Source organism: Paenibacillus sp. GQ49 (assembly GCF_059759055.1).
On sequence record NZ_JCAXEL010000003.1, the window covers coordinates 115,344 to 173,014 of the forward strand.

General features: G+C 47.1%; 53 protein-coding genes (1 of these 53 only partly in view). 30 read left to right on the forward strand and 23 right to left on the reverse strand.

The genetic code is table 11. The features are described from left to right. Together AC6CIF_RS07685 and AC6CIF_RS07690 are read right to left on the reverse strand one after the other, a co-directional pair. Positions 1-776 carry the 5' portion of a hypothetical protein gene (locus AC6CIF_RS07685; protein WP_498198862.1) on the reverse strand. Its footprint begins 37 nt before the window's first position, so 776 of the gene's 813 nt are visible here — the first part of the coding sequence; it begins with the start codon at positions 774-776; its stop codon lies beyond the left edge, outside the window. Positions 777-839: 63 nt separating this feature from the next. After that, a complete protein-coding gene (locus AC6CIF_RS07690) occupies positions 840-1,157 on the reverse strand; it encodes an ArsR/SmtB family transcription factor (protein WP_498199198.1) in 318 nt (105 codons plus the stop codon). Between the two features lie 162 nt (positions 1,158-1,319). On the opposite strand from AC6CIF_RS07690, the gene AC6CIF_RS07695 reads away from it, so the two are divergent. Together AC6CIF_RS07695 and AC6CIF_RS07700 are read left to right on the forward strand one after the other, a co-directional pair. Continuing rightward, positions 1,320-1,700, forward strand: coding sequence for a nuclear transport factor 2 family protein (locus tag AC6CIF_RS07695; RefSeq protein ID WP_498198864.1), 381 nt, complete (start codon positions 1,320-1,322; stop codon positions 1,698-1,700). A gap of 198 nt (positions 1,701-1,898) precedes the next feature. Beyond that, the gene (locus tag AC6CIF_RS07700) at positions 1,899-2,420 is read left to right on the forward strand and encodes a hypothetical protein (protein ID WP_498198866.1); all 522 of its coding nucleotides are present in this window, start codon (positions 1,899-1,901) and stop codon (positions 2,418-2,420) included. Between the two features lie 392 nt (positions 2,421-2,812). Here the strand turns inward: AC6CIF_RS07700 and gntK are convergent, their stop codons facing one another. The 4 genes from gntK to AC6CIF_RS07720 form a co-directional block, all read right to left on the reverse strand. Further along, positions 2,813-4,363 (reverse strand): gluconokinase, encoded by a 1,551-nt coding sequence (gene gntK / locus AC6CIF_RS07705; protein WP_498198867.1) that lies wholly within the window; start codon positions 4,361-4,363, stop codon positions 2,813-2,815. A gap of 266 nt (positions 4,364-4,629) precedes the next feature. Continuing rightward, a complete protein-coding gene (locus tag AC6CIF_RS07710; RefSeq protein ID WP_036612996.1) occupies positions 4,630-5,457 on the reverse strand; it encodes a carbohydrate ABC transporter permease in 828 nt (275 codons plus the stop codon). Between the two features lie 20 nt (positions 5,458-5,477). Beyond that, the gene (locus tag AC6CIF_RS07715; RefSeq protein ID WP_076320340.1) at positions 5,478-6,344 is read right to left on the reverse strand and encodes a carbohydrate ABC transporter permease; all 867 of its coding nucleotides are present in this window, start codon (positions 6,342-6,344) and stop codon (positions 5,478-5,480) included. Between the two features lie 128 nt (positions 6,345-6,472). Continuing rightward, positions 6,473-7,747, reverse strand: a complete 1,275-nt coding sequence (locus AC6CIF_RS07720; RefSeq protein ID WP_076209655.1) for an ABC transporter substrate-binding protein — start codon at positions 7,745-7,747, stop codon at positions 6,473-6,475. Positions 7,748-8,070: 323 nt separating this feature from the next. Here AC6CIF_RS07720 and AC6CIF_RS07725 point away from each other — a divergent pair, with 323 nt between their 5' ends. From AC6CIF_RS07725 to AC6CIF_RS07745, 5 genes are all read left to right on the forward strand, one after another. After that, complete coding sequence (locus AC6CIF_RS07725) at positions 8,071-8,838, forward strand: GTP cyclohydrolase II (RefSeq protein WP_498198869.1); 768 nt, start codon at positions 8,071-8,073, stop codon at positions 8,836-8,838. A 192-nt stretch (positions 8,839-9,030) separates the two neighbouring features. Continuing rightward, complete coding sequence (locus AC6CIF_RS07730) at positions 9,031-9,600, forward strand: glycerol-3-phosphate responsive antiterminator (protein ID WP_145324730.1); 570 nt, start codon at positions 9,031-9,033, stop codon at positions 9,598-9,600. A gap of 28 nt (positions 9,601-9,628) precedes the next feature. After that, positions 9,629-11,116, forward strand: coding sequence for a glycerol kinase GlpK (glpK, locus tag AC6CIF_RS07735; RefSeq protein ID WP_498198871.1), 1,488 nt, complete (start codon positions 9,629-9,631; stop codon positions 11,114-11,116). Positions 11,117-11,516: 400 nt separating this feature from the next. Further along, positions 11,517-13,175, forward strand: a complete 1,659-nt coding sequence (locus AC6CIF_RS07740) for a glycerol-3-phosphate dehydrogenase/oxidase (RefSeq protein WP_498198873.1) — start codon at positions 11,517-11,519, stop codon at positions 13,173-13,175. Between the two features lie 68 nt (positions 13,176-13,243). Then, entirely contained in the window at positions 13,244-14,248 is a 1,005-nt protein-coding gene (locus AC6CIF_RS07745; RefSeq protein WP_498198875.1) for a Gfo/Idh/MocA family protein, read from the forward strand. Positions 14,249-14,352: 104 nt separating this feature from the next. Here AC6CIF_RS07745 and AC6CIF_RS07750 read toward each other — a convergent pair whose 3' ends face one another. Further along, complete coding sequence (locus AC6CIF_RS07750) at positions 14,353-14,652, reverse strand: winged helix-turn-helix transcriptional regulator (RefSeq protein ID WP_026081419.1); 300 nt, start codon at positions 14,650-14,652, stop codon at positions 14,353-14,355. Between the two features lie 422 nt (positions 14,653-15,074). Here AC6CIF_RS07750 and AC6CIF_RS07755 point away from each other — a divergent pair, with 422 nt between their 5' ends. Further along, the gene (locus AC6CIF_RS07755; RefSeq protein ID WP_498198877.1) at positions 15,075-15,455 is read left to right on the forward strand and encodes a DoxX family protein; all 381 of its coding nucleotides are present in this window, start codon (positions 15,075-15,077) and stop codon (positions 15,453-15,455) included. Positions 15,456-15,502: 47 nt separating this feature from the next. Here AC6CIF_RS07755 and AC6CIF_RS07760 read toward each other — a convergent pair whose 3' ends face one another. The 5 genes from AC6CIF_RS07760 to AC6CIF_RS07780 all read right to left on the reverse strand — a co-directional run bounded on the left by AC6CIF_RS07760 (position 15,503) and on the right by AC6CIF_RS07780 (position 18,912). Continuing rightward, the gene (locus tag AC6CIF_RS07760; protein WP_498199201.1) at positions 15,503-16,306 is read right to left on the reverse strand and encodes a DNA alkylation repair protein; all 804 of its coding nucleotides are present in this window, start codon (positions 16,304-16,306) and stop codon (positions 15,503-15,505) included. A 111-nt stretch (positions 16,307-16,417) separates the two neighbouring features. After that, a complete protein-coding gene (locus tag AC6CIF_RS07765; RefSeq protein WP_498198879.1) occupies positions 16,418-17,113 on the reverse strand; it encodes a Crp/Fnr family transcriptional regulator in 696 nt (231 codons plus the stop codon). 126 nt (positions 17,114-17,239) lie between these two features. Beyond that, a complete protein-coding gene (locus tag AC6CIF_RS07770; RefSeq protein ID WP_047840820.1) occupies positions 17,240-17,758 on the reverse strand; it encodes an AbrB/MazE/SpoVT family DNA-binding domain-containing protein in 519 nt (172 codons plus the stop codon). A gap of 105 nt (positions 17,759-17,863) precedes the next feature. Further along, entirely contained in the window at positions 17,864-18,544 is a 681-nt protein-coding gene (locus tag AC6CIF_RS07775) for an LrgB family protein (protein WP_076209664.1), read from the reverse strand. Next, positions 18,541-18,912 (reverse strand): CidA/LrgA family protein, encoded by a 372-nt coding sequence (locus tag AC6CIF_RS07780; RefSeq protein WP_017691758.1) that lies wholly within the window; start codon positions 18,910-18,912, stop codon positions 18,541-18,543. Before AC6CIF_RS07780 ends, AC6CIF_RS07775 begins: the two co-directional genes overlap by 4 nt. Positions 18,913-19,073: 161 nt before the next feature. Between AC6CIF_RS07780 and cidR the strand changes: the two genes are divergently transcribed. The 5 genes from cidR (at position 19,074) to AC6CIF_RS07805 (ending at position 23,106) form a co-directional block, all read left to right on the forward strand. Continuing rightward, complete coding sequence (gene cidR / locus AC6CIF_RS07785) at positions 19,074-19,958, forward strand: cidABC operon transcriptional activator CidR (protein ID WP_124116663.1); 885 nt, start codon at positions 19,074-19,076, stop codon at positions 19,956-19,958. 112 nt (positions 19,959-20,070) lie between these two features. Further along, on the forward strand, positions 20,071-20,928 hold the full coding sequence (locus AC6CIF_RS07790) for a carbon-nitrogen hydrolase family protein (RefSeq protein WP_498198882.1): 858 nt from the start codon (positions 20,071-20,073) through the stop codon (positions 20,926-20,928). 72 nt (positions 20,929-21,000) lie between these two features. Next, on the forward strand, positions 21,001-21,675 hold the full coding sequence (locus AC6CIF_RS07795; protein WP_498198884.1) for a GNAT family N-acetyltransferase: 675 nt from the start codon (positions 21,001-21,003) through the stop codon (positions 21,673-21,675). 45 nt (positions 21,676-21,720) lie between these two features. Then, the gene (locus tag AC6CIF_RS07800; protein WP_498198885.1) at positions 21,721-22,392 is read left to right on the forward strand and encodes a GNAT family N-acetyltransferase; all 672 of its coding nucleotides are present in this window, start codon (positions 21,721-21,723) and stop codon (positions 22,390-22,392) included. Between the two features lie 153 nt (positions 22,393-22,545). After that, on the forward strand, positions 22,546-23,106 hold the full coding sequence (locus tag AC6CIF_RS07805) for a hypothetical protein (RefSeq protein WP_498198887.1): 561 nt from the start codon (positions 22,546-22,548) through the stop codon (positions 23,104-23,106). Between the two features lie 94 nt (positions 23,107-23,200). Here AC6CIF_RS07805 and AC6CIF_RS07810 read toward each other — a convergent pair whose 3' ends face one another. The 4 genes from AC6CIF_RS07810 to AC6CIF_RS07825 all read right to left on the reverse strand — a co-directional run bounded on the left by AC6CIF_RS07810 (position 23,201) and on the right by AC6CIF_RS07825 (position 26,461). Continuing rightward, positions 23,201-25,183 carry an LTA synthase family protein gene (locus AC6CIF_RS07810; protein WP_498198889.1) on the reverse strand — a complete coding sequence of 661 codons (1,983 nt, stop codon included), beginning with the start codon at positions 25,181-25,183 and terminating at the stop codon, positions 23,201-23,203. 170 nt (positions 25,184-25,353) lie between these two features. After that, a complete protein-coding gene (locus AC6CIF_RS07815; protein WP_498198891.1) occupies positions 25,354-25,851 on the reverse strand; it encodes an antibiotic biosynthesis monooxygenase family protein in 498 nt (165 codons plus the stop codon). A 285-nt stretch (positions 25,852-26,136) separates the two neighbouring features. After that, entirely contained in the window at positions 26,137-26,259 is a 123-nt protein-coding gene (locus AC6CIF_RS07820; protein WP_498198893.1) for a hypothetical protein, read from the reverse strand. Further along, positions 26,249-26,461 (reverse strand): helix-turn-helix transcriptional regulator, encoded by a 213-nt coding sequence (locus AC6CIF_RS07825; RefSeq protein WP_036612923.1) that lies wholly within the window; start codon positions 26,459-26,461, stop codon positions 26,249-26,251. Before AC6CIF_RS07825 ends, AC6CIF_RS07820 begins: the two co-directional genes overlap by 11 nt. Before the next feature lie 169 nt (positions 26,462-26,630). Here AC6CIF_RS07825 and AC6CIF_RS07830 point away from each other — a divergent pair, with 169 nt between their 5' ends. Continuing rightward, positions 26,631-28,943, forward strand: a complete 2,313-nt coding sequence (locus AC6CIF_RS07830) for an ATP-dependent DNA helicase (RefSeq protein ID WP_498198895.1) — start codon at positions 26,631-26,633, stop codon at positions 28,941-28,943. A gap of 204 nt (positions 28,944-29,147) precedes the next feature. Then, positions 29,148-30,629: an alpha-amylase gene (locus tag AC6CIF_RS07835; RefSeq protein WP_498198897.1), complete on the forward strand. Its 1,482-nt coding sequence runs from the start codon at positions 29,148-29,150 to the stop codon at positions 30,627-30,629. Between the two features lie 117 nt (positions 30,630-30,746). Here the strand turns inward: AC6CIF_RS07835 and AC6CIF_RS07840 are convergent, their stop codons facing one another. Beyond that, entirely contained in the window at positions 30,747-31,490 is a 744-nt protein-coding gene (locus tag AC6CIF_RS07840) for an MBL fold metallo-hydrolase (protein WP_498198899.1), read from the reverse strand. 203 nt (positions 31,491-31,693) lie between these two features. Between AC6CIF_RS07840 and uxaC the strand changes: the two genes are divergently transcribed. The 5 genes from uxaC (at position 31,694) to AC6CIF_RS07865 (ending at position 38,558) form a co-directional block, all read left to right on the forward strand. After that, positions 31,694-33,136: a glucuronate isomerase gene (uxaC, locus tag AC6CIF_RS07845; RefSeq protein WP_498198901.1), complete on the forward strand. Its 1,443-nt coding sequence runs from the start codon at positions 31,694-31,696 to the stop codon at positions 33,134-33,136. Positions 33,137-33,537: 401 nt separating this feature from the next. Next, positions 33,538-34,080, forward strand: coding sequence for a MarR family winged helix-turn-helix transcriptional regulator (locus tag AC6CIF_RS07850; RefSeq protein ID WP_419890314.1), 543 nt, complete (start codon positions 33,538-33,540; stop codon positions 34,078-34,080). Beyond that, positions 34,077-35,804: an ABC transporter ATP-binding protein gene (locus tag AC6CIF_RS07855; RefSeq protein ID WP_498198903.1), complete on the forward strand. Its 1,728-nt coding sequence runs from the start codon at positions 34,077-34,079 to the stop codon at positions 35,802-35,804. The genes AC6CIF_RS07850 and AC6CIF_RS07855 overlap by 4 nt, the downstream gene beginning before the upstream one ends. Continuing rightward, the gene (locus AC6CIF_RS07860) at positions 35,801-37,678 is read left to right on the forward strand and encodes an ABC transporter ATP-binding protein (RefSeq protein WP_498198905.1); all 1,878 of its coding nucleotides are present in this window, start codon (positions 35,801-35,803) and stop codon (positions 37,676-37,678) included. The genes AC6CIF_RS07855 and AC6CIF_RS07860 overlap by 4 nt, the downstream gene beginning before the upstream one ends. A gap of 361 nt (positions 37,679-38,039) precedes the next feature. Then, on the forward strand, positions 38,040-38,558 hold the full coding sequence (locus AC6CIF_RS07865; protein ID WP_076209678.1) for a hypothetical protein: 519 nt from the start codon (positions 38,040-38,042) through the stop codon (positions 38,556-38,558). 57 nt (positions 38,559-38,615) lie between these two features. Here the strand turns inward: AC6CIF_RS07865 and AC6CIF_RS07870 are convergent, their stop codons facing one another. Beyond that, positions 38,616-39,209 (reverse strand): hypothetical protein, encoded by a 594-nt coding sequence (locus tag AC6CIF_RS07870; RefSeq protein ID WP_498198907.1) that lies wholly within the window; start codon positions 39,207-39,209, stop codon positions 38,616-38,618. A gap of 546 nt (positions 39,210-39,755) precedes the next feature. Here AC6CIF_RS07870 and AC6CIF_RS07875 point away from each other — a divergent pair. Next, positions 39,756-40,652: a diacylglycerol/lipid kinase family protein gene (locus tag AC6CIF_RS07875; RefSeq protein ID WP_498198909.1), complete on the forward strand. Its 897-nt coding sequence runs from the start codon at positions 39,756-39,758 to the stop codon at positions 40,650-40,652. Positions 40,653-40,691: 39 nt separating this feature from the next. On the opposite strand, the gene AC6CIF_RS07880 is transcribed toward AC6CIF_RS07875, so the two are convergent. Then, entirely contained in the window at positions 40,692-41,282 is a 591-nt protein-coding gene (locus AC6CIF_RS07880; protein WP_498198911.1) for a GNAT family N-acetyltransferase, read from the reverse strand. A gap of 329 nt (positions 41,283-41,611) precedes the next feature. Here AC6CIF_RS07880 and AC6CIF_RS07885 point away from each other — a divergent pair, with 329 nt between their 5' ends. Next, positions 41,612-42,409: an MORN repeat-containing protein gene (locus AC6CIF_RS07885; RefSeq protein WP_340031366.1), complete on the forward strand. Its 798-nt coding sequence runs from the start codon at positions 41,612-41,614 to the stop codon at positions 42,407-42,409. 154 nt (positions 42,410-42,563) lie between these two features. Here AC6CIF_RS07885 and AC6CIF_RS07890 read toward each other — a convergent pair whose 3' ends face one another. Further along, positions 42,564-43,190 carry a TetR/AcrR family transcriptional regulator gene (locus AC6CIF_RS07890; protein ID WP_498198913.1) on the reverse strand — a complete coding sequence of 209 codons (627 nt, stop codon included), beginning with the start codon at positions 43,188-43,190 and terminating at the stop codon, positions 42,564-42,566. Between the two features lie 178 nt (positions 43,191-43,368). Here AC6CIF_RS07890 and AC6CIF_RS07895 point away from each other — a divergent pair, with 178 nt between their 5' ends. Further along, the gene (locus tag AC6CIF_RS07895) at positions 43,369-45,600 is read left to right on the forward strand and encodes an MMPL family transporter (RefSeq protein ID WP_498198915.1); all 2,232 of its coding nucleotides are present in this window, start codon (positions 43,369-43,371) and stop codon (positions 45,598-45,600) included. Between the two features lie 269 nt (positions 45,601-45,869). Continuing rightward, on the forward strand, positions 45,870-46,823 hold the full coding sequence (locus AC6CIF_RS07900; RefSeq protein ID WP_017691781.1) for a nucleoside hydrolase: 954 nt from the start codon (positions 45,870-45,872) through the stop codon (positions 46,821-46,823). 240 nt (positions 46,824-47,063) lie between these two features. Here the strand turns inward: AC6CIF_RS07900 and AC6CIF_RS07905 are convergent, their stop codons facing one another. From AC6CIF_RS07905 to AC6CIF_RS07915, 3 genes are all read right to left on the reverse strand, one after another. Beyond that, the gene (locus AC6CIF_RS07905; RefSeq protein ID WP_498198917.1) at positions 47,064-48,782 is read right to left on the reverse strand and encodes a methyl-accepting chemotaxis protein; all 1,719 of its coding nucleotides are present in this window, start codon (positions 48,780-48,782) and stop codon (positions 47,064-47,066) included. 274 nt (positions 48,783-49,056) lie between these two features. Beyond that, positions 49,057-49,803 carry a DUF3105 domain-containing protein gene (locus AC6CIF_RS07910; protein ID WP_498198919.1) on the reverse strand — a complete coding sequence of 249 codons (747 nt, stop codon included), beginning with the start codon at positions 49,801-49,803 and terminating at the stop codon, positions 49,057-49,059. Between the two features lie 456 nt (positions 49,804-50,259). Then, on the reverse strand, positions 50,260-51,177 hold the full coding sequence (locus tag AC6CIF_RS07915) for a hypothetical protein (protein WP_498198920.1): 918 nt from the start codon (positions 51,175-51,177) through the stop codon (positions 50,260-50,262). Between the two features lie 374 nt (positions 51,178-51,551). Here AC6CIF_RS07915 and AC6CIF_RS07920 point away from each other — a divergent pair, with 374 nt between their 5' ends. The 6 genes from AC6CIF_RS07920 (at position 51,552) to AC6CIF_RS07945 (ending at position 57,552) form a co-directional block, all read left to right on the forward strand. Next, entirely contained in the window at positions 51,552-51,896 is a 345-nt protein-coding gene (locus AC6CIF_RS07920; RefSeq protein ID WP_017691786.1) for a Na-translocating system protein MpsC family protein, read from the forward strand. Positions 51,897-52,360: 464 nt separating this feature from the next. Beyond that, positions 52,361-53,431, forward strand: a complete 1,071-nt coding sequence (locus AC6CIF_RS07925) for an ABC transporter substrate-binding protein (protein WP_498199202.1) — start codon at positions 52,361-52,363, stop codon at positions 53,429-53,431. Between the two features lie 268 nt (positions 53,432-53,699). After that, the gene (locus tag AC6CIF_RS07930) at positions 53,700-54,638 is read left to right on the forward strand and encodes a nucleoside hydrolase (protein WP_498198922.1); all 939 of its coding nucleotides are present in this window, start codon (positions 53,700-53,702) and stop codon (positions 54,636-54,638) included. Positions 54,639-54,857: 219 nt separating this feature from the next. Next, complete coding sequence (locus AC6CIF_RS07935; RefSeq protein WP_036612869.1) at positions 54,858-55,679, forward strand: ABC transporter permease; 822 nt, start codon at positions 54,858-54,860, stop codon at positions 55,677-55,679. A gap of 4 nt (positions 55,680-55,683) precedes the next feature. Then, complete coding sequence (locus AC6CIF_RS07940) at positions 55,684-56,475, forward strand: ABC transporter permease (protein ID WP_498198923.1); 792 nt, start codon at positions 55,684-55,686, stop codon at positions 56,473-56,475. An 18-nt stretch (positions 56,476-56,493) separates the two neighbouring features. Next, positions 56,494-57,552, forward strand: a complete 1,059-nt coding sequence (locus AC6CIF_RS07945; protein WP_498198924.1) for an ABC transporter ATP-binding protein — start codon at positions 56,494-56,496, stop codon at positions 57,550-57,552. Positions 57,553-57,671 lie beyond the last annotated feature (119 nt).

Below are 57,671 nucleotides of genomic sequence, written 5' to 3' on the forward strand. Positions count from 1 at the left end.
ACGGCTTCTGCATGATAGCCATCATCACCTTGCCAGGTTGCTGCAAAGACAAAATCACTGGAACCACCTTTGCGTTTTCTCGGTTTATCTCCAGGAGCCAGTATGTCGGCTGCCGCCCAGATTTCCAGCAGGGCATCTCGCTCCTGTTTGCTGGAAGGGAAGAGATCCTTCCACTTTTTCTCAAGTGAGCGAGCACTGTCTTTGGGGTCTTCCGTCTGAGCTGCTTCAAGCAGGTTGATCAGGATGGCTTGGTCTTCAGGAGTTACTTCATAGTTTGTATCGTTGTCCTGAAGCAGTAATTCCAAATCCATCAGGCAATAGATAAGCCAGCCGTGACGCACGCCGCCCCATTTGATCCGTTCAAAGTTCAGGACGTTTAAGTCGACGTTGATATATTCCTTGTCTGACTGCAAACGCAGGAAGTTACAATCCCCACAGGCACTGGTGTTAGGGTGAAGGGCAGGGCGTTCCGCATAGGTGTGTAAAGGCATGTTCGATGTTAAAGCCCAGCTGGATAATGCGCTGCGCAGATAGACTTTTTTGGTGGACAGACTATGTAAAAAGGCCGAAATCACCCGTTCTTTAAACGAGTCATCCTGATGCATGTCGTATAGACGCTGGACGATCTCGTCATGCGTGATCGTGAGTGGATCGAACATAACACCTTTGCTTTTGGCATATTCAAATTCCTCCCCAGAGAAGGGTAGAGAGGTTGTTTTCCAACCGCCGCCTCCCCAGAACGTGCTCAGCAGTATCTTTGCCGCTTTTTTGTCCATGGTTGAGCCTCCTGTATCCGAATTGCGATTATGATCATTGTGATTCTTCTATCTCAGACCTGCTTAATGTGCGTATTCCGCGGATGTATTCAGAATCATCTCGACTAGTCCTGGAAAACGTGTGTTTAGTTCTTCCTTTCGTAGGGAATAAAAGTGCTGTTTACCTTCAATGCGTGGCTGGATCACGCCAGCTTCACGTAAAATTTTGATGTGATGGGACAACGTGGATTTGGAAATATGGTCTACTTCGAAGGCGGAGCAGTTTTTCTCGCCAGAACTGGCCAGACAGTGTGCAATTTTCATGCGGATCGGATCACCCAATGCATTGCAGACCGTGGTCAACTTCAATTCCGAAGCCATAGGTATCGTTGGAGTTCTCATATCTATGACGTTAGCATAATCGGCTTTGTCTTTCAATGTTTGAAAAATATCGAACTATACCTTGCGGGGAGTATAAGAAGTATGATACATTTCTTTTCAATAGTTCGAAAATATTCGAACTGAAAGATTGGAAAACGGCTTTTTATTTCAGGAGGAATATAAATGAGTACCACTACACTGTTGAACAACTATTTCCGTTTATTTGATGCTTCACGTACAGATGAGCGAGCCATGCAGGATTTATTGTCCCTGTTTACACCGGACGCAGAGATTGTGCTTAACGGCACCAGCCGAACAGGATTCGATGGTTTTATGAAAGCTTTCTACGAATACAATAAGGATGTAAAACATATGTGGGATGCGTGGGTGCAACAGCCCGACGGCAGTTACCAAACGAACTGGGCGGTATGCGGACAAGCGGCAGACGGAACGGTCTATGCCAAAGCAGGCATCGATATCGCACGTGTAAATGATGAGGGACAGATTGTGTATCTGGAGAATGTACAGGCCGACCAGAATGCGTTCAGCAAGTATAATCAGTAATTAAAATCTAGGATTTCAGTTCTATAGTTGTTAGAAATCTGAATCAATAAAAGATAGGAAACCTTAACTCCACCGCTTTTTCATGCTGTGGGGTTTTGTTATACCCAACGTGCTCAATCATTCTTTATAGGGTAGGATTAGAGTATAGAGATGAACGTTATAATTCTTATTTTATTGGAATAAAGAGGAGTGAACTACATGAACGAAGTTGGGAAACGAAACGTCATAGAACCTTTAGAGGTCATACCCATGGTCGGTATTGGACCATTTAAGTTGGGAATGAGTAAACCAGAGGTAGAAGAGATCATTGAGTGCATCACCCCGGAGATTAGTCAGCTCTACAACCAAATGGAGTATGATTCGGGACATAAACTCTATTTCATTGAAGTAACTAATCCACACGATTATCCACCTGATGAATCTGATGTTGTCCTTACATATGATAATATTGATGTTTTTCGAACAAAGGCTGATGATCTCGTTAAGCTAATAGATAGTAAGACACCATATACTCGAGACATCGATGCGGAGTTGGGATTTTCTTTTATTTTCAAAGACATCCAATTGGCTTTGTGGAGACCTAGCGTGATGACCGAAGAAATGATGAATTCAGTTGAGTTTCTGACCGAGTTTACGCCAGAGAATCAGGAACTGGAAAAGAGATTTTTCTATTTTAGGACGGTTGCTGTGGCGGCCCCTGGATACTTTAATAGAACATAAAGGGAAGCTCCAAGAAGCTGAGAGATAAATTTGGTCCATTCTAAATAGAGTTTATATAGTCTGTGCATGAAAAAAAGCCCATTCCCATATGGACATAACCATGGCGGGGTGGGCCTCTTTAACTTACGGCATCTCGTATTAATTCTAACGAACCTGTGACGCGCTATTGAGGATATTTGGCAGAAGTAATTTTCTAACGAACCACAGACACGTTAAAAGGCTACATGTTCAGAAATTTTGCAGTTTTGTGCCCATGAAAGCCGATATAAGGTGGCTCAGGTTCGTTAGATTTTGAAAATATGCTAAAAGCTTCAAATAAGACGTCTACGATTCGTTAGCGTATTCCATGTTCAACGTTTTGACCCTCCGACGTGTAACATCCCACGCCTTCCCTACCCCTGCATCGTCTTATTCTGAAAAGCAGCAATATCCGCATACTCTTCTTCAAACTTACGGGAGATGCGGATGAAGATCGGCAGCAGTTCCCGGTAGACGCGGACACTGTCCTGGTCAGGCTGGTGCCGGTGCGTTGATCCAATCATGCCGGAGACGGCGCTCAGGGAATCGATGCGGCCAAGAGCGTACAAGCCCAGTACAGCAGCGCCGAGGCAGGAGCTTTCGATACTTTCGGGAATGATGACATCCTGATCGAAAATATCCGCCATCATCTGACGCCACAACTCAGAGCGGGCGAAGCCGCCTGTTGCCTGGATTTTTTTCGGCCGACCGATCTTTTCTTCAATCGCCAACATGACCGTGTACAAGTTAAACAACACACCTTCGAGCGCAGCGCGAATCATATGTTCCTTCTTATGGTGCAGCGTCAGGCCGAAGAACGAGCCGCGTGCGTTCGGATTCCAGAGCGGAGCCCGCTCACCTGTCATGTACGGATGGAACAAGAGACCTTCCGAACCCGGAGGTACGTTCTCAGCAACACGAGTGAGCACTTCATACGGATCAATGCCAAGTCGTTTCGCGGTCTCCACCTCGGAAGCCGCAAACTCGTCCCGAATCCAGCGGAAAATAACACCGCCGTTATTCACTGGTCCGCCAATGACCCAGGCATCCTCCGTGAGCGCATAACAGAAGAAGCGTCCTTTTGGATCGGTCACCGGTTTGTCTACGACTGTACGAATCGCTCCACTGGTACCAATGGTCACGGCCACAACGCCTGGATCAATGGCGTTCACGCCCAGATTGGAGAGTACACCATCACTTGCACCGATAACAAACGGTGTGGTGTCCGCAATGCCCATCTCCTTGGCGTACTCCGGGTTCAACCCCTGTTTCAGTACATGGGTGGTCGGTACTAATCGGGACAGGTGTTCTGGCGTAATACCCGCTACATGGAGCGCTTCTGCATCCCAGTTGAGTTTCTCCAGATTCATGAGTCCGGTGGCAGAGGCCATCGAGTGGTCGATGACGTATTCAGAAAATAATTTATAGAAAACATATTCTTTCATGGATATGAATTTGTGCGTCTGTTGGAACAGTTCCGGTTGATCCCGGGTGAGCCACATGATCTTGGTGAGTGGGGACATCGGATGAATCGGTGTACCTGTTCTCAGATAGATTTCGTGACCATTCATCTCCGATTTGAGTACTTCGGTCCATTCAGCACTGCGATTATCTGCCCATGTCATGGCCCGCATCAGCGGTGTACCGTGTTGATCGACAGGCAGAATGCTGTGCATGGCCGAACTGAAGGATACAAACAGGATATCCTCTGGCTTCACTCCCGCTTTGGACGTGGCCTGTTTAACGGATTCGATGACTGCTTTGAAAATATCTTCCGCATCCTGCTCCGCAATCGCAGGTGTGGGGGTGTGCAGCGGATAATCGGCACTGCCTTGAGCCACAATGGTTCCGTTCTGTTCGAACAAGACGGCCTTGGTGGAGGTCGTGCCGATATCTACGCCGATCATATAGGGTGAAGAAGCCATTTTGTCATCCCTCTTTCTTGAATATATAAGTGAAATGAATGCTGTTACACGTTAACACTTCGGGTACAGAAAGCCTTCCGATCGCGTAAATGCGAAGCATATGCTTTCGAAGTAGCTTTCCTCTGGAAAGCTTTTAACTCCATTTCTTCAGGCCCTTTCTGTCCCCTCCGCGCACGTGGCGCCATTCATCCAACTTATATGGCATCTGTTATTTCAACTATAGATAAGAATATCAGACTTGAGGGATGGATCAAAATGCCACAATCTTAGTCCTTCACCGCCCCTGCCGCGATATCCGAGATAAACTGGCGGCTGATGAACAGGAACATGACGATAAGCGGAATGACCGCGAGCAGTGTACCTGCGATGACCATGGCATAGTCTGTGTTATACAGTCCGTTTAATTGAGACAATGCAATCTGCAACGTGTATTTGCGTTCATCCGTCAGGACGATCAAAGGCCACAGATAATCATTCCATACGCCGATGAAGGTGAACGCGCCGAGGAAAGCAAAGGCAGGTCGCAGAATTGGCAGCGCCACGTTCCAATAGAGTCGGAAGAAATTACAGCCGTCGATGCGGCCTGCATCCAGCAGATCGTTCGGAATCGACTCTGTGGCATATTGGCGAATCCAGAAGATGCCGAAGGCGTTCACCATGCCCGGAATAATAAGGGCTTTGAAGGAACCGACCCAGCCGAACGTTGCCATCAGCACGAAGGAAGGCACCAGCGACAGCTGAGAAGGTACCATCATGGTCGCGAGGAGCAGGATGAAGAGCCACTTTTTGCCGGGAAATTCAAACTTCGCAAACGCAAATCCCGCCAGTGAGTCAAAAAACAGTACAAGTATGGTCACGAGGCCCGACACAAACAACGTATTCAGAAAAGCTCCCCAGAAGTCAATCTGCTGCAACACCCGCGTAATATTATTCCACAATTCGCCACCGAACCAGAGCTGGGGTGGAAACTTGTAGATATCGGACGTTGTCCGGGTAGACATTACAATCAGCCAATAGAACGGGAACATGGATATGAGCATGCCCCCGATAAGACCGGTATACAACACCAGCGATTTGAGGTGTTTGGTCGCCATGTGCGCTCCCCCTTATCACATCAGGATGATTTGCCTTGAACAAGCTTCCAGTTCACAATCGAGAACAGGGCGATAATGAGGAACATGCCCCAACCAACGGCAGCGCCATATCCGAAGTAATTGTTAATGAAGGATTCACGGTAGAGGTAGAGTACAATCGTCATGCCTGCTGCACCAGCGCCGCCATCATTACCTACCAATACTTGAGGCTCGGTGAACAGCTGCATACCCCCGATCGTTGATGTAATGACCGTAAACAGGATCACTGGACGCAGCATCGGAATCGTAATTCGGAAAAAGGATTGTATCGCTGATGCGCCGTCAATCTTGGCCGCTTCGTATAATGTCTGCGGAATACTCTGAAGTCCGGCCAGATAGATGACGGCGTTATATCCGGTCCAGCGCCAGACTACCATGGAGGAGATCGCAACTTTGATGCCCCATGGTGCATTAAGCCACTCCACAACCGGTAGCCCGACCGACTGCAACAGATAATTGAGAAAGCCATAATTGTTGGCAAATAAAGCACCGAAGATAATGGCTACCGCCACGATGGATGTGACGTTTGGCAGAAAATAACCGACCCGAAACAGGGTACGGAACTTCACAAATGGTGCATGCAGCAAAAAGGCAATAATCAGGGCAAAGAAGAGCATCGGAATCGTCGAATAGATCCAGATCATGAACGTGTTGCCCACGGCTTGCCAGAACTCGGCATCGGTCAGCATGTATTTGAAATTGTTGAGTCCGTTAAACGTCATGATACCGATGCCATCCCATTTATGAAAAGCCAGATAGAGTGAGAACCCAATCGGGAACAGCCCAAATACCGCAAACAGAATATAAAACGGCGATATCGCAACATAAAGTGCACGATGCTCCCACATTCTGGCCCACAGTGACTTCTGCCGATCCAGATCAGGTCTTGCATTTCCGGGATCGGGAGTAAGACGAGGTTCAGTTACAGCCATATGAATTCCTCCTTTACGGATAACGAAACCACACGTTGTTCAGGTTAACGCTGCAATTCCCGCTCGACGCGGTGTACTGTATCTGTCCAGACCTGCTGTGGATCGGCATTTTGCTTCGCGACATCATTCAGCCGCCGGGTGATAATGTTGTGTACGGATGGGTATCTTTCGCCAAAGAAAGCATTCGGCACATCCTGTGCCGATTCGGCAAATACAGGCCCTGTCGCCTGTCCACCGAAGAAAGGTTCTTTTTCTTTCATGGCAGGATCATCAAACACACCTGGTGCAGAAGGGAACAGGTTCAGTGTCTGATATTGCTCCAGTTGATTTTCGGGACTTTGCAGCCAGCGAACCAGTTCGAAGGCTTCCTGAGGATGTTCACTCGACTTCAGGATGGACAGGAATGATCCCCCGTTGTTGCCATCTCCCCCTGGTGCCCGAGCGACCCGCCATTTCCCGGAGGTGTCCGGAGCGGCTTCCTGAAGAACTTGTTTCATCCAGACAGCGCCCACGAAAGAGGCGATTTCGCCATTATTCATCGCGGCGTTCCAGCTTGGAGTCCAGCCATCTGCATTGGCTAGCAGTCCCTTCTCTTTGAAAGCAACGGCCGTATCCCAGCTCTTGCCCACAATAGGGGAATCCATGCCGATAAAGGACCCGTCCGGCCGGAAATAACGCTCCGCAGACTGCGATATGACTTGATTGTAAACGGTTGCAATATTGTCGGTTAGAAAAACCTTGCCTCCGAATTTTTCCTTGAGCTGTTCTCCGGCAGCAGCATATGCATCCCAGCTGTTGATCTGGCGTGTAACGTCTTCGGGATCAGATGGCAATCCGGCCTCCTTGAACAGATCTTCTCGGTAGAAGAGGGCAGTTGGTCCGGTATCCATCGGGAACCCGATCATCTGTCCACTTGGCGTAACGCCTTGCTTCCATTTCCACGGCAGATATTGGTCTTCAATATCTCCTGCGCCGAGATCATACAGATTATAGAAACGGTCCTCACTGGGGAATAGCTCCATGATCCAGTCGTTCAATGCTACAATGTCTGGTTCACCTGAGCGTGCAGCGAGTGTTGTTTTGAGTTTTGCTTTGAAATCACCGCCGATTTTCTGAGCTGTCAGTTCGATATTGGGGAACTTTTCCTTAGCCCTGGCAATCAACTTATCATCGATGGAACGATTCCAGTACCATAATGTAAGCGCTACCTTTTTGTTGTTCGCTGAATCGTCCTGTCCGGGCCAGATGGAGCATCCGCTTATGAGCAGGACGCAGACCATCAGTATGGCTGTCCAGCATGTTCTTTTCCGGCGGATCATGTGTATTACCCCCTCATCGTTAAGTTCGAGGCATGAAGTGCTTTGGACTACAACATTAGTGTATGAGCAGTTTATAAACTCATACCCAATATTCCCGAAATGAAACACATATTTGTGTCCGTTGCGTAACATAAATTGGGTAGTTACTTTAAAAATAAAAGTTACTTGACACATTATAATTTTTATTCTAAACTAACTTACATAAAGTAACTAATGATGATGAGAATAATATAGATACGTACTATATAACATCCAAGTGATCCAATTTCACGCTGGATGCGAATCAATCAACATACAAGTTGGCCTAAACAGGAGGAACGACAATGATCAATTCACATATTATTCAACTGCTTGCCCCCAAAATTCAGACTTTTCCGAGTGGAAAAGAGTTCATATACCTGGTGGGACCAATCAAACTCCCGGTTAACCTCGATGGGGAGACCAAGACATTCCAGTGGTACAGCTGGATGAAATCGGACAAAGCGATGGAGAGCGGCGAGTTAATCGAATCTCTTGCTGAGGCTGAACTGGCAGAGCGTCAACAATCCAGTGTTCTGGTGTACGGTGACTTTGCCGACGCACAAGAAGCGCTGATTCGGATGCATAGCATCTGTCATACAGGCGACATCTTTGGCAGCAAACGCTGTGATTGTGGCTTCCAATTGGAGCAATCCATGAAAATGATCGCCGCTCACGGAGCGGGCGCACTGTTCTACCTTGCCAACCATGAAGGACGTGGCATTGGTCTGTTCAGCAAAGCCATGGCGTACATTTTGCAAGAAAAAGGTCTGGATACGGTAGATGCGAACTTACAGCTCGGATTCACGGACGATGCTCGTAATTATGACGATGCGATTGCTGTGCTGCGTGCACTTCGCTCCGCACCGGTTACATTGATCACCAACAATCCACGGAAGCTGGCTGCTTTGCAGGAAGCGGGATTAAATGTGGGTGGACGTGTGCCACTATGGGGAGATCGCTCTGCTTTTAACGAGAAGTATCTGCAAACGAAAGTGAACCGTTCCGGTCATTTGGAAGAAAGTGATGGTTGGGCTGGGGCAGAGACGCTGCTTCCGCATGCGCAGGGTTAATCATTATTAATAGACGTAATCGATTAGTGGATTAGTCGTTGTAGTACTCTCCGTTAAGGAGAAGTACAGCAGCGGCTTTTTGCTATGGATGATAGGGTAGCGATCAGGTTTTCCTGATTCACGGAATGGCTTGCCGTTCCTGCAGTGCGGATTATACAATATAGGCATCTGATGAATGCGGGAGGAACCAAGGTGCCATTTGAGGGACAACGTATATTGCCGGCTGCAAAGAGCATGAAGCAGTTTGAAGCGATGATTGAAGGCCCTTATACCTATGGGGTGATGCTGGAAACGCATATTGCACAGCTTCAGAGTGTAATGGACGAGGCGCGGCGGTATGACAAAAAGATACTTTTGCATGCAGATCTGGTACAGGGATTGAAAAACGATGAGTATGCGGCAGAGTATCTGTGTCAGCACATTCGCCCGGCAGGACTGATCTCTACAAGGGCAAGTGTAATTCAAAAGGCGAAGCAGAAGGGAATTACAGCCATACAACGTATTTTTCTGCTGGACACCCATGCACTGGAGAAAAGTTATCTGCTGCTGGCTAAAACCCAACCGGATTATATTGAAGTACTACCTGGCGTCATTCCGCATATTATTGCGGAAGTATCTGTACGTACAGGTATCCCCATTATTGCGGGGGGACTGATCCGTTCACCGGAAGAGGTTGAACTTGCGCTTGGCGTCGGAGCAACGGCAGTGACCACTTCCAACGCAGAGCTGATCCGACACTTTGAGAAATCGCTTACACCTTAAAAAGAACCCACAACAGGAGGTTGTCTGTATGGAAAAATATATTTTGGCTCTGGATCAAGGAACGACGAGCTCCCGGGCCATTCTATTTAACCACGGCGGGGAGATTGTGCACATTGCACAGCAGGAATTCCCTCAATATTTCCCCAAACCGGGCTGGGTAGAGCAGAATGCCAACGAAATCTGGAGTTCCATTCTTGCTGTGATGGCTTCATGTCTGGCAGAGAGCGGAATTAAGCCTGTCCAGATTGCCGGAATTGGAATTACGAATCAGCGGGAGACGGTTGTGGTATGGGACAAAGAAACAGGCAGACCCATCTATAATGCAGTGGTATGGCAATCCAGACAGACCGCAGAGATCTGTGAAGAATTGAAGACGCAAGGTCTCGGGGACCTTTTCCGCCGTAAAACAGGATTATTGATCGATCCCTACTTCTCGGGAACAAAGGTGAAGTGGATTCTGGATCATGTCCCTGGTGCCCGGGAGCGGGCAGAGAAGGGTGAACTGCTGTTTGGCACGATTGATAGCTGGCTGATCTGGAAACTGAGCGGGGGTACACATGTCACGGATATATCCAATGCCTCACGTACTCTGATCTATAACATCTATGATCTGCAATGGGATGACGAATTGTTGGATATCCTCGACATTCCTAAGGCCATGCTGCCAGAGGTACGGGGTTCATCCGAGGTGTATGCACACACAACAGACTATCATTTCTTCGGTCATCGGATTCCGATTGCGGGAGCGGCAGGAGATCAACAGGCAGCGATGTTTGGTCAGGGCTGTTACACCAAGGGCAGTATGAAAAATACATATGGTACCGGTTGTTTCATGCTTATGAACACGGGAGAGAACCCGGTACAATCCAATCACGGACTGATTACAACGATTGCCTGGGGGATGAATGGCAAGGTTGAATATGCGCTTGAAGGCAGCATTTTTGTTGCAGGTTCAGCGGTTCAGTGGCTGCGTGACGGATTAAGGATGCTTCGCTCTTCAAAAGATAGCGAGGATTACGCCTCACGTGTGCCTTCGACAGACGGTGTTTATATGGTACCTGCATTTGTGGGACTGGGCAGTCCGTATTGGGATAGTGAGGTTAAGGGTGCGGTGTTTGGCCTGACCCGAGGCACGACGAAGGAACACTTTATCCGTGCTACGCTTGAGGCGTTGGCGTATCAGACCAAAGATGTACTGGAGGCGATGGAATCCGACTCGGGTATTCCCGTGCATGCTCTGCGTGTCGATGGCGGGGCGGCGGCTAATGATTTTCTCATGCAGTTCCAGAGTGATATTCTGGGCATTCCTGTCGAACGACCTACAGTGAACGAAACCACTGCATTGGGTGCGGCATATCTGGCAGGTCTGGCGGTGGGGTATTGGACGAACGCGGATGAATTGGCCGATCATGAGAATACGGAGCGTGTCTTCCATCCAGTTATGGCTGAGCAACAACGGACAGAACTGTATACAGGCTGGAAGTGTGCAGTGAATGCAGCAATGGCTTTTAAATAAAAGAAATGAAATGAATATTTCTTGGTGTGGGTATTTGTACTTTTTAACTAAACATATGTTATAAATGATATTTACTGGTGGAAAATGATGCATGATTTACAGGGTTATTCTTCCTAGGGAAGGCGGAATATACACCCACTATAAGGAAAAAAACAAGGTTAGTGGATTCATTTGAAATTCCATCCTTTGGCAGAACAACTTTTTGAATTTTTTTTGAATAATGTGTCATTTCAGGACTTCACGCCGTCAAAAATCTGTGATAGGATAAAGGCACAAGTTAAAAAATGATGTCTGGAGATCGGGAGGGACCACGTGCCGCTCAGCAATTGCTGAGCGAATGACGTGGTCCTTTTTTTGTTTTTTTACGGAAAAATTGAGAAAATCAATAGGAGGTTCAAGAATGACAGAAACGTTCTCGTCAGCACACCGGACCGAATATTTGCAAAGCATGGCGAATGCACATTTTGACGTATTAATTATTGGTGGAGGGATTACAGGCGCAGGGATTGCATTGGATGCAGCTTCGCGTGGATTGAAGACAGCGCTTGTAGAAATGCAGGATTTTGCAGCAGGTACATCCAGTCGTTCGACCAAACTTGTCCATGGCGGATTGCGTTATTTGAAGCAATATGAAGTGAAGATGGTTGCTGAGGTAGGACGGGAGCGGGCTGTAGTTTATGAAAATGGGCCACATGTGACCACACCGGAACCGATGTTGTTACCGATCTATACGGCTGGTACGTTCGGCCGCTTCAGCACATCCATTGGACTGATGGTGTATGATCGGCTCGCCGGGGTGAAGCGCAGTGAACGGCGCCAAATGTTGAATGCTGGAGCGGTGTCAGATAGTGAACCTTTATTACGCAAACAGGGGTTGTTGGGTGGTGGACTCTATGTGGAGTACCGGACTGATGATGCCAGGCTCACCATAGAAGTTATGAAAGAAGCCGTCAAACGCGGGGCACAGGCAGTGAACTACGTCAAGGCGAAAGGTTTCCTGAAGGAGAATGGCAAGATTACAGGTATTGAAGCTACGGATCAGATCGATGGGCAGATATATACGCTAAAAGCAAGCAAGGTGATCAACGCTTCCGGTCCATGGGTAGACGGTCTGCGGGAATTGGACGGTTCGCGCCAGGGGAAAACGCTGCAGATGACCAAAGGCATTCATTTGGTCTTTGATGGTGAACGATTCCCATTGAGGCAGGCCGTCTATTTTGATACACCAGATGGTCGAATGGTGTTTGCTGTCCCACGTGATGGCAAAACCTATGTAGGTACAACCGACACCGTATATCAGGATGATCCTGCACACCCGCAAATTTCCGACTCGGATCGCGATTATGTGATTGATGCAGTTAATGGCATGTTTCCAGATGTACACATTGGTACCGAGGATGTGGAATCCGGATGGGCGGGTGTACGTCCACTAATTCATGAGGAAGGCAAGAATCCTTCCGAAATTTCACGTAAAGATGAAGTCTGGGTATCCGATTCCAACCTGATTACGATTGCCGGGGGCAAGTTAACCGGATACCGTAAAATGGCCGAGATGGTTGTTGATCTGGTCGCGCGCCAGATGGAGCACGAGAGTGGGCATTCCATAGGCCCTTGTGTAACGAAGAAGATGCCCATCTCCGGCGGTGATGTAGGGGGATCTTCTGGATTTGTATCGTATGCGGAGCGCAAGATCAAGGATGGTGTTGCCTTGGGGCTTGCCCGACCGGCTGCGGAGCGGCTGGTTCGCACGTATGGTTCCAATGTGGAGGCACTGTATGAGCGAATGCCCGATCCACGCACCAAGTCCGAGCTTCATGGCATGCCACAGGAGTTATTGCTTATGCTACATTACGCGATTGATGAAGAGATGGCTGCAACCCCATCTGACTTTTTGGTACGAAGAACAGGTGATTTATTCTTCCGTATTGATGAAGTTCGTCGCTATAAAGCAGCAGTTATCTCGTATATGGCAGGTCGTTTGGACTGGTCTGAAGAGCAAGAGGTTAAACATACACAGGAACTGGATCAGCTGTTGCTGGAAGCATCCGGCAAAATCTGAGGCAGGATTTCAAGATCGAGAGTCGAATGGAACATGTAAGCGTGTAACATAGAGAGGGGATTACATCCATGACATTACAGATCGGAATCATTGGAACAGGCTGGTTCAGTAAGGTACACGCGGATATTCTCGCACGGATGGAAGGTGTTCGTGTTGCGAGTGTCTGTGGAACATCGCTCGAAAAGGCAGAGGCTATGGCCTCCGTTTATGATGCTGTTGGTTACGGGGAACTTGAACATATGCTGGATGGTGAGAAGCTGGATGCGGTGTATATCTGTGTGCCTCCGATGTCTCACGGATCGATTGAATCCGAATTAATCCGCCGCGGTATTCCATTCCTGGTGGAGAAACCGTTGAGCACCGGAATGGATGTTCCGCGTCAGGTGTTGGATCAGGTGCAAAAGAGTGGGTTGTTAACCTCTGTAGGATACCATTTCCGTTATCAGGAGGCTGCGCAGGTTCTGCAGCAAGCGATGAAAGAACAGACGGTCGGCATGGCTCTTGGCCGCTGGATGGGCGGAATGCCAGGGGTCGCCTGGTGGCGGCGTCAGGACGGTTCAGGAGGACAATTCGTAGAGCAGACTACACATATTGTAGACTTGCTTCGGTATTGTGCAGGAGAAGTTACGGAGGTATATGCTGTAGCAGCTCAGCGAAGCATGCATGAGAAGCATGAGCATGTGACCGTAGCCGATGTGGCAAATGTGACGCTCAAGCTGGAAAGTGGAGCGATTGCCAGTATCGCCAATACATGTCTGTTGCCAGACGGAGAGGGCGGCGCAGGACTCCAGTTCTACACGGATGCAGGTGTGTGGGATTGGACGCCAGAACGTTTGCTTCTGCCAAGTGCCGCAAAACATGCGATGGCAGGTCTGGAGATTCCGGCAGGACATAACCCATACGAGCGTGAGAATGAAGCGTTCATTCACGCCCTGCGTACGGGAGACCGTTCACGAATTCTGTCCGATTATGCGGATGCCTGCCGTACACAGGAGATTACGACGGCGGCGCTGGCATCGGCAGGTTCCGGTCTGCCGGTACAGCTTCAGCCTTCAAAACATCTCTCTCATTAAAAGGTTGAAGGTAATATAAATACGCCTGAATCAGGGAATGATCCGCAGATCAGCCTGATTCAGGCGTATTTGTGTTGAGTAGAGATTATTAAGTAGCAATTCAACTACTCGGATTTCTGCTGTTTCAACCAGTCCGATGACCAACTGTAGATCTGATCAATGACAGGTTCAATGGCTCTGCCTTTCGGTGTCAATTCATACTCTACACGGGGAGGTATCTCGGGAAACATGTGCCGGGTTACGATACCTTCCGTCTCCATTTCCTTCAGTCGCTCCGATAAAAGTCGTCCACTGATCGCCATCTCTGCTTCAAGCTCCGTAAACCGCTTGGGTCCGGACAACAGTTGGTACATGATTAACAGTACCCACTTCTTGCCTATGATGTCTATGGCTTGAGTGATCATACAGGGACTTGGTGCTTTTACTTTTTTCAGCTTCAACGTGTTCACCTCGATTCATAAGTATTTTCTTCAAGTTGTATATGAAAGGACATGATTTCTGCCGCTTTAAGAATATAGGACATCCAAGTAAATGAGGGTTACTACAAAATATACTGTAACATACCTTTTGTATGTATTATACATCATACTGCGAAAAATTACTTGAAGAAATTATATTATTATTATATACTAACTTCATAAAAGTAAGTTACTGATAAATAATACGTATAATATGAACGCGTACTATTCTGAAAATTGAACTGGGCTGAACGGTTGAAAACAGAGTGACCTTTGGGAGCTTTTACATAGATTCTTTTTTTACAATGTGCAGCAAAAATAATCATTACATAGTAGGAACATATAATTTGTTACAGGAGGATCTACATATGAACAAAATTTTGGGATATATTTTTCTGGTTATTCTTGCAGGTGTGTTTGTCATGACGGGGTTTAACAAGATTAGTGGGGCGGACATGATGATTCAGACCTTCGAGAGTTTCTCTTATCCGACATGGACGATGTATCTGCTCGGCGCTGCGGAGTTGCTTAGTGCAGTAGGATTGCTGATTCCACGTACTCGCATCCTGGCTTCTGGCATACTGACATTCATTCTGATTGGGGCCGTGGGAAGTCATCTGATCTATGCACAATACGCTGCTGTTCCGTTCCCGGCTGTGTTGTTGGTAGCTAATATCATTGTCCTGATTGTGGGCATGCGCAGATTGGAAGCGGAAGAAGAAGGCCAGATGGACGCGATTCAGGCGTAAGTGTTATACAGAAGATGACCACTGCCAGTGAGCGGTGGTCATCTTTTTTATGTAATACTTCGCGTGGCACGTGTAACGATTCGCCGTGTATGTTGTGTATCCGACTGCTGAGTCCAAGTGGCACAGACCTGCCGCACCCACTCTGGATTGGTCTTGCTGGCGTCGTTCAGCCAGTTACTTACCGAATCCTGTACATACTTATGGGCATCGGATTTTACTGCGTCAAGCAAGGGAAGGGCCATGGCCGGATTTTCTTTTAACTCCTGAATATGCTTGGCCCAGACGCCACGAGGTCTGATTGATTCTATGGCAAATCGACGGATCAGTGGATCAGGGTCAACGCTCCATGGGATTAATTGTTGCAAGGCTGAGGCTAATTCGGCAGAGATGGACTCCCGTACAGCCATCCAGGCAATTTCTCTCACACCAAAGTGATGATCTGCTGCAAAGGGCCGAATATGCTCCAACTTTTCAGTCAGGTTCAGACCGGAATCCAGCCCAATGATATAAGCCGCCCAGCAGCGAACACTGTCTGAACGATGCTCTGCAATGGAACGAAAGAGATTCGTTTGTTCATTGACTGATGGACGTTTCAACAGATCAAGCCATTGCATGGCTATGGTCGGGATGATTTTCATGATCCGCTGCTCATCCATCTGTGTTAACTGCTCTGTAATTGCTCTGGTTTCGGCATCCATTCCCCATTCATGGGTAACCTTCTGAAAAAGAGAAACATGATCTACAGCCAGCCATTCGGTCAAATTAACCGATTCAATATGTCCTGCTTGCAGCCCATTGCGGATATGCTCTGGGATTTCCGTTGCTTTACGGGCACCTTTGCGAAGAAGAATGTCTTCAGGGATAAATAGATCTGGCTTAGCATCCAACAGTATTCCTCCTTGGTTGTATAACATCATGAGTTATATAGTACAACTTGCTGGAGAACAGGGATGTAAGGCATCTTACAAGTGGGCAGTGATTTTCCGGAGGGTAGTGATTTCGTCACGATGAAGGGAGACTGATTTGAATCCGGTACGAATACGGCCTGCTCTTGCTAACTCTTGTATGACAATCGTAACCGATTCCCGTGTGGCTCCTGCCATCCAGGCAATCTCCTGATGGGTAAGCCCAAGTTGAATCCGGCAGTACTCATCTTCTTCGATCCATCCCATCTGTTCAGCCAGCCGGAAGAGATTATGTATCACCTTTTCATGCAGGTTTCCGAGTGCGAGCGTCTGTGTCAAGTCGCTCATTCGTTTGATCCGCTCGCTTAGTACGTTCATCAGTCTCATCATAAACTGTGGATGTTCAATCAGAAACTGTTCAAAACGTTGTTTGTTCATCAGGCAAATGTCACACTCCTCCATCGTTTCGATATAAACAGCACGTGTTCCGAGTGAGATTCCGTTCATTTCTCCAAACACGTTACCTTCCGTCAAAATATCGAGAGTGAACTGCTTGCCCTCCGGATTTAAAGTATATAAACGAACCTTTCCTCTTTTTACAAAATAGAAACCTTCTGTAAACGTATCCGGTGTCTGGATCTGTCTGTTTTTGGGTATGGTCGTAATAGAAGTCATCCCATCCATTTCAATCAGGTCTGCCTCGGACAAGGAGGACATGAGGTCGAATTGTGATAAATACAGAATTTTATCCATAGAACTCCTTTCCATAACAATATGAATATAAAAAAAGAAGAACCCACGAAAAACAACGGGTTCTCTTGCAGCGGGACTTCCTGATCGGAAGGTCTTCTGACTATAAATGATCAAATGCCATTTTAATTATAGTAACTTTTTTAATTGAGAGACGCGTCCTTGGCTGATGCCAAGCTTTTCCGCAATTTGCTGTTGAGCCAAACCGGGATTCTGTTCAACAATTTCTTTCATCTGTTGCAGCATACGTGCCGTCTTCGGCCGCAGGTCCGGGTATTCTTGGTTGTCAGCTGTGGTCCCTTCTTCCCTAGCGGGAGATGAGACTGGGGCGGATTTGGAAGCAGGACGCTCCACGGGTGCAGGAGCCTGTTTGTTCTGAGGTACGAACCAGTCGGGAGAGTCATCCGGGTGTTTTAATTGAATTGCACAAGTCCGGCAGATGAATTGTTCTTTGAAATACATTTCCGTATCTACATCACCGCAAAAAATACATAATGTTGATTTGTACTTTCTTAAAATCAACTCTTTCCCTTCAATGAAAAACTCAAGCGGATCGCCGATATGGATTTCCATCGTATCCCGCATTTCTTTGGGAAGGACAATTCGTCCAAGACGGTCCAGAGATCTCTTCATTCCGGTTCTTTTCATCGCATCTCCCCCGCAATATTCACAATTAAAAACCTGTCCTTATTGTAAGGAAGAAAGGGCTTTAATACAACAATAATATTTCAAAAAAGTGGATAATTCCATCCATTATGGGAAAATAAGTTTAGAAAGCACGGGTGCAACCGCTAAAGTGAACAATGCAGCGAGCACCATGGAGATGCTGGAGATGGTACCCGTCAGGGAGCTCAGTTCAAACGCCTTGGATGTCCCTGTGCCATGGGCACCGGTTCCAAACAGTGTGCCTCGTGCAATCTCCCCATCGATGCGCAGCATCTTAACGATCGAAGGGCCCATAATCACTCCGAGCAGACCAGTCATAATAACAAAAACAGCTGTCACTGCGGGAATGCCACCGATGGTAGCCGAAACGTTCATGGCAATCGGGGTGGTAATCGATCTTGGGATCAGACTATGAATGAGACCGGAATCCAGGCGCAACCATTTGGCGAGCAGGGCAGAAGAAAGTACAGCAACCACCGAGCCGGTCATGACACTGAAGACAATCTCGGAAATATGTTTTTTGAGTACATGGAAAAAGGTATAAAGCGGTACGGCAAACGCCACGGTGGCCGGTTGGAGAAGCAGACTCAGCCATTTGCCGCCACTGCTATACGTGGTATAATCCGTTCCCGTTGCGAGCAATATGCCAACGACAAGCAGCGGCGTAATGAGCAGTGGAGACAGATATACTTTTGGCAGACTACGATACATTCGTTTGGCGACCGCATAGATACCGACGGTTAACAGCAGGCAGAGAAATCCAATCATCCGGTGTGACGCTCCTTTCGTTTCGCGATTCGTGTAGCCACCAGGCCTGTGCAGGACATGACCAGAAATGTACTAAGCAGTACGATGAATAAAATTTGCAATCCGTCATGTTCCAACATGGGCATATAGTTCATAATGCCAACGGCTGACGGGATAAAAAATAACAATAGTTCACCGAGCAGCCAGGCAGCTCCAACTTCAATCCAGCGCAGCTTCACGACACGAGTCTGAAGCAGAATGAATAACACAACCATACCGAGTATCGAACCCGGTACAGGAAGATGGAGAGTACGGGCCAGCAGGTCCATGAGTAGTGAAAAAACCATTAAGAGCGCAACTTGTGCAATACCAAGGCCCCATTTTTTCACTTCAATCCCTCCTTGTATAATCAACGTAATCCTTTGAGTTAATATGAAAATGAAAATGATTCATTTGATATCATAAATTTTACATGGCATTCTTTCATGAGTAAAATGCATATTAAGAATGTTTACTATTCCATTTATCTATGAGAGGTGGGAATCAACCGATGGATATCCGCCATTTGCAATATTTTCTGGAAGTTGCCCGGCAGCAGAGCTTCACAAAAGCCGCCGAAGTTCTGTATATCACCCAACCTACGATCAGCAAGACGGTCAAGAGTCTTGAAGAGGAATTGGGTATCACTTTACTGGACCGTTATGGAAAAAAGGTGGAACTAACCGACGCGGGCCATGTGTTTTTTCGGCAGGCACTTGAGATTGAAAAATCATTCCGCAGTCTGTCGTCCGAATTGGATGATCTGATGAACTTGAAGAAAGGCCATCTGCGGATTGGTCTTCCACCGATGGTAGGATCCAGCTTTTTCCCCATGATCATTGGTGAATTTCACAAAGCCTACCCGCAGGTGACCATTCAACTATTTGAGGATGGTGCCAAAAAAGTGGAGGCCGATGTGATCAGTGGTGCACTGGATATTGGCGTTGCCGTACTGCCAACGGTGGATGAGCTGTTGGATCATTTTGTGTTTGTGAAAGAGAAGCTGAACCTGCTCGTACACCCTTCACATCCGCTTGCAGGAAAAGAATCGGTTGCGCTGCATGAACTGGAAAACGATGCCTTTGTGTTGTTTCGGGAGGATTTTGCGTTGCATGACCGGATTATTGTGGCCTGTCAGCATGCTGGGTTCCAGCCCCGGGTGGTATATGAGAGCTCCCAGTGGGATCTGCTCAGCGCGATGGTTGCCGCCAATCTGGGGGTGGCCTTACTACCGGAGACGATCTGTCGTGAGGTGGACCATATGCGCGTGCGCATTATACCCGTGGTGGAACCGGTGATTCCATGGCAACTCGGCATGATCTGGCGGAAGGATCGTTATCTGTCTTTTGCCACGAGAGAGTGGATCGCATTCACACAGTCAATGCTGGGTGAGTAAGGGAAGCGATCGGAAGGTTATTCTGTCATTGTAGTGTCCGATGTAAATACTCTTTTGTTGACCCCGGATCGTTGTTACAATGGAAGCATAATCATGATGGAGGTGTACGAACATGAAACTGCGGGTATCCGCTGTACAATACCAATTGCACACAATCAGCTCGTTTGAGCAGTTCGCCGCTCAGGCTGAGCATTACATACGGACAGCGAGTGAATACGGAACCGAATTTGTGCTGTTCCCGGAATTTTTCACAACACAGTTAATGTCCATTGGGGACAAACAAGGCAATGCACTGACGATTGAGAATCTGCCGAACTTTACGGAACAATATGAACAACTATTCACGTCACTCGCTGCCAAGTACGGCATGCACGTCATCGGGGGAACCCACGTCATTCGCCGTGAAGGGAAGCTGTATAATACAGCCCACATGTTCTACCCGGATGGTCGCATCGTGCGCCAGGACAAGATTCACATTACGCCAACCGAAGTACAGGAATGGAATATGGCTCCCGGAGATGGACTTGAGGTGTTCGACACGGATAAAGGCCGTATTGCCATGCTGACCTGTTACGATATTGAATTCCCCGAAATTGTACGGATGGCCAAAGCCAAAGGCGCTGACGTGATTTTCTGTCCTTCCTGCACGGACGATCGTCATGGATTCTACCGTGTGCGTTATACGAGTCATGCCCGCGCGGTAGAGAATCAGGTGTATGTTGTGTTAACCGGAACAGTGGGTAACCTGCCGACCGTTGATTTCATGCGTGCCAACTATGGACAGGCTGCAATTATTACGCCAAATGATATCCCGTTCCCGCCACGTGGCATTCTGGCCGAGGGTGAGATTAACAACGATATGATCGTGACCGCCGATCTGGATCTGGATTTGCTGTATGAGGTACGTGAACGTGGATCGGTAACGACTTGGCGTGACCGCCGTACTGATCTGTATACCGATTGGGAGTAGCAAGTTGCTCTTAAAACGGAACGGAACAGAGCAGGAAATTCATTTGTCAGTGGAAAGGGGTGAACCGACAACATGTATACCAAAGAAATGCTGATCACCGACCCGGAGCGAAGTGGCAAAAGGGTAAAGGCAGTTGTCCGCAATTATGTTACATCCGACTTTGAGGAACTCATTTGCATTCAGGCGGAGAGTTTCCCTCCTCCTTATCCGGAAGAGCTGCTCTGGAGTCATAAGCAGCTCACCAGTCATGTGCAGCATTACCCGGAGGGTGCCATCTGTATTGAAGTCGATGGAGAATTGGCTGGCTCAATGACCTCGCTACGGATGCAGTGGGATCCTGCACATCCAGCAAGTCATACCTGGGCCCAAGTAACGGATGACGGTTATATTCGTAACCACCAGAGGGATGGCAACACGCTGTATATTGTCGATCTCTGTGTTCGTCCAAAGTACCGCAAATGGGGACTGGCTCAACTTATGATGCAGGCGATGTACCACCTTGTCATCGCTCAGGGGATGGATCGGTTACTGGGTGCTGGTAGAATGCCGGGTTATCATCTGGTTGCAGAACAACTGTCTGCGCAGGAATATCTGGATCAGTTAGCAGCGGGAGAGAGGCGTGACCCGGTGATATCGTTCCTGCTTCGCTGTGGCCGCATGCCTGTCGGTGTGACCGCAGACTATCTGGACGATGAGGAATCCTGCAATTATGCAGCCCTGATGGAGTGGCGGAATCCGTTCAAATAAAAAATATCAAATGCAATACATCATCGATCGAGGGGGTATTTATCCATGGAATTCACGCGTATTACATCCATTAAAGATCCATTGTTTGCCCAAATGCACAAGCTGATGCAGGAGATTTTCCCGCGGGAAGAAGTGCTGGACTTCCCCCTGTGGGAAGAACCGCTGGAAGATCCGGGTATTCGGGTGTTCGTGGCTGTACATGAGGGACAGGTTGTTGGAGCGACGGAGTACCGTTATTACGAGGACTGGAACGTAGCCATGACGGACTTCACGATTATTGGGCGCGAAGGACTGGGGATCGGCAGTTTCCTGGCGAATCACCGCAAGCGTGATCTGCAAAAGCTGGCTGCAGCAAACGGGAAAGAATTGTTCGGTATGTTTGCCGAAATCTATAACCCTTATCTGAGTCAGGATCACGAGTTTGGCGGAATCAAGCCAATGGACCCGTATGTGCGTCGCGAAGTATTGTCCCATCTGGGATACCAGCGTCTGGACTTCCCGTATGTTCATCCATCCTGGCAAGGTGACGGTGAAGCGGTTGGCGGATTGGATCTGTGCTTCATGCCAGGTGATGAGTCGCTTGGTGAACTGCCAGCCAGTCTGGTGGCTGATTTCCTGAATCGATATTATGCGGTGTTACCAAACAAACCGCAGGAATGGCTTGCCATGGTAGAGCAATTGACTGCTCGCACGTCGGTTGCGCTACTGCCGTTGTAAACATATGAACGACCCGAGCCCGGACTAACAGGCTTCGGGTCATTTTTGTTATTTTTTAGAATAAACAAGATAGTATTTTCTTTCGTAAGGGATATGTTACCATAAATATGGAAGATATGTGTTCCTATTCATTATTATTAAGGAGGGGATTAGATGAGAAAAAGCAGAATCTTGTTGATATGGATGCTCGCTTTATTTTTAACAGCCTGCAGTTCAAGTGACGATGCTTCACTACCAGATGTACAGGAGAGGGAACGCAAGGATGCCATAAATACCGAACAAATGCGGAAGGAAAATGAACTGCTGAAAGAGCAGGTACGGAACAACCAGAAGGAAAAAGATGAAAAAGACGCAAAAGAGCAGGAAGACGTAGAAAGTTTAAGAGAAACGCTGAACATAACGTTTAAACTGATGGCGGCGATGCAATCCAATAACTATACATATCTTGAATCGGTGTCTTCACCGAACATAGAAATATCGCAGCAGAACAATATCATTATTTCGAAACTGGAACAGGGGGATTACGAAGTCCCTTTTCTGCATAACGTTAGCCTGAATAATTTGGAGTACCGTGGATTTAATCCTCTTGATTCAGATCGTGTCATTTTACATATGGCTACAGTATGGTCTGATGGAAACGGTGCATTGGATTTCTATTTCATTCGTTCTGAGGAAGGCAACTGGCTCTTTGATGGTCTGCTCACGAATGGATAGGCCACTAGTTTGGTTCTGAAAATAAATAGCGACCGTTCTCTCTATGTTAAAGAGGAAGGTCGCCACATGGATGAGTTCGAGTGAAAAGATTCAATTATTGTGTAGCCTTTCGATCCGGTAACTGGCTCAAATAACTGTTGGACAAGTGTGCAAGATCCAATGCCCGATCATATTGTTCCTTTGATATAAACCGTGAAGAAGACAGCCAATTGTTATTGAGTGTAACTATAGTTGGAGATTCCTCTTCTCCCGAAATCTTCGTTGTCTCTTCTGAAGGAACACTTGTCCGTTGTTGCCCGGCATCCTGTCTGCCCGCATCAGCTAGGGAATAATGCGTTCCGTCCCCGTATCCTTTCGCCGGTATGAAGAGAGAGGCATCGTTTAGCACCGACCCGGAAGGAAGGTAATATCGTTCGGGTAGGAGATTCCCACCTTCACGCAGCAAATCCTGTCCGAAGTGTAATTGGTCCTTCAGCGATACTCCGGTGAGTCCCGCAATCGTTGGCAGAATGTCCACCTGGCCTCCAATCTGCTCCAGCTGTACACCCGGAGTAGCACCCGGGGCCGAGATAATGAGTGGAATATTAATCATATCTGCTGATGTGTATTCCCGACCATACAACTCTTTCATAAGGACTTTGTCATCCTTATCCAGTGAGTAGATGGGAAGTCCAAGGTGATCCCCGTACAAGACAAACAAGCTATTTTCCCATAATCCCCGTTTTTTCAATCCAGCAATCAACTGTCCAACTGCCTCATCCGCATAATGCTGTGATATCAGATAATTACCGGGCATCGTATCCTTGTAACGTTCTGGCAGTGTCAGCTTCACCTTATTTTGAGGCAAAGTGTAAGGGTGGTGGGCTGACATGGAGATGATATGGGCATAGAAGGGATCACCCGAAGACTGCATGGATTCCAGCTTATCCAGTGTTTTGGAATACAGTACTTCATCCGAGGCCGAAAAGGCGATAGAGTCCTGTGTGCCGAAATAATCAATATCATAATACTGGTCGAATCCAAGTGCCTTGTATAACTGATCCCGATTCCAGAAACGAACATCATTTGTATGGAATGTGGCTGTCTGATATCCGTTTGCTGACATCAACTTGGGTAGACTCGGCAGAGCTTTATCCGCGTATACAGTTGTTGCTGCCCCGTTTGGCGGGGTGTAGAACGATGTGTTCACAACAAATTCTGCATCCGATGTATTTCCCTGTCCCACTTGCTGATAAAAGTTCGGAAAATACAGGCTTTGTCTAGCCAATTGATTCAGAATAGGCGTAATCTCCTGTCCATCTACCTCTAATCCAATCAGAAAGTCCTGAAACGATTCCAACTGGAGCATAATCACATTACGTCCGCTCGCGGCACCCTGCTCCACAATCGCAGGAAGTTCGGTCGTTTGTTTCAGTTGGTCGATGTCAGTCTGGTCGATGTGAGCAATGGGTACAAGTTCATCAGGTCGATCCAGGATGGTATACGCCTCGTAACCGAGGATGCCCATCTGTTCTGCTTGTGTAAGCTCACTCATGCTGGCCCGATTGGGATAGATGTTGAGCATGCACAGGATCATGGACAGGGTCAGAATGACCGAGGCAACCCGTCTTCTGGCACGTCGTTCAAGCGGAATGCGGTTCGGGCGTTCTGTACTCCCGAGCTTGATCCGGCGACGAATAAGTATCCCCCCAATGATCAGAACGTCTGCAAAAATAAACAAGTAATAGGGATCAAGCAAAGAGAACATGCTGCTCTTGACCGAAGTCACCTGATTCACCTGTGCCAACGCATGATAGTTAACGATTACACCATAGTATTTGTAGTACATGATGGCTGCAAAGAAAATCCCCGAGAGCAGCAAATTCATGGCAAGGTATATCCACATTCGCCGCTTGGCAGCAAACCATTCAATTAGACAGAAGCCGATCCAGATGAGCGGCAATTCGGTCAGCAGTGGTTTCCATACAGGGATGTCATCGAAGATAACAATCCAGGCCAGTGAACTTTTGATCATCATGATAATGGTAAAGAATATAAACGGTCCGCTTAGAAATCGGGTGAGTGAACTGCGTGACAAGGTACCGCCTTCCCTTCCGAAGTTTCGTTTAACAAGTATTATCCTATCTCAGCATGGCTGTGTCAAAAATGAGAGCCTTCTACAATTGACGGCAAAAAACCTCTTCCATGCAGGAAGAGGTTTGAAAAAACATGGGCTACTGCGATAAAAGCCAGATGTGACCCAATCCGTTATTCTATAGTGTACGTTGTGACGTAAGAAGGTCTGGGGAACATGGTGGGCTTCTGTGCGGTCAGCCCTTCGCTTGTACTGCGGTTACGATGAGCGTGACTATATGCTTGGGATTCCTGCCAGCCTTTGAAATGTTCCTCCGACTGCCAGAGTGTGAGTACAACATATGTATCATCCTTCAGAGGACGAAGCACACGAATACCGACAAAGCCAGGCTCGTCTTCTACCTTGCGGGCACGGTTCTTAAACCGTTCTTCGAAATCGTTACGACCATCCTCTGTGACAGGGATATTGTTAAGAACAGCGTAACCACCGCCAGCCCAGGAGCCTGCGGCATCAAAAGCTTCATATGCGGCTACTTTATCATCAGACTCGATATTCATCAGGCGTTCTGCGGATTCAATAGCCAGACGCACGTGCTCTTCGCTTCGCAAAGTCAGATGCGGGTATGTAGCAAGTGCATCCGGAATCGGTGAAGGAACCAAATAGATATACATAGAAGCTGCCTCCTCATATAAATACAATCCACTTCAACATAGCATATGGGATTGTGCGAGTCCAATCGGTTCACATGTATCGGACAGGTGGGCTAATTCCGAGCTGAGTAGTATAAGTTTGCCGCAATAGAAGATAAACAATGAATGACAAACACTGCAGTAATAATGAAAAAGGAAAGCGATATTCCGTCTAGCATAACTACGAGGATCCAAGCCAGAGCAAGACTGATAGTGGTAGCATTCCAGGAGAAGGCTTTTGCTCTCGTGATACAATAGAGGTACCGCTCATCCAGTCCGTTTTGCTTTTTTTGCAATCAACCTTGTGAAAAAAATAATGAGTATTGCAAATAACAAACCAGCTACAATTCCACCGATCCCGATCATCCGATTCAGTAATTCAGAACTCAATATTCTCATCTCCTTCAAAAATAAATAATTCCTCGATCTGACAGCCAAATAATTGGGCAAGCTTGTGAGCAAGCACAAGAGAAGGTTTGTACTTTCCGGATTCCAACGATATGATGGTCTGCCTGGAGACCTTTAGCCGTTGAGACAGTTCTTCCTGTGTGATGTGCATATGTATTCGTTTGTCTCTGATTAGATTTTGCAAGTATATCCTCCCATAAGTAAAGTTCGCTTTACGTAAAGTTAACTTTACTTATGCGACGATGGAATGTCAATCTCTCTTTATAATATTTTCCACTTCTTCGAGGTGGTGCTGTGTCCAAAAGCATATTTCATGATAAAGTATAATCACTACAAACAGAACGGGTGATCGTATGACAACAACAATTCGGATATCGGTTAGACCTTTGGTGGAGTATGTGTACCGCAGTGGCAGCATACGTCCAGGGTTCCGGACCAATGCCTCGATGCAGGAGGGAACTCGAATTCATCAGCGGGTACAGAAGGAGTACACGGAAGAGGATCTCAAAGAGATTGTGCTCGAAGCTGAGATTCAACATGGGGATCTGACCTATGTGGTGGAGGGACGATGTGATGGTCTGATCCGGTTGGAGGGTCAGTTGACGGTGGATGAGATCAAATCAACTGCGGGCAATCTGGATGATCTGGGAGAAGGTCTTCCCGTACACTGGGCGCAGGCGATGATGTATGCCTACATGTACGCCGTTCAGCAAGACGAACCACGTATGCAAGTTCAGTTGACGTATGTGCATTCGGTTACCCATGAAGAAAGACGGTTTCGCCGAATGGCAGAACGACAGGAACTGGAGCAGTTTGCGGCAGAAGTGATTGCCGGTTATGCGCCATATGCAGAGATGATCGCTGCATATGAAGAAAAGCGTGATATCAGTGTGAAAGAGCTGCCGTTTCCTTTTCGCAAATATCGGGAAGGACAACGTAAGCTGGCAGGAGCCGTATACAAGACAATCCGTGAGGGTCAGGGATTGATGGCCAAAGCACCAACAGGCATTGGTAAAACGATGTCCGTACTGTTCCCCACGGTCAAAGCGATTGGCGAAGGCGAAGCAAGCCGATTGTTCTATCTGACCGCGAGGACGACGACACGGGTGGCGGCAGAAGAAGCTTTTGCCCGGATGCAATCGGAAGGATTGAAGATGCATGTGATCAGTCTGACCGCGAAGGACAAGATTTGTTTTAAGGAAGAGGAAGCATGTGATACGGGGCAGTGCGGCATGTGTGAAGGGTATTATGACCGTATTAACGGGGCCGTGCTGGACATGCTGGAACATGAGACGTTGATGACACGTCCGGTCATCGAGCAGTATGCGCGCAAACATCGGGTGTGTCCGTTTGAGTTTTCCCTGGATGCGGCGTATGCAGCCGATGCGGTGATCTGCGATTATAACTATATTTTCGATCCAAGGATCTCTCTGAAAAGAATGTTGGAGGAGCAGAAACGCAAGACGGTGTTACTGGTGGACGAGGCTCATAATCTGGTCGATCGTGGCCGAATGATGTTTTCCGCTGAGCTGGAGAAGGCAGTATTTCTGGATGTGAAAAGAGAGTTCCAGTCGCTGGACAGCAGTGTGCCTGCTGCCAAAGCCATTGTTGACTACACCGGGGCCATTGATAAGTATCTGATTACCCTTCGGAAAAACGGTGGAGAAGAAGGAAAGATCATCCAGCAGGAAGCACCGGAGGAACTGATTGAACGGCTGGAGCCTTTTGTCATGGTCGCGGAGCAATGTCTTGTTGAAGGTGGTTCGGGGAATGCCGAGACGGATCAGCTGCTGTTGGATGCCTACTTCACGGCACAGAATTTCCTGCGGATCGCCAAGCTGTATGATGAACGTTTTATTACGTATGCAGAGTGTGTTCGAAGTGAAGTGAGAGTGAAGTTATTCTGTCTCGATCCTTCCGTACTGCTTCGTCAGACGGCCAAAGGATTCCGCTCCCTCATTCATTTCTCGGCTACATTGTCACCCCTTCGCTATTATCGGGATATGCTGGGTGCAGAGGAAGAGGATTATACATTGCAGATTCCATCCCCATTTCAGCGCGAACAATTGGATGTGAGACTCCTGCCCTTATCCGTGCGATATAAGGACAGGGAACAGTCCCGGCGCCCCATTGCGGAGATGTTGCAACAGCTGGTGGCCGAATGGCCGCGCAGTAATCTGATGGTGTTCTTCCCTTCTTACCCTTATATGCGCGAGATATACGAAACCTATGCACAGCTTCCAAGTGAAGCGGATACGGTCATACAAAAGCAAGGCATGAACGAACTGGAACGGGAGCAGTTTTTGGATGGATTTCAGCCGAATCCTGAACGAACACGCTTGGTATTTGCCGTCATGGGTGGCGTATTCTCGGAAGGTGTCGATCTGCCGGGAGATCGCTTGAATGGCGTCGTTGTGGTAGGTGCGGGGTTGCCGCAGATTGGTCTGGAGAACAACGTTTTACGTGATTATTATGATCGGACAGGACGCAACGGATTCAATTACGCCTATATTTTCCCGGGGATGAACAAGGTGCTGCAGGCGGGTGGACGGCTGATTCGAACGGAAGAAGACAGGGGCGTGCTGGTGCTGGTTGACGATCGTTTTATCCAGGAACCGTATCGTTCCCTGCTGCCCGAGGAGTGGCGGGACTATAAACGAATTTGAATATGATGCATCTCCACAGCAATTTCAATGTAATCAGGCAAATGCTGAACCAATAAGTTTAACATTTTTCTCAGATTTCTTTCCTTTATATGATTGAAGGGTAGGGTGAAAGGGTTATAACTTGGTTAGCAACGAACGAACAACGGCGAATTACCCTATCCGTTCCGCGGTCCGCTTCGAAAGCAATCAAGGAGGTCGGTTATAATGAAGAGAAATCATACCATGATGCAGTTTTTTGAATGGCACCTGGCTGCAGACGGAGATCATTGGAAGCGACTGGCTGAAATGGCCCCGGAACTGAAAGCCAAAGGCATTGACTCGGTATGGGTACCACCCGTAACCAAGGCAGTGTCAGCAGAAGATACAGGTTATGGTGTATATGATCTGTACGATCTGGGCGAATTTGATCAAAAGGGTACCGTACGAACCAAATATGGCACCAAGCAGGAACTGGTGGAGGCCATTGCTGAGTGTCAGAAGAACGGCATAGCCGTCTATGTGGATCTGGTTATGAATCACAAGGCCGGAGCAGATGAGACGGAAGTGTTCAAAGTGATTGAGGTTGATCCGAATGATCGGACGAAGGAAATTTCCAAACCGTTCGAGATTGAGGGCTGGACCAAATTCACATTCCCGGGTCGCGGAGATCAATACTCCTCCTTTAAGTGGAGCTCTGAACATTTCAACGGTACAGACTTTGACGCCAAGGGAGAACGAACAGGTGTATTCCGCATCGCAGGAGAGAATAAAAAATGGAATGAGAATGTCGATGATGAGTTTGGCAACTATGACTATCTGATGTTCGCCAATATAGATTATAACCACCCGGATGTAAGGCGCGAGATGATCGATTGGGGGAAATGGCTGATCGATACCCTCCAGTGTGGTGGGTTCCGGCTGGATGCAATTAAACATATCAACCACGAATTCATTAAGGAGTTCGCAGCAGAGATGATTCGCAAACGCGGTCAGGATTTCTACATCGTAGGTGAGTTCTGGAATTCGAACCTGGATGCATGTCGTGAATTCCTTGATACGGTAGACTATCAGATCGACCTGTTTGATGTGTCTCTTCACTACAAGTTGCATGAGGCTTCGCTTGCAGGCAGAGACTTTGATCTCTCCAAAATTTTTGATGATACCTTGGTGCAGACACATCCTACCCATGCGGTAACTTTTGTAGATAATCATGACTCCCAACCTCATGAAGCGTTGGAATCATGGATTGGTGATTGGTTTAAGCCGAGCGCTTATGCGTTGACTTTATTACGTCGTGATGGGTATCCGGTTGTATTTTACGGGGATTATTATGGCATTGGTGGACCTGAACCTGTGGATGGCAAAAAAGAAATTCTGGACATTCTGCTGTCTGCCCGTTGCAACAAGGCATATGGAGAGCAGGAAGATTACTTTGATCACGCGAATACGATTGGCTGGGTACGTCGTGGCGTAGAGGAAATCGAAGGTTCCGGTTGTGCGGTAGTTATCTCTAACGGGGATGACGGTGAGAAAAGAATGTTCATCGGTGAGCACCGTGCTGGTGAAGTCTGGGTGGATCTGACAAACAGCTGTGAGGATCAGATTACCATTGAGGAAGACGGTTGGGCCACCTTCCATGTGTGCGGTGGAGGCTTGTCGGTATGGGCTCTTCCAGAGCAGAATGAGGACTGCGCTGACGCTGAGTAACAGATTAGAATAAATGATATTAGAAACAACCATATATAGACCGTTATTCCACCTGAACCGACCAGTTTCTGCCGGGCAGGTGGTTTTTGGTATGTTCTTAATAAGTTCTCCGTTTACCTACTCCAGTTCAAATGATTCCAGCGTGCCGACCATCTGCAGATCATGCTCGCGGTTGAACTTTTCCCGTTTGTAGGCATCGGCGTACTCGTCATGATAATGCATCAGTACGGTTTTCTGTCTCACTTCCGCGGGTAACTGCTCCAGATCCTTCAATGAGGTATGGGATTTGATCACCAGATCATGCATATGACATTCATGGAAAATCAGCTGCACATCAGCGGCAACCTGCTCCACCCGTTCCTGGTCCAGTGTACTGTCTGCACTGTAATAGAAGTAAGGCTTGGCCAGCAGTCCGTTACTGACCATACCTGGCACGTGTTGTGTCCGAAAGGTCTCAAACGTCACGCCGCCCAGTTCAAATGTGCCTCCATCTGGCAGGGGAACGACATCGTAGTAATCGCTCATGGTACGTTCACCATCCGTTGTGTAGCGCATACCCGGAGATAGAATGTTCCATAGCGGATCTACCAATTGTTCGTGGATGAACAGACGGGGTTTGCGGACGCCTACGATCTGTGCGTAATAACCCAGCATCTGTACACCATTAATATGATCTTCATGCAAATGAGTAATGAACACATTGTGGATATCGGTCATGGCGAATCCGTATTCCTTGAGTGCTTTGGCATTTGATTCTGGAAAATCAATGACCAGATGCGTGTCTCTGAATTCAGCCAGCATACTATTGTGGGGCTGCTCCACGCTGAACATATCTCCTGTGCCGAGAAAAGTAATTTTCAATTCATTTCATCTCCTTGTGTGATCTTCAGATCAGCATCCTTGCGTTAAATCCAGTATACCTTGTTCCCGAATATATGCCTAAATCAACCTTTTTTGATAACGCTATCATTTTATATTGAACTTTGATGATAAACAGTGTAGCGTAAAGATGGGAAGTGAACCCATATGAACGTAAACTCACCTAAAGGGAGCGTGCGAGGCGAATGAAATCTTTTCTGGATGAACAATTTTTGCTGCACAATGAAACGGCGATCAAGTTATATGAGGATTATGCCAAAGACATGCCGATTATTGACTATCATTGCCACCTCAGTCCTCAGGAGATCTACGAGAACAAGACCTTCGGCAATCTTACAGAGGCTTGGTTATACGGTGATCACTATAAGTGGCGGCTCATGCGCGCAAACGGAATTGAAGAGCAATATGTGACCGGTGGTGAAGGAGTAACCGATTACGATCGTTTTCTGGCTTACGCCAAAACGGTACCCATGATGATCGGTAATCCGCTGTATGCCTGGTCTCACTTGGAATTACAGCGATATTTCGGCGTCTACGAAGTATTGAATGAGACAAGCGCACCAGCCATCTGGGAAAAAGTAAATGCCAAACTGAACAGTGACGGATTCGGTGCACGTGATCTGATTACCAAGTCCAATGTCACTGTTGTGTGCACAACCGATGATCCAACGGATTCTCTGGAGTATCATCTGAAAATTCAGGAAATCGAAGGCTTTGATACGGCGGTATTACCTTCTTTCCGCCCGGATAAAGGCTTGGAATTGAACCGGGATACCTTCGTGGAATGGGTGGGCAAGCTGTCGCAGGCATCTGGCACCGCCATTTCAGATTATGAATCCTTCCTTGCTGCGCTGGAGTCACGTGTGGAATTCTTCCATTCTGTAGGCGGCAGAGTCTCTGACCATGCACTTGATTATGTTCCTTACGGCGTGGCTACACGCGAAGAAGCAGCTGCCATCTTTGCAAAGGTACTTGCGGGTCAGAAGGTAACTCGTGAGGAAGAGGACAAGTACAAGACGGTAACGCTGACATTCCTTGGCAAACTGTATGCAGAGCGAGGCTGGGTGATGCAGTTCCACATTAATGCAGCCCGTAACAACAATACACGGATGTTTGCCAAGCTTGGGCCGGATACCGGTTATGATGCCGTGAATGATACGCCGCTTTCCGCAGCGATGATTGGATTGCTCGACGCGTTGGAGCAGCAACAAGCACTGCCCAAAACGATTCTGTATTCTCTGAATCCAAGGGACAACGAAGTACTCGCAGCGATTATCGGCAGCTTTCAGGGCGGGGGCATTCCGGGTAAAATCCAGCTTGGTGCCGCCTGGTGGTTCAATGATACAAAGGATGGCATGTTAGCCCAGATGAAAGCCCTGGCGAATGTTGGTTTGCTCAGCCGCTTTGTCGGCATGCTGACCGATTCACGCAGCTTTCTGTCCTACACCCGGCATGAGTATTTCCGTCGTCTGGTCTGCAATCTCATTGGTGAATGGGCTGAACAGGGCGAAGCACCGCAGGATATGGAGCTACTCGGTCAGATCGTACAGGGCATCGCCTACAACAATGCAAAAGAGTATTTCCCGTTTGCTTCAGTGCCAAAAACAGTCTCTGCTTCACAGTCTTAATGAGTAACAAACGAATTAATCATGCAAGTTATGCAATATGAAGTTTCTCTAGTTTCTAATTTTCAATCGTAATTTAAAATGCTCCCATTTCTTACCTCCGGGTCATCATCCACCGGAGTAATGAATGGGAGCTTCTTTGTAAGTTGAATTCATGGGATTGCACATAATAAGTATAGCAAGCTCCAATGACGGCAAAATGACAAAAACCAAAATCAAGCGCGTATAGGCTCTTGGTTATGGGTTTATATTGGTTATTTTTAGATGTTTGACATTCGTTTCTTGCGATAATATACTTAGTACACCTAATTAATTGTGCATCTATTTAATTGTACTACTATTTAATAGATGTCCTATGATGTTGGATGTCTACGGAATGATAAAGAAAGAAGGAGGGACCCATTATGACTGGTATAGATCCGGTTGCTCAGAAGCTTTTGTACTCCATTATGCAGTTTAATAAAGGCAAATGGAGGCAACATAAACCTCATGGGCGCAATCACAATGAAATTATGGTGCTGGGTTGTTTACTCCACGGGATGCATCCGGGAGAACAATTGAACTGGCAGGACAATCCGCCTGATTTCAATGACACGATCGAATCCAATCATCCCGGGATGAAAGTCTCGGAAATTAGCGCATTGCTACGCGTGAAGTCACCGACCATTACACCTGTTATTCGTGGCCTTGAAGATGAGGGGCTGGTCAAACGGACGATGGACCCGGAGGATCGCCGTGCTGTTCGTATCACGATTACTGAAGCAGGTCGTGAAATTATTCGGGCTGCTCACCTAGAACGCATGGAAATATTCAATAAGTTAGTTGAACATTTAGGTGAACAAGACAGTACTCAGCTGGCTGAGTTGTTGACCAAGGTATACACCTTTTTTGATACATTAACTTCCTTGCAAAAGGATGATTCGACAAGAGGAGATGATACGCCATGATGAAACTGTTTAGCATGCTGAAGCCATACCGAATTCCGATTATTTTCATTCTGGTTTTGGTACTGTTTCAGTCGCTTGCTGAATTGTACCTGCCTACGTTAATGGCAGATATTGTGAATGACGGCATCATTAAAGGGGATATCCCGTATATCTGGCAGATTGGTGGATGGATGCTGGTCATCGCGATTGGCGGAACGGCGTGTTCGGTGATCGCCAGTTACCTCTCATCCCGAACAGCGGGCGGATTTGCCAAACAACTGCGGAGCAGAGTATTTCGCCATGTGGAGAACTTCTCTCTCCAGGAGTTCGATAAGATGGGTACTGCTTCACTGATTACGCGTACGACGAATGACATCACACAGGTACAGAATGTACTTACAATGATGCTGCGAATGATGATTATGGCTCCGCTCATGTGTATCGGGGGTATCTTCATGGCGGTATCTCAGGACGCCAAATTATCTACGATTTTCCTGGTCGTGCTTCCGGTACTGGGCGGAGCCATTGCGCTGATTGGTGCCAAGGGTTTACCTTTGTTCAAAACCATTCAGAAAAAGCTGGACCGACTCAACCTGGTGCTGCGTGAGCAGTTAACAGGAATTCGGGTTGTTCGTTCCTTTAACCGTGGGGAGCATGAGAAAGTGCGCTTTAACGGGGCCAATACAGAACTGAGAGATTCATCGATCAAAGTTAATGTGCTCATGGCGACCATCATGCCTGTGATGATGCTGGTTATGAACTTTTCGATGATTGCCATCCTTTATTTTGGTGGAATGCGGATCGACAGCGGCAATATGAACATCGGTGCATTGATTGCCTTCATCCAGTATGCAATGCAGATCATGTTCTCACTGATTATGGTTTCGATGATCTTTGTTATGATTCCAAGAGCTTCAGCATCGGCAGAACGGATCAACGAAGTGCTTGATATGCAGCCGGATCTTAGCAATCCCGAGCAGCCTCGTGGTATGAAATCCATGCAGGGTATGATTGAGTTTGACAATGTAACTTTCCGTTATCCGGGCGCAGAGAATCCAGCTTTGTCCAATATCTCCTTCACAGCTCGCTCAGGTGAGACAACAGCCATTATCGGTGGTACGGGTTCTGGAAAATCGACATTGCTCAGCCTTATTCCACGATTTTATGATGTGACCGAAGGCAGTGTTCGGGTAAATGGTACGGATGTGCGTGAAATTCGGCAGGAAGATCTGCGTGCCAAAATTGGCTTTGTACCACAAAAGGCAGTCCTCTTTACGGGTACGATTACGGAGAATATCCGTCACGGGAAAGATGATGCCACAATGGATGAAGTTGTTCATGCGGCCCGTACAGCTCAGGCGGAGAACTTCATTACCGAGATGAAAGAGGGATATGACAGTCTTATCGCGCAAGGTGGTAACAACGTATCTGGTGGACAAAAGCAACGTCTGTCCATCGCTCGCGCACTTGTTCGCCGTCCGGAAGTTTATATCTTTGATGACAGTTTCTCTGCTCTCGATTTCAAAACGGATGCTAAACTTCGTGCTGCGCTGAAGTCCGAAACGACAGAAGCGGCTGTGTTGATTGTTGCGCAACGCGTAAGTACAGTAATGGATGCCGATCGCATTCTGGTTATGGATGAGGGCCGAATTGTCGGTTCAGGAACACATAAAGAGCTGCTGGAGCACAATGAAGTGTATCGCGAGATTGTATCCTCCCAGCTGACAGAGGAGGAGATCGCATGAGTGAACGTACAGAACGCAAGTCGCCTCGTCCCCATGGTGGGCCGGGTCCAGGTCCCGGAATGGGTATGCGGCCTCCAGTGGAGAAAGCGAAGGATTTCAAAGGCACACTGCGGCGCTTGATTCGTTATCTCCAGCCCCATAGTTCTCGTCTGTTAGGTGTGCTGGTTGCAGCCATTTTGAGTACCGTATTCAGCATCATCAGTCCAAAAATTATGGCCGAAGGAACGGATATTCTCAGTAAAGGCGCCATTGCCATCCTTCAGGGTGTACAGGGAGCCGGGATTGATTTTCCTGCATTGATGAAAGTATTATACCTGCTTGGCGGACTCTATCTGTTCAGTGCTGCATTTATGTATGTTCAGCAATACCTGATGGCCGGTGTGGCCCAACGTGTTGTGTATGACATGCGTGAGCAGATCAGTGCGAAGGTTGGACGTCTTCCTTTGAAATATTTTGACTCCCGCACAACTGGGGAGACACTTAGCCGTGCCACAAATGACGTGGACAATATCAGTAATACACTTCAGCAAAGTTTGGCACAGTTCATTACGTCTATCGTCACAATTGTCGGCGTAATTATCATGATGCTGACGATTAGTCCATGGATGACCTTGATCACGATTTTGACGTTGCCACTCAGTGTGGTTGTTGTCATGCTGGTCGCATCTCGTTCGCAAAAACACTTTGCGGGTCAACAGAAATCCCTTGGGGAACTGAATGGTCATGTCGAAGAGATGTACACGGGACACAAGGTCGTCAAAGCATTTGGACGTGAAGAACAATCCGTACAGCAATTTGAGAAGGTCAATGAAGAGCTGTATGAATCTGGCTGGAAAGCTCAGTTTATCTCCGGTATTATTATGCCGCTCATGAGTTTTGTGGGTAACTTGGGTTATGTACTGATCTGTGTGGTCGGTGGGATCTTCGTTACACGTGGTTCTATCTCTATTGGGGATATTCTGGCCTTCACACAATATTCCCGTCAATTTACACAACCGATTAACCAGATTGCAAATATCTCGAATATTATTCAATCAACGATTGCTTCGGCAGAACGGGTATTCGAGTTGCTGGATGAAGAGGAAGAAGTTCCGGAGTCCAAACAACCCGTGCAATTACAGCAGCCTAAAGGTGCGGTTGCATTCCAAGGTGTTAATTTTGGATATAAAGAAAATGAACTGCTCATTCATAACATGAATATTGATGTAAAACCGGGACAGACGGTAGCCATTGTTGGACCAACGGGAGCCGGTAAAACCACCCTGATCAACCTGTTAATGCGTTTCTACGAAATTCAGGATGGTCGGATTACGATTGACGGTGCCGACATTAAGGACATGGAGCGTGGCAAGTTGCGCAGTCTGTTCGGCATGGTGCTTCAGGATACCTGGTTGTTCAACGGAACGATTCGGGACAACATCGCCTATGGTCGAGAAGGTTCTACGGAAGACGATGTAATCAAGGCAGCCGTTGCGGCACATGCGGATCACTTTATCCGTACACTGCCTGATGGTTATGATACGGTGCTGAATGAAGAGGCGTCGAACATCTCTCAAGGGCAGAAACAATTGCTGACCATTGCAAGAGCGATTCTGGCGAACCCCGCCATCCTCATTCTGGATGAAGCGACGAGTAGCGTGGATACACGGACCGAAGTATTTATCCAGAAAGCAATGAATGATCTGATGAAGGATCGCACGAGCTTTGTCATTGCACACCGTTTGTCTACCATTCGCGGCGCTGATCTGATCCTGGTTATGGATCATGGTAACGTGATTGAACAGGGTAATCATGATGAATTGATGGCAAGTCAGGGCTTCTACGCCGATCTGTACAATAGTCAGTTTGCGGAGCAACAACCGCAGGCGATCTAAGTTTCGAACTAGCATTTCACATGCATTTGATGTTAGGTTAGAATTTGAAATTCGACCACAATCATTGTGTGGAATGCTAGTTATATGAATTAGGAATAATACAAAAAAATCTAAAAAATGCTAATGATTTATTGTATTTCTAACCGTTTGGTGCTAAACTATATATGTAATGTTGTTGCTAATCCGTATGCAACTAAAAGATAACGGATGTGTAAATGTTGTTGCTAATCCGTATGCAACTAAAAGATAACGGATGTGTAAATGTTGTTGCTGATCCGTATGCAACTAAAAGATAACGGATGTGTAAATAGGAGGAGCAGGATTTTTCCTGCTCCTTTTTCAATTACTTGGGGGAGTACACATGGAATTTAAAGTATATAAACTAAAACAAGAATTTCACTCCATTTGTGATTGGAGAGAGTACAAAATTTCAATTAATGAACAACGACCAGGCCTGCTACTAGTTCTTGAAGATGAACAATTTCCTGATTCCTTATGTTGTATTCCTATTTCAAAGGATGATGATAAACATAATAAATACAAGCAATTAATGATTTCAAAACCTACTAATGTTCATCCTATTAAGATGAATCAGTATGACAATTACCTGTTGATTCAAAATATGTTCTATGTAAGAAAGGAATTTATTGGTGATCCATTTACAGTAAAACAAATACATATTGAAATTAAGAACTCGGCTGAACGTGAAGTCATTATGAAAAAAGTTAAAAAGATGAATGCACTTATAAAATCAGGCAAGTTACCATATTTTGTACCGCGCAAAGAAGTACATGATATACAAATAAGCTACCTTGAAAATAAACGGTATGGTTCTTTAGATATCCAAAAGGAAATACACATTACTTTAAATAATAGTTAGCAGTTCTTGTGAGATGAAGAAGCTCCTGTGCGTTCAGTCGCACAGGAGCTTTTGCGTTCATTGATCCTTAGACTCCTTCGCAGGTTCATCTGCCCCGTTGCTAGAGATCGACTTCGCTTCTACTTTCACGTCGTCGCTGTTAGCTTCCTCAAGCGCAGACGGAGCGGGATCACCTGGAATCAATTCGCGCTGCTCAATCATGCGTTTGACGACTTCATAGCAGTCATCGACATGTTTGTTACCCACATAGCGCATGGCAGTGAAGCTGAGTGCGGCAGCCAATCCCTGTCCTGCAAAGGGGACAAATTTGGCGACGGATTTGGTGGCTACGCGTACGCCGACTCTTTTCAGAACCTGTACCACCAATTCCTTGGTGATCATACGACCAATGACTTTGCTTCCGATGGACATCACGAATCCATAGATCATGGATTTGGTCTCGGGGTCCATGCCGTCCAACTGTTTTTGTGATAATCCGAATTTATTGTTAATGGCAGGCAACAGCTGCATCAGCATCCCCACATCAGCCAGTACGTCTGTACCGGGCAGCGGAACGAGTGTTGTACCGGCAGAAGCGGTAGCTCTTTTGCGAACCATGGTACGGCATTCCTTGCGAACTTGCTCCAATTGTTCCAACGTTGCCGGAATCATAGGGAATCCCTCCATTCGTATATGGTATAGATATAACCGTTTTGACTCGATTTGAATGGGTTCTCACCAGCAAAATTTGCGGTCTTATGACATTAAGGTGCGGAGAAACCCTCATTCTCATGCATAAATCTGGTTAAAAAAGGAATTGGCTAGTTAGATAAAAGGGTTATCTATTTAAGTTTAACTATACATTTACACGAAAACGTAGAGGACAGAAATAACCTGAAGAAGCGAAGCGTTCGCCTAAAAGCTTTCTGCAAGAAAGCTACATCGGAAGCATACGTTTATCACCAGATTGTCACCTTTGTAAAAGTAAATCAGAAAAATCTGAGGATAACAGCGATCGGAAGGTTATTCTGGCATCGGAGTGGCATGTGTGAATATTCTTAAGTTGAACCTATATAGCTATTACGAATGAATGAGGATTAGGATGCATACCTGATTGGGAAACCTATTGGAATCATGATGAGTGCTTAGCGAAGGGCTTGTTTACGGCTTCAACCTTTGTGGGTAAAGGGTAACAAGCATTGGAATGGAGGAAGAGGGATGGAGTTTAACAAAGCGTTGTTAATTCATCATCATCATTCGGGCAAGTCCAATCGTGAGAATACAGTGGGCCTTGTGGCTGGTGTGCTGGCTCCCGCTGTCCATGAACTCGTCATTGTGCGTACGGATGAAGCTGGTGAAGGAGAGAAGCTGTGTCGTGAGCGCGGGGAACAATTCGATGTGGTGTTTATCTTGGGCGGGGATGGCACGGTGCACGAATGCGTGAATGGGCTGGCTGATCTGCAACATCCTCCGTTGATTGGTATATTGCCTGGAGGCACATGTAATGACTTTGCGCGTTCGCTCGGGATTTCACCGGATGCAGAGACTGCGGCACAAGAAATGCTGGCAGGTCGGGTGGTGTCCATTGATGTTGGACGGGCTAAAGATCGGGTGTTCACGAACTTTTTCGGCATTGGTTTGATCAGTGATGCATCGCAGAATATTAACGAAAATCTGAAAGGCGCGCTGGGTAAGCTCAGTTATTTTATCAGCACGTTGCAGACAATTAGTCATACAGAGCCGTTTCGTTACCAACTGGAGGCGGATGGGAGAGAGATGGAAGGCGAAGCAGTGATGATCTATGCAGCCAACGGCCGTTTTCTGGGAACCAATGCATTACCCTTTGCACCGGATGCGTTGCAGGATGGCGAACTGGACGTGCTCATTATTCATGAGACAGGCATTCCGCTGCTGCGAGAGATGCTGTCACACAAGCCAGAGGGAGAATGGCAACCTCAGAGTGAGAGTATTTCATACTTCAAGGCATCTACGTTAAAAGTGAAGACCGATGCGCCGATGTCAGCCGATACAGATGGCGAATTGTATATGAAGACACCCGCCGAGCTTTCGGTGTTGACGGATCATCTGAAGTTTCTAACCGGGGAGGGTTATTAAATCCCCCGGTTTTTTAGTTTGATTTAGCTGATCGGAAACTTAAACATTCCCTGCCTGATCTTTCATATGACGTTGCCTGAACTCATCCTCCAGCATGCTCATCTGAATGGCATCATGGTATTGATGATTGTAGAACAAGACATCCCGCTTCACACCCTCGCGCTGGAATCCAAGCTTCTCATACGTGCGAATGGCTCGCTCGTTGAAGGCATACACCTCAAGCTCGATTCGATGCAAGTTACAGATGCCGAAGCCGTAGTCCAGCATAAGCAGCAACGCCTCGCTACCGTAGCCTTTTCCTTGATGCTCGGCCTGATCGATGGCAACCCGAATATGTGCACTGCGATTCTTGGCATGCATGTCCATCAGGACGACATCTCCGATGATCTGGTCATTTTCCTGCAAAGCAATAAGTAGCATGAGTCTGGTGTCATCTTGTGCTGCGTTCTCAACATAACGTTCAACCTGAGCGCGTGTGAAACTGTTCTGTGTTCCTGTCAGCCTGCGCATCTCGGCGTCAAACAGGCCGGGGAAGTAAGTATCCACATCTGTAATCTCGAAAGGATGCAGGTATATGCGCTTTGTTTCCAGCAGACGGGGGATGCGTGGGGATGGTTTTGGTGGTGACATTGTTGTTTCCTCCTATGAGTTCAAGGCTAGTGTTATTCATGTTATGTATCGTATTAATCAACGGGAAATAGATAATTAACAACATTTTACCATATTTTCTCATGCTTGTAGCTATAATGGTCGATATAAGTATTGTCGTGCTTGCTAAGTCGAAGAGAAACCTAGTTTGAAGATTCGTATTACTCTGCTCGAATTACATATTTTGATTTGCTGTACTGTATACATAGCTGCGTTGTAGTAAACCAGACATTCATAGTCTTAAAGAGACGTATCAGTTTACCTTAGCAGGCCGATAGATTCTATAAGAATAGAAATGGGGATTTAACGAAATGCGAAAGTTAGAGAATTGTTTGAAGTGGTTTACTGTTTTTTTAATTTTGGTTACACCGCTGTTTACTTCACCTGGACAGGTCTCAGCAGCGAAAAAAGAGATCTATATCACTCTTTCTGGAGAAAAACACAGATATGTAGGAGAAGTCAAAAATGGTGTTCCTAATGGTAAAGGAATTTCCTACTTTCCAAATGGGAAGAAGAGCTTTGAAGGTAAGTTTGTAGCGGGGAGGCCTCATGAAGGAAAAAGGTATAACTCTGATGGGAAGCTGTACTCGGATATCTCTAATGGACAGGGAAAGATCTATTACCCAAATGGAAAGTTTAATTATGTTGGTAAGGTGGATAAGGAAACGTGGCTTCCCTCAGGTAAAGGTACCGAGTACGACATAAATGGAACGGTTAAATATAAGGGCGATTTTTTGAATGGTTCGTTTCATGGTCAAGGTAAGTGGTATACAGAATATGGTGAAATGTTCTATCAGGGTACGTTTAAGAATGGTTTGCCACAGGGACAAGGTAAAGCATATCAATATGGAGAAATTGCCTATGTTGGTGCATTTGATAAAGGAGTACCCACGTATTCTGGCAAAATTAAATTGTACGAAGATGGTGTAATCATCTATGATGGGCAGGCTAAAAATGGAGCTATTACCGGCAAAGGTAAAGGGTACTTAAACGGTAAGTTGGTCTATGTGGGCATGTTTAAAAACGGAAGACCAACGGGTGAAGGTAAATTCTATACGGAGAATAGTAGTGATGGCCCTAATATATCTATTTATATCACTGTCGATTAAGTAACAGGTAAGTAATTACAGGATCAATTCAAAACTTTCAGGAGCAAAGTCCTATAATATGATTAGATTTCAACCAATAAACCATCGGTAGGTGTGTTCATTGCATCGCCCGATGGTTTTTGGCATAACTGCTTTTGAGATACAGCTATATATTTTAGTTTCGCCTAACAGCTCCATCCAGAAACAGCGCCACCAGTTCCTGCGCAAGTTCCTCGATGCTGCCGCCATTCATGTTGCGTACATCTTCGCGGTTCGCGAGCATCAGCAGTGAAGTAAACGCATGAGCAAGCAGCATGGGATTGGCGGCCCGGAAATAACCGTTGTCCATCTCCTTCTGAAAATGGGTAGCTAGTACTTCGAATATGCGAACCTCTGCTTCCCGAATCTGAGCGAGTTGCTCCGTATCCAGATGTTTCTCGGCTTCTCGCATCATGGTCTCCGTTTCAATATGGGAGTGCTGCATCTTCGCCTCAGCAACCTTAACCAGCCTTTCTTGCAATGAGCCGGGTTCTTCCAGACGGAGCGAAGTCTGCTGCATGCCCATCGCCATCATGCGGGTGATGGCAACGGTGAACAGATCAGCTTTGCTGGAGAAGTGATAATAGATCGATGCTTTGGTTACATTGCATAAAGAAGCAATCTGCTGGAGAGAGACGGGCTCATACCCGTATTCCATAAACAGACGTGATGCGGTCATCAATATGTTGGTTTGGACAGATGCTTGATCCACAGCTGTTTTGGGTCTACCCGGTGAACGGGGAATGTTTGTTTTTTTGCTCATAAGTACATACCTCTTTACGTATTTAATTGCTGGTTAGACATGTTCACAAAATTAGGCATTGCAAAATTAACCTTCCGGTATATATAATTAACTCGATTATACTATGACCCGTGGTTCATTACTACACCATCATATATATTAGGGCTTCATAGAAACAGAATAGGGAGATGAAGAGACAATGCAGGAAGGTTCAGGTTACGGCCGCTGGGTAGCCGGCAAACGAAGCAAATGGATTACACTGTTGGTATGGATCATTATCGCCGTTGTGCTTGGCATGGTATGGCCTGCTGTAGGTGATCGTGAAACCAATAACGCACAGGATCTGAGTGAATCCAAACCATCGATTCAGGCAGCTGCACTTGCAGAGAAGGAATTCCCTGGTGGTGAAGGATTGCCCGCACTGATCGTATGGCGTCAAGCCGGCGGTCTGACAGATGAGCAGATTGAGAACATTCAGGCATTAACGGAGCGACTGGATCAAGATCCGGTAGAACAACAACAGTCCGTTGTGCCACTCTATCAATTGCCACCACAGGCATTGAAAGGCCAGCTTTCGGAAGACGGAAGTACTTTGGTTATGCCACTTTTCTTCAATGAAGGTGCCGATTCGGAACAATTGAAGGAAGCTATTGAAGCACTTGAGCAAAAAACACAAGACATCTTCGGGGCAAACCCGTTTGATGTAGCTATAGATGATACCAATACACTGATTGCCCGTGTGACTGGGCCAGTAGGGATATCCATTGATGCGAGCGGGCTATTCTCCTCCGCCGATGTATCCTTGCTGATCGCTACGGTTGTTCTGGTATTAGTCCTGTTGCTGCTGATCTACCGCTCGCCGGTATTGGCAATTATCCCGATTATTGCGGTTGGGTTCGCGTATATGGTGACAAGCCCCATACTCGGATTCATGGCGGATCAAGGCTGGATCACGGTGGACGCACAGTCCATCTCGATCATGACCGTATTGTTATTTGGAGCAGGAACGGATTACTGCCTGTTTATGATCTCCAGATACCGTCAAATTCTCTATCATGAGCCGGACAAAAAGAAAGCCATCTTCCAGGCAATTACCGGATCATCCGGCGCCATTGCCATGAGTGGATTCACGGTCGTTGCAGCACTACTCGTGTTGTTGCTGGCTGAATACGGTGCATATCAACGCTTTGCCGTACCATTCAGTCTGTCCATCTTTATTATGTTTATTGCAAGTCTGACGCTGGTTCCCGCACTCCTGGCGATCTTCGGTCGGGGTTCATTCTACCCGTTCGTACCGCGTACACATGAGATGGAAGTGGAACGTGCGAAGAAAAAAGGCAAACCGGCTCCGGCCCCGCGCAAAATCAAGGAAAGCTGGATTGGCCGTGTTGTAATAACAAAGCCATGGACCGTTCTTGCAATTACGTTGGTATTGCTGGGAGGATTGGCGACATTCTCTACTCAGGTTAAATTCACATATGATCTGTTGTCTTCCTTCCCGGAGGATGTACCTTCCCGCGAAGGTTTCACCGTCATCGGCGAACAATTCTCCCAAGGTGAGCTGGCTCCAGTCAAAGTGATCGTTGATGCCGAAGGCAAAGAAACTGATCTGAAGCAGCGTCTCGAAGCGCTGGATTACATTAGCAAAGTAGGCGATGCTCAGCAGGGTGCTGAGAATGCCAACATTACCGCCTTTGATGTGGAATTTAATCTGAATCCATATTCCATGGAGGCAATGCAGCATATTCCAGATCTGCGGGCTACTGCCGAACAGGCGCTTCAAGACGCTGGTGTAGCTAATGTGGACAGTCAAGTCTGGATCGATGGTCAGACGGCTGAACAGTATGACATTGAAGTAACCGGAGAACGGGATTCCAAGATCATTATTCCGGTAGTCATCGGCATGATTACATTGTTACTACTGATGTACTTGCGTTCAATCGTAGCCACAGCGTACTTGATCGCGACAGTCGTTCTATCGTACTTCTCTGCACTGGGTCTGGGTTGGATCATTATTCACTACGGACTTGGCGCAGATGCCATTCAGGGAGCGATTCCGCTGTATTCCTTCGTATTCCTCGTGGCACTGGGTGAAGACTACAACATCTTCATGATCTCTAGCATCTGGCAGAAACGCAAAACGATGCCGCTTCGTCAAGCGATTAAAGAAGGTGTTGGCGAGACAAGTTCGGTTATTACATCTGCAGGTCTGATCTTGGCAGGAACATTTGCCGTACTTGCTACTTTGCCAATTCAGGTGTTGGTGCAGTTTGGTATTATCACAGCCGTTGGTGTGATGTTGGATACCTTCCTGGTTCGTCCGTTCATGGTACCGGCGATCACCGCATTGCTGGGCAAATGGGCCTTCTGGCCAGGCAAGTATGTGCCGATTGCAGAGAAGAATGAAGAGAAACAGAACCAGTCCATGTAATGCATGGATGGGGTGAGATGGACGGCGGGGCTTCAAGCCTGCTGTCCATTTCTTTATTTTCCGAACGAAAATGACCTCTACCAGTTGTTCTCCTGAGATGGAATGGTGGAACTGTAAAATATCCGCAGGATGAGGCGTGATCCTTGTTTTCTTTGCATGGGGAAGGTTTACGTAGCCAAGGGTTATGGGACATAATAGAGAGAGCGTCGGCCTTGGGCAGACGGATGATCAACATCAATGGGACAACCAGGGGAAGGATGAAAGCAAGCATGACGAACCAACTTAATGTGTATTTCAACCATGACGGCGGCGTGGATGACCTCGTATCGCTGTTCATGCTTCTGCAAATGGACAATGTACATGTAACCGGCGTATCGGTTATTCCGGCAGACGGATATCTGGAGCCAGCAACAGATGCCAGCCGTAAAATTATCGATCGTTTTGGTACATATTCCGTAGAGGTATCCAAATCCAACTCCAGAGGGAAAAATCCATTTCCTGCGGCGTGGAGACTGCATTCCTTCTATGTAGATGCACTTCCTGTACTGAACGAGTCCGGCAAAATGGAAGCTCCACTCTCTGCCGTTCCGGCACACCAGCATCTGATCGAGAAAGTGCGCAATACCGAAGGCAAAACGTTGCTCTTGTTCACAGGCCCACTGACTGACCTTGCGCGTGCACTGGACGAAGCACCAGACATTGAAGAGAAAATCGACAAGCTGGTATGGATGGGTGGTACATTCGAGCGCGGTAACGTAGAAGAGCCTGAGCATGATGGCACAGCAGAGTGGAACGTATTCTGGGACCCGGAAGCGGCTTACCGTGTATGGCAGAGCGGCATCCAGATCGATCTGGTTGCACTGGAAAGCACCAACAAAGTACCTCTGACTCCAGCCGTTCGTAACCGCTGGGCAGCAGAGCGTCGCTTCGAAGGCGTCGATTTCCTGGGTAACTGTTACGCAGGTTGTCCGCCACTGGTGTACAGTGAGACAAATTCCACATACTATCTGTGGGATGTGCTGACAACGGCTTCCGTTGGACGCGAGGACATCGTGAAGAAAAAAACCGTGAACTGTATTGTCATCCCGGATGGTCCTAGCCAGGGCCGCACGGTGGAGCAAGCAGACGGACGTCCAGTACAACTGGTGTATGATACCGATCCGGAAGCGTTCTTTACGTACATGACGGATTTGGGTAAAAAAGCTGCTCCGCAGCGCTACTAATTCAGGCAGCCGTAAGGCTTGCCAACATTAAAGGTACAACAAAGATAAAGCCGCAGGCAGTGGTCTGGATATGGGGTTAAACCCCATGATCCCGTCACTGCCGTGCGGCTATTTGTTTTGGGCTGATTTATATAGATTGATAACAGCGATCGGTAGGTTGTTCTGTCATCGAAGTGGCATGTGTGAATATTCTTTAGTTCAATCTATATAGCCGATCTATATAGCAATCTAAGCTGCCCGCTATATTTTAAATCGACCAATCAATCCGTTCAGCTCACTGGACAATACCCGCAGAGATTCGGCGGATGCACTCATCTCATCCATGGATTGCAGTTGGCTTTCGGTAGCATGAGACACCTTCTGGATGCTCGAAGAGGATTCGCGTGAGATATGTTCCATATCCTCCACGGAAGCGGATACTTCTTCTGCACTGGCAGACAGCTGCTCGGATGCTGCGGATACTTCGTGCAGACGTTCATTCATCGTCTCAATCCCGGTATGAATGGATGTGAATGAACGGCCTGCCTCCTGAACAACAGCGAGACCGGATTGGACTGCTGATGTGCTGGCAGACATATGTTCTGACAACAGGGCAGTCTGGCGTGTCATCTCGGCGATCAGTTCGGTTACATGCTGGGACGATTGCTCCGATTCCCCCGCAAGCTTGCGAACCTCTGAGGCAACCACGGCAAACCCGCTGCCATACTCTCCTGCACGAGCCGCCTCAATACTTGCATTAAGTGCAAGCAGATTGGTCTGTGAAGCGATGCCTTTCATCAGGTGTGCCACCGACTCAATTTTACCTGAGTACTGCTCCAGCTGAGAGGTGGAGGCCACCATCTGCACATTCGCTTGATGAATTTTGTCCATACTGTCAATCGCCGTGTTGATGTTGGCCTGACCTTGCACCGCGTTATTGGTCGTTTCCTGTGAGACATCCGCAACCATGGAGGAAGAATTCGCAATATGCTGCATGCTGCGTGTAATCTCTTCCATAGCTACCGTAACTTCGCCCGCACGAGCCACCTGTTCAGCAGCTCCATTGGCCGTATGATTCGTATGCTCGGCAATACGCTGGCTAGCTTCGGCAGTTGCCTGCGAATGTTTGGATACTCCTTCTGCAGCCTGTAGCAGAGAGTCGGAGCTTTGACGGATGCCCGTCATGACATCACGAGTACCTGTAACCAGATGTTTGAACTCGGAAGCGAGCTGCCCTACCTCGTCCTTGCGACTAAGTTCAACGTTGACGGTCAGGTCGCCTTTTCCTACCTGGGTAATTAACTTCTTCAACTTCACCAATGGACGGGTCAAGTAGTGGGCGAATCCATACACCAACAAGACACTCAGCAGAACAATAGCCAAGGCTGTCCAGATCATGGTCATACGGTTGCGGGACATCAGTTCATAGACCGCAGTGGAGTCCAGATCTGCACCGACCAGCCCCAGTACTTTTCCGTCAGCCCCATGGATCGGCACATAGGCTGTAATGGTAGCGCCATATTCATCCTGTGTAAGTTCGCCCCGAATAGGCTCATTCTGTTCAAAAGCTTGCAGCATTCCTTCATAATGGGTCTCTTCTGCGGAACCGTAAGGTGAGAAGTCATCCTCTGCCACATCGGCAGCAGCCCCATCCACAACGTAGAAATATGTATTTGTTCCATTTTCTTCGCGTGTACCAAGGGTGTACAGATACTTAAGTCCATTGGCCTCGCGCAGCTGGCTAAGCTGCTCACGCAATATGCCGTAATACGCTGTCTCGTTCTGTCCGGTACTGAGTGGTGCATACAGAGAGGTGTCAATTAATGCAGCTGCCCGTTCACCCACAGCCTGTGCCTGCATCCCCATGGATTGCTCGACCAGTTGAGCCGATGAACGGTACATGGTAATGCCAAGAACCGCACCCGCGGCCAGCATCAGACAGGAAAAAAATAAAAAGATCCTCATAAACAAACTGTTCATTGGTAAAAGTGTTCCCCCTTGATCTGTTGAATCAATCTTCTTTTTGTCTCTTTACTTGGTGCTTGTCGTTCTTCTTTTGGTTCGTATGTATTGTATATCAAATATACCATTTTCTACTTGAAATATCGGCATCCGGTCGATAAAGAATTAGCCCCCGAGTCAATTTGATCCGGGAGCTAGTTTCGTTTCAATCCTATATTGACCATGCCCATCATTGGGACACACCTCATTGTTACTACTTAGAGGGGCTTCATATGACTGAGTGATTACGTCATTACATCGTTCCGCCGCCCTGGCGAACAGAGGCAGGAATCTTTTCAGGTCCCTGATTAATATATTTATTGATAAAAGTACCTACCTTGGCATCGTCGAATTGGTCGAGCTTCATTGTTTTGGTCCATGCGGTCACCACGACTTCACTGCCTTCGGGAATATCCTTGTTGGGTACAGCCAGAATACCTGCTCCGGCTTCGCGGAATTTGGCCAGGTATTTCAGATGTTCCTTCAAATCCTCACTTGCGTTCTCACGATAATAGATGATGATATCCCCGTGCTCCAGATTGTGTACCAGGTAATTGTAGCCCGGGAAGTCGGTGTAAAATCCAAACTTGATATCATGGGGATTATGAGGCCCCGATGTTGGAATTGTCATCTCATACTGAATGGGGTCCTCCGTATGGTCAGCCCCATAATATTTATCGTCCGTCACGTCGATTGTTGCGTTAGACTCGAGATCGGCTACATTATATGTTTTACCTGCCCCTTGCATGAAGAACAGGCCAAACGTAATAATCGACACAGCCATCATTAAATGTGCAGCCAGCCGAAGGGATCGACTTTTTTTCTGGATGTCCGCCCGCTCTTTCTTTTTCATGTGGCCCAGGATTTTGCCCTGTGTGCGCGATGCCCAGATATAGGCGGCGATGGAGAACAGTAATACGATTACACCTACGATGAGCCACAGGTAGGATGTACCTGCCTCGTGCTCCATTTGCATATGATTCATATGAGTCATGTCCATAGAGAGTTCCTCTGCTTTCTTTGTAAAATCGCGATTAATACACTACGAAATGTAGTGTTTGTGGCAATGGTGAATCCACTCATTACGTAACGGGAGTTGCTGATTCCGTGTTTGTTACGTAAATAAGAACATAACTGTTGCACTACACATTATAGTGTATGATGCATACCAGCGCAATGCTGCCTTATAAAACCAAAAAAGACGTTCCCCGCGTGAGCAGGGAGCGCCTTAATATAAATCAAAAGAGTCAGGAAAATTTATATCTATTGGAATATTCATTTACACGAAAACGTAGAGGACAGAAAGAACCTGAAGAAGCGGAGCGTTCGCCTTTATCGCCAGATTTTCACTTTGCAAAAAGTGAATTAAAAAAAATCTGGAGATAACAGCGATCGGAAGGTTGTTCTGTCATCGAAGTAACAAGTGTAAATAATCTTTAGTTCAACTTATATTAATTCACAGACGACCAAACGGCGAAAGCATCATGCCAATCAGTCCAATAATAATCTCACCCAACAATCGATACAGAATAAAGAACACGACCACATTGGCGATCAGTACGCTGTACATGCTGTCGATGGCTGCTTGGGTGCGATTCAGTGGATATTGGAACAGCACCGAGTTCAGAGCAACAAAGATAATGATATACGAGACAGCAAGCAATGAGATCGCGATGGAATACGAGATGATAATAAACAGATTCGCCAGAACAAGGGATACGACAGCAGGAACAAGCAATGTACCAAACTGGGCAACCAGTGTTTTGGGGCGGAAGGTTATTTTTTCAATCTTCAGAATAGCGTACATCAGTGCAATAGAGGCAATCAGGATAATGACGGTGAACAACAGCGGTCTTAAAAATCCACCAATGAACAAGCCGTCCATGCCTATGCGACTAAAGGTAATTAAGAAGTATGTAGAAGATAGAACTGCAATTAGCGCCATCGTTAGCCATCCGTTTAGTGAATGCTGGTCGCCAACGGTTTTCATCGTCTGATAAGGACGGGCCAATACACTGAGGAAATAGGACAGATACTGTTTACTTACTTCTTTGGCTTGCTGAACTTTCTCATTCTGCACAATATTATTCCACTGATTGGAGTTATTGCCTCCTACAGAAGAATGGTCATTGGTACCTGTTGATTCTCTCGCCTGTTCCTTGTGAATGGAGACGGATGGTGTGTTGGATGGAGCAGATGTCTGGGAAGAGGTAGCCTGCGTGCTGGACCAACGGGTATATTCGGGTTCGGAAGCAGCAGCAGATTCCGGGTTCGGTACAGGAGTTGGTGATGAGGTTGTTTGCGTTAGATTAGAGCCGCACCTCTCGCAAAAATGGGCATCTCCATTTTCATGATTACATACTGGACATTTCATGGGTTAAGCCTCCAATTTCTAGAAAATAAAAACATGTCAACATTGTGTCTCATTTTAACGGTTAATGACGAAGTTTGTCTATGTTTCGCAGGAATTAGTGCCCATTTAGGGAAAGTTGAAACAAAGCCACGAATCCTGTGTATTAAAGCGGAGTGTAGAAGCAACAATAGTATAGGAATGACATGCAGGCATATTAATGTAAATTCACTGTGGTATAAGCCGAATTGTTTTCTGCTGTTAATGTCTCATCGTTCGCTTTTATGTGTTATTATCATGTTAACTATATCTTTTGGGTTGCCTATGATCGTATATTTATGTATAATCAATCGTGTTAACACGTCGAATGTACGGTAGTAAGAGATGTGGGTGAGTTCATGGAACTACTGGACAGCAATGAGAGCAAGAAGAAGATGTGCCAGTATTATAACGAAATTTCGAAGGAACTGTTCGGATTTGGCACCACTCTCCTGAGAGTGACCATTGACCAGAATATTGTGACCTTCTACGCGAAGCACCGACGTTCACCGCGCTCTGACGCCCTGGAAGGGGAGGCCCCCGGCTTAAAGCTGGAAGTGGACTTCCGCATGTCTGTCTTATATAAGAAGAAATTCCGGGAGAAGCTCGAGCAACACATGGGTTTGCCAATTGAAGCTATATTGCGGGATTATGATGCGTCCACTCAGTGGGCGATCACAAATGTGATTCTGGAACAGGCCTAAGGATGGATCGGCAGGATTAATTCTTGTTGATGTATAGAGAGGTTATGGCCGGATTCATGATCAGGTTCCGTACAATTTCATATGATGGCGTCTGTCTTTGGATTGATTCTGAAGCAGAAACCGATGATGTACCGGCAGCGGGTGTCGCTTTCCTTTGTTTACGAAGAAAAGTGTTCTTGTTTATACAAGAGCACTTTTCTTTTTGTTTTTTAAGTCGAACTATACACACTCAACTAACGTAATTTACACGGGCACACGATGACAGAACAACCTTCCGATCGCTGTTATCCCCAGATTTTTTGATCCTTTAAAAGGTGAAATCCGGTGATAAAGGCGCACGCTTCGCTTCTTCAGGTTATTTCTGTCCTCTCCGTTATGTGTAAATGCTTAGCAGAGCATGTAAGCTAGTTCAACTTAATGGTTGGGTTGTTAAATCACACATATCAGGGGGAATAAGGATCATGATGAAAAAGTGGATTAGCGGTTTGGCAGCAGTGGCAATGACATCGGTATTACTTGCAGGTTGTGGCAGCAGTACGGAGGATGCAACAAGCGGATCAGGCAGTGGTGGAACAGCAGCTAACAAATTGGTGATCTCCACTTGGGGCTTCTCGGAAGATTTCTTCAATGAATCGGTATTTGGCCCCTTTGAAAAAGAACATAATGTAGACATCGTGCTCGAAGTCGGCAATAACGCTGAACGTCTGAACAAAATTCGTCAAGGTACATCAAATGTCGATGTTATCTACCTGTCTGATTATTATGCACAACAAGGTATCGATGAAGGTCTGTTTGAGAAAATCGACCGCTCCAAAATTCCAAATGTAAATGACATTTATGATATTGCCAAAGCACCACTTGGTGAAGATTATGGCCCGGCCTACACGGTTGGACAGCTCGGTATCGCTTATAACCCGGATCTCGTATCCAAAGAAGTCACTTCATGGAGTGACCTGTGGGACCCGGCGTTCGAAGGTAACCTGACCATTCCGAATATTACGGCAACAGCAGGCCCAATGGTTGTAGATGCAGCTTCCCGTGTAGCCGGAAATGATACGTTTAATGAAGATGCGGCATTTGCTGAACTGAAAAAACTGAGCGGCAATGTGGTGAAATTCTACAGTCAAACTTCCGAGTTCGTGAACATGTTCTCCCAAGAAGAGATTGCTGGCGGACCGATCATGGAAATGTATTTCAAAGATCTGAAAGCAGCCGTGCCTAATGCGAAGTTTGTTACACCTAGCGAAGGTGCATATGCCGTGATGAACACGATCAATGTCGTGAAGGGCAGCAAAAACAAAGAGCTCGCTGAAGAGTTCATCAACTGGCAGCTCAGCCAAGATGTACAAGCGAAATCTGCCAAAGCCAAAGTCGATTCCCCGGTTAACACAAAGGTTGAACTGACTGCTGAAGAAGCAGAAGGCGTAACATACGGCGCTGAAGTTGTTGAGAAGCTGAACAAGCTGGATATGGAATTCGTGAATCAACAGGTTAAAGGCTGGACAGATCGCTGGAACCGTGAGATTGCACAATAAAAACAAGTAACCGACTAAATAGTTATCTTTGATCTATATAGTTTAACTAAACTTTTTACACGAGAACGGAGAGGGCAGAAATAACGTGAAGAAGCGAAGCGTTCGCCTTTATCCCCGGATTTTCCCCTTGAAGAAGGGATTCAAAAAAATCTGGGGATAACAGCGATCGGAAGGTTATTCTGTCATCGGAGTGGTAAGTGTAAATATTCTTTAGTTCAACTTATCATTTGCAGCAAGCAACCAATTACCGTATAGGAGTTGAGAACGGATGATTGAAGCGCAAAATCGCATCATTCTGGACGTGGACACGGGGATTGACGATGCACTGGCGATTTTGCTGGCCGTCAAAAGCCGGAAGTTGGAAATTCTCGGCATCACCACAGTCTGTGGGAACGTATCACTTCAGCAGGCAACAGAGAATACATGCAAAATTCTTGAACTCGCGAGTGCACCAACGATCCCGGTCATTGCCGGAGCAATTGGACCCCTCACTCGCAAGTCTCATTATGAACATCGGGTACATGGACAGGATGGATTGGGTGGTGCGCTGCCTGATCCGGCCGTGTCTAAGAAAGCCGAGGAAGGTTTTGCGCCAGACTTTATCGTGGAGCAAGCCAAGCAATATCCGGGCGAACTGACATTAATTATGACCGCACCCTTAACTAACCTGGCACTTGCGCTGATGAAGTGTCCTGAATTGCCTTCTTTATTGAAGGAAGTCATCTTCATGGGTGGCGTAGTTCGTGGACATGGCAACATTACACCAACCGCCGAGTACAACACCTACGCTGATCCAGAGGCCGCACGCATCGTACTGCACGCAGGCATCGAGAAGCTTACCCAAGTCGGATTGGATGTGACGCGTCAAACATTGCTGAATGAAGCAACGATCGAGCGTCTCACAGATCCTGTAATTCGTGCATACGTCGCTCAAAGCACAGAGATTTATATCAACCGTTATGAACAAATGAACGGCGTCCGCGCTTGCGCTTTACATGATCCACTAGCCGTAGGTGTAGCCCTTGCCCCGGAACTGGTAGGACGCAAATCGTACTACGTCGATGTCGAAACCGCCAGCCGCCTGTGCGATGGTCAGATGGTATGCGACTTCCAAAACCGTTTGGGCGAACAGCCCAACACCCTTGTCTGCGAAACCGTAGATGCAGAAAGCTTCCTTGAACTGTTTATCAACGCGTTAAATGCGTAGATATGATAGTTAAATTCATGTTTTACACAATAACGTAGTGACAGAAGAAAGCTGGAGAAGCGAAGCGTTCGCCTTTATCCCCGGATTTCACCTTTTCAATAAGGATCAAAAAATCTGGGGATAACAGCAATCGAAAGATTCTTCTGGCACGGAGTGAGCTAGTGTAAAGTTGTGCTTTTAACGTGTGAATAAAACCATTTTAATGTCAGGAGTATCGCGATGAAGAAATCAGTAATCTACTGGCTATTGCTGCCGGGATTCGTGTTTTTGGCGGCATTTATGATCATTCCGATTGTCCTGACGATCGGGTCGACGTTTTTCCAAGAAAACTCCTTCACGTTTGAAGGATACATGCATTTTTTCAGAGACCCATACTTTTTGAAAATATTGCTTACGACGTTGCAAGTCAGCGTGGTCACCACCATCGTCTGTGTGGTGCTCGGATTCCCGACAGCTTATTATATCTCGCAGAAAGCGCCACGCCGCAAAGGCATTTTGCTGGCACTGGCGATCTTCCCGCTGCTGACGAGCCCGGTCGTGCGCTCGTTTAGCTGGATGATCATTCTTGGACGCAAAGGGCTGATCAATAACACCCTTGTTGGCCTCGGTATCGTGGACAAGCCGCTGGACATTCTGTACACGCCGGCAGCGATGATGATCGGTCTGACACATCTGTTCCTGCCACTCATGATTATCTCTCTGGTGGGTGTGCTGGAGAACATCGACGGTGACCTGCTCAAAGCAGCACAAAGTCTGGGTGCATCGCGCATTACGGCATTCCGCCGGGTCGTGTTCCCACTGGCTGTTCCAGGACTTGTGATCGGAGCCGTGCTTGTCTTTGTTGGAAGCCTCACGGCGTATACCACACCTGCCCTCCTTGGAGGTAAGCAGCGCGTGATTGCTACGTTCCTGTATCAGAACGCCATGACCCTCAACGACTGGTATCTGGCCTCGGTTGTTGCCGCGATTATGATTGTGATTACATTTGTCGTGGTCGGTGTCATGAACAAAATGGCCAAAACTTTAAATCCGAAGGGGTAGACATATGCGGGAGAAACATATCGGGCTGGGCCTGTTCAGTCTGCTGGTCTTTATCTTTCTGCTGGGCCCGCTTCTGATCATATCGATCACTTCGTTTGAACCGGGAACGGTACTCAAATTTCCGCCGGAAGGGTTCTCCTTCCGCTGGTATGAGAATATTTTCAACACAGGCGGTTTCCTCCGCACGTTCCAGACGTCCATCATCATTTCCTTGCTGGGGAACCTGTTGGCACTGGTGCTCGGAGTTCCGGCTGCGTATGCACTTAGTCGTTACGATTTCAAAGGCAAGTCCGTGCTGAACGCACTGTTCCTGTCCCCGGTACTGATCCCGGGAATCGTGCTTGGTTTTACATTGATGAAATATCTGATCGTAATCTACCATCTGCCAATGTATCTCGGACTGTTGATTGGTCATACGATTATCATGCTTCCATTCATCATTCGGGTTATCGCATCGAGTCTGTCGAGCTTTGACTTTGCAGTGGAAGAAGCTGCGCTGAGTCTTGGTGCGGGACGGGTAAGAACGTTCTTCACGATCGTGCTTCCCAACATCCGCTCAGGAATTATCGCTGCCGTGCTGATTGCTTTCCTGGAGTCCTTCAACAACGTGGACATCTCGGTGTTCATGACCGGACCAGGGGTAAGCACATTACCGATCCAGATGCTGACGTATGTGGAGAATTATTTTGACCCAACGATTGCAGCGATTTCCGTGCTGTTGATGGTACTGACCGGACTATTAATGTTCGTGATCGAACGGATCATGGGCGGATTTTCATACTTTACTAAACGTTAATTGGAGGCGCAGAACGCTATGGCATTGCTGACATTAGACCACGTATCCGTGGCATACGATAAGCAGACAATCCTGAAGGATTTTCAGTTGGAGCTGGAAAAAGGTAAACTGCTCTCCCTGCTCGGACCGAGCGGTTGCGGCAAAACAACTACGCTGCGCCTCATCGCCGGATTTCTGGAAGCATCACAGGGCAAGTTTATGTTCGGCGGCAAGGATTATACGAAGGTTCCGGCGAACAAGCGGAACTTCGGATTTGTATTTCAGAGTTATGCGTTATTCCCGCATCTGTCTGTCTATGACAACGTAGCCTTTGGCCTGCGGATGCGCAAGGTGAAAGACAAGGATATCTCTTCCCGTGTGATGCGAATCCTGGAAGTCGTTAACCTGAATGGATTTGAGAAACGTTTTCCACAAGAACTGTCCGGTGGACAGCGTCAGCGTGTAGCCATTGCTCGTGCATTGGTCATTGAACCTGACCTGCTCTTGTTCGACGAACCGCTCAGTAACCTGGATGCCAACCTGCGCCTTAACATGCGGGTGGAGATTCGCCGGATTCAGCAAGAGCTGGGCATTACAACACTGTATGTCTCACATGACCAGGAAGAGTGCTTCTCGATCTCGGATCAGGTAGCGATTATGAACAAAGGCGTGGTCGAGCAGCTCGACCGCCCGGAAACGATTTTCAAATATCCGGCAACGGAGTTTGTAGCACGATTCATCGGGTTCCATAATTTCATTGAATTTGCGGAGCGTACTGATGCAGGTGAAGTGATCACACTGAGCGCAGGTGGACGCACGTTTACAGCGACAGCGCATCCCGGAACAGCCCGTCCCGGTGCATGCAAAGGTGCAATTCGCCCGGATGATCTGATCGTTAGTGGAGATACCTCTGCGGATGTGGTGAATGCTTTGCCGGGGATTATCAAGGTCAGCACGTATCTAGGACGCAGTTATCAGTATGTAATTGAGACAGAACTGGGTGACTTTACAGCAAATCAGGAGATGGAAACACCATACCTTAGCGGGCAACGTGTTAGCCTGATCTTCCCACAGGACAAGCTTGTATTGGTAGAGTAGTCGTGAATGTAGCGAGTAGCATTAAGAAATAAGAGCAGTAAAGAAGGCAATTCATGCGATGATTCCCGGACGATGGCAGTGGTGCGCAATCAAGTGCAGTACATCTGATTAAAGTGCAG

Coding starts and splice junctions, on each gene's coding strand:
- AC6CIF_RS07690 (WP_498199198.1), bottom strand. CDS start 1,157: ATGAGAACTCCAACGATACCTATGGCTTCGGAATTGAAGTTGACCACG.
- AC6CIF_RS07695 (WP_498198864.1), top strand. CDS start 1,320: ATGAGTACCACTACACTGTTGAACAACTATTTCCGTTTATTTGATGCT.
- AC6CIF_RS07700 (WP_498198866.1), top strand. CDS start 1,899: ATGAACGAAGTTGGGAAACGAAACGTCATAGAACCTTTAGAGGTCATA.
- gntK (WP_498198867.1), bottom strand. CDS start 4,363: ATGGCTTCTTCACCCTATATGATCGGCGTAGATATCGGCACGACCTCC.
- AC6CIF_RS07710 (WP_036612996.1), bottom strand. CDS start 5,457: ATGGCGACCAAACACCTCAAATCGCTGGTGTTGTATACCGGTCTTATC.
- AC6CIF_RS07715 (WP_076320340.1), bottom strand. CDS start 6,344: ATGTGGGAGCATCGTGCACTTTATGTTGCGATATCGCCGTTTTATATT.
- AC6CIF_RS07720 (WP_076209655.1), bottom strand. CDS start 7,747: ATGATCCGCCGGAAAAGAACATGCTGGACAGCCATACTGATGGTCTGC.
- AC6CIF_RS07725 (WP_498198869.1), top strand. CDS start 8,071: ATGATCAATTCACATATTATTCAACTGCTTGCCCCCAAAATTCAGACT.
- glpK (WP_498198871.1), top strand. CDS start 9,629: ATGGAAAAATATATTTTGGCTCTGGATCAAGGAACGACGAGCTCCCGG.
- AC6CIF_RS07740 (WP_498198873.1), top strand. CDS start 11,517: ATGACAGAAACGTTCTCGTCAGCACACCGGACCGAATATTTGCAAAGC.
- AC6CIF_RS07745 (WP_498198875.1), top strand. CDS start 13,244: ATGACATTACAGATCGGAATCATTGGAACAGGCTGGTTCAGTAAGGTA.
- AC6CIF_RS07750 (WP_026081419.1), bottom strand. CDS start 14,652: ATGATCACTCAAGCCATAGACATCATAGGCAAGAAGTGGGTACTGTTA.
- AC6CIF_RS07755 (WP_498198877.1), top strand. CDS start 15,075: ATGAACAAAATTTTGGGATATATTTTTCTGGTTATTCTTGCAGGTGTG.
- AC6CIF_RS07765 (WP_498198879.1), bottom strand. CDS start 17,113: ATGGATAAAATTCTGTATTTATCACAATTCGACCTCATGTCCTCCTTG.
- AC6CIF_RS07770 (WP_047840820.1), bottom strand. CDS start 17,758: ATGAAAAGAACCGGAATGAAGAGATCTCTGGACCGTCTTGGACGAATT.
- AC6CIF_RS07775 (WP_076209664.1), bottom strand. CDS start 18,544: ATGATTGGATTTCTCTGCCTGCTGTTAACCGTCGGTATCTATGCGGTC.
- cidR (WP_124116663.1), top strand. CDS start 19,074: ATGGATATCCGCCATTTGCAATATTTTCTGGAAGTTGCCCGGCAGCAG.
- AC6CIF_RS07790 (WP_498198882.1), top strand. CDS start 20,071: ATGAAACTGCGGGTATCCGCTGTACAATACCAATTGCACACAATCAGC.
- AC6CIF_RS07795 (WP_498198884.1), top strand. CDS start 21,001: ATGTATACCAAAGAAATGCTGATCACCGACCCGGAGCGAAGTGGCAAA.
- AC6CIF_RS07800 (WP_498198885.1), top strand. CDS start 21,721: ATGGAATTCACGCGTATTACATCCATTAAAGATCCATTGTTTGCCCAA.
- AC6CIF_RS07805 (WP_498198887.1), top strand. CDS start 22,546: ATGAGAAAAAGCAGAATCTTGTTGATATGGATGCTCGCTTTATTTTTA.
- AC6CIF_RS07815 (WP_498198891.1), bottom strand. CDS start 25,851: ATGTATATCTATTTGGTTCCTTCACCGATTCCGGATGCACTTGCTACA.
- AC6CIF_RS07830 (WP_498198895.1), top strand. CDS start 26,631: ATGACAACAACAATTCGGATATCGGTTAGACCTTTGGTGGAGTATGTG.
- AC6CIF_RS07835 (WP_498198897.1), top strand. CDS start 29,148: ATGAAGAGAAATCATACCATGATGCAGTTTTTTGAATGGCACCTGGCT.
- uxaC (WP_498198901.1), top strand. CDS start 31,694: ATGAAATCTTTTCTGGATGAACAATTTTTGCTGCACAATGAAACGGCG.
- AC6CIF_RS07850 (WP_419890314.1), top strand. CDS start 33,538: ATGACTGGTATAGATCCGGTTGCTCAGAAGCTTTTGTACTCCATTATG.
- AC6CIF_RS07855 (WP_498198903.1), top strand. CDS start 34,077: ATGATGAAACTGTTTAGCATGCTGAAGCCATACCGAATTCCGATTATT.
- AC6CIF_RS07860 (WP_498198905.1), top strand. CDS start 35,801: ATGAGTGAACGTACAGAACGCAAGTCGCCTCGTCCCCATGGTGGGCCG.
- AC6CIF_RS07865 (WP_076209678.1), top strand. CDS start 38,040: ATGGAATTTAAAGTATATAAACTAAAACAAGAATTTCACTCCATTTGT.
- AC6CIF_RS07870 (WP_498198907.1), bottom strand. CDS start 39,209: ATGATTCCGGCAACGTTGGAACAATTGGAGCAAGTTCGCAAGGAATGC.
- AC6CIF_RS07875 (WP_498198909.1), top strand. CDS start 39,756: ATGGAGTTTAACAAAGCGTTGTTAATTCATCATCATCATTCGGGCAAG.
- AC6CIF_RS07880 (WP_498198911.1), bottom strand. CDS start 41,282: ATGTCACCACCAAAACCATCCCCACGCATCCCCCGTCTGCTGGAAACA.
- AC6CIF_RS07885 (WP_340031366.1), top strand. CDS start 41,612: ATGCGAAAGTTAGAGAATTGTTTGAAGTGGTTTACTGTTTTTTTAATT.
- AC6CIF_RS07890 (WP_498198913.1), bottom strand. CDS start 43,190: ATGAGCAAAAAAACAAACATTCCCCGTTCACCGGGTAGACCCAAAACA.
- AC6CIF_RS07895 (WP_498198915.1), top strand. CDS start 43,369: ATGCAGGAAGGTTCAGGTTACGGCCGCTGGGTAGCCGGCAAACGAAGC.
- AC6CIF_RS07900 (WP_017691781.1), top strand. CDS start 45,870: ATGACGAACCAACTTAATGTGTATTTCAACCATGACGGCGGCGTGGAT.
- AC6CIF_RS07905 (WP_498198917.1), bottom strand. CDS start 48,782: ATGAACAGTTTGTTTATGAGGATCTTTTTATTTTTTTCCTGTCTGATG.
- AC6CIF_RS07910 (WP_498198919.1), bottom strand. CDS start 49,803: ATGGACATGACTCATATGAATCATATGCAAATGGAGCACGAGGCAGGT.
- AC6CIF_RS07915 (WP_498198920.1), bottom strand. CDS start 51,177: ATGAAATGTCCAGTATGTAATCATGAAAATGGAGATGCCCATTTTTGC.
- AC6CIF_RS07920 (WP_017691786.1), top strand. CDS start 51,552: ATGGAACTACTGGACAGCAATGAGAGCAAGAAGAAGATGTGCCAGTAT.
- AC6CIF_RS07925 (WP_498199202.1), top strand. CDS start 52,361: ATGAAAAAGTGGATTAGCGGTTTGGCAGCAGTGGCAATGACATCGGTA.
- AC6CIF_RS07930 (WP_498198922.1), top strand. CDS start 53,700: ATGATTGAAGCGCAAAATCGCATCATTCTGGACGTGGACACGGGGATT.
- AC6CIF_RS07935 (WP_036612869.1), top strand. CDS start 54,858: ATGAAGAAATCAGTAATCTACTGGCTATTGCTGCCGGGATTCGTGTTT.
- AC6CIF_RS07940 (WP_498198923.1), top strand. CDS start 55,684: ATGCGGGAGAAACATATCGGGCTGGGCCTGTTCAGTCTGCTGGTCTTT.
- AC6CIF_RS07945 (WP_498198924.1), top strand. CDS start 56,494: ATGGCATTGCTGACATTAGACCACGTATCCGTGGCATACGATAAGCAG.